Origin of the sequence: Pseudorhizobium halotolerans (assembly GCF_902153235.2) — a bacterium.
Lineage (GTDB): Bacteria > Pseudomonadota > Alphaproteobacteria > Rhizobiales > Rhizobiaceae > Neorhizobium > Neorhizobium flavum.
The window spans coordinates 152,058-207,130 of sequence record NZ_CABFWE030000008.1; the positions used below are offsets into that span (position 1 = coordinate 152,058).

General features: G+C 64.7%; 59 protein-coding genes and 1 pseudogene (2 of these 60 cut by a window edge). 40 read left to right on the top strand and 20 right to left on the bottom strand.

Annotated features, from left to right (window positions below; genetic code table 11):
* The 12 genes from FN060_RS14845 to FN060_RS14900 all read left to right on the top strand — a co-directional run.
* A protein-coding gene (locus FN060_RS14845) for a phage portal protein (RefSeq protein WP_142588773.1) crosses the window boundary here: on the top strand, window positions 1-82 show its end. The gene continues 1,094 nt to the left of window position 1, outside the view; the window shows 82 of its 1,176 coding nt (coding positions 1,095-1,176); its start codon lies off the left edge, out of view; the stop codon is at window positions 80-82.
* Between the two features lie 68 nt (window positions 83-150).
* Window positions 151-432 (top strand): CopG family ribbon-helix-helix protein, encoded by a 282-nt coding sequence (locus FN060_RS14850; RefSeq protein WP_142588774.1) that lies wholly within the window; start codon window positions 151-153, stop codon window positions 430-432.
* A complete protein-coding gene (locus FN060_RS14855; RefSeq protein ID WP_142588775.1) occupies window positions 429-734 on the top strand; it encodes a type II toxin-antitoxin system RelE/ParE family toxin in 306 nt (101 codons plus the stop codon). The genes FN060_RS14850 and FN060_RS14855 overlap by 4 nt, the downstream gene beginning before the upstream one ends.
* Before the next feature lie 192 nt (window positions 735-926).
* Window positions 927-1,244 carry a DUF6107 family protein gene (locus FN060_RS14860; RefSeq protein WP_077547752.1) on the top strand — a complete coding sequence of 106 codons (318 nt, stop codon included), beginning with the start codon at window positions 927-929 and terminating at the stop codon, window positions 1,242-1,244.
* Between the two features lie 47 nt (window positions 1,245-1,291).
* Window positions 1,292-1,909, top strand: coding sequence for an HK97 family phage prohead protease (locus FN060_RS14865; RefSeq protein WP_183949927.1), 618 nt, complete (start codon window positions 1,292-1,294; stop codon window positions 1,907-1,909).
* Complete coding sequence (locus FN060_RS14870) at window positions 1,906-3,177, top strand: phage major capsid protein (protein WP_142588776.1); 1,272 nt, start codon at window positions 1,906-1,908, stop codon at window positions 3,175-3,177. Before FN060_RS14865 ends, FN060_RS14870 begins: the two co-directional genes overlap by 4 nt.
* Before the next feature lie 232 nt (window positions 3,178-3,409).
* Window positions 3,410-3,979: a head-tail connector protein gene (locus tag FN060_RS14875; protein ID WP_142588777.1), complete on the top strand. Its 570-nt coding sequence runs from the start codon at window positions 3,410-3,412 to the stop codon at window positions 3,977-3,979.
* Window positions 3,979-4,311 (top strand): phage head closure protein, encoded by a 333-nt coding sequence (locus tag FN060_RS14880; protein ID WP_142588778.1) that lies wholly within the window; start codon window positions 3,979-3,981, stop codon window positions 4,309-4,311. The genes FN060_RS14875 and FN060_RS14880 overlap by 1 nt, the downstream gene beginning before the upstream one ends.
* On the top strand, window positions 4,308-4,727 hold the full coding sequence (locus FN060_RS14885; protein ID WP_142588779.1) for a DUF3168 domain-containing protein: 420 nt from the start codon (window positions 4,308-4,310) through the stop codon (window positions 4,725-4,727). The genes FN060_RS14880 and FN060_RS14885 overlap by 4 nt, the downstream gene beginning before the upstream one ends.
* 33 nt (window positions 4,728-4,760) lie before the next feature.
* Window positions 4,761-5,168 (top strand): phage major tail protein, TP901-1 family, encoded by a 408-nt coding sequence (locus FN060_RS14890; protein ID WP_142588780.1) that lies wholly within the window; start codon window positions 4,761-4,763, stop codon window positions 5,166-5,168.
* A complete protein-coding gene (locus FN060_RS14895; protein ID WP_142588781.1) occupies window positions 5,168-5,518 on the top strand; it encodes a gene transfer agent family protein in 351 nt (116 codons plus the stop codon). The genes FN060_RS14890 and FN060_RS14895 overlap by 1 nt, the downstream gene beginning before the upstream one ends.
* A complete protein-coding gene (locus FN060_RS14900; RefSeq protein WP_142588782.1) occupies window positions 5,515-5,772 on the top strand; it encodes a rcc01693 family protein in 258 nt (85 codons plus the stop codon). Before FN060_RS14895 ends, FN060_RS14900 begins: the two co-directional genes overlap by 4 nt.
* 56 nt (window positions 5,773-5,828) lie before the next feature.
* On the opposite strand, the gene FN060_RS14905 is transcribed toward FN060_RS14900, so the two are convergent.
* The 4 genes from FN060_RS14905 to FN060_RS14920 form a co-directional block, all read right to left on the bottom strand.
* Complete coding sequence (locus tag FN060_RS14905) at window positions 5,829-6,233, bottom strand: GFA family protein (RefSeq protein ID WP_142588783.1); 405 nt, start codon at window positions 6,231-6,233, stop codon at window positions 5,829-5,831.
* 197 nt (window positions 6,234-6,430) lie between these two features.
* On the bottom strand, window positions 6,431-6,778 hold the full coding sequence (locus tag FN060_RS14910; RefSeq protein WP_142588784.1) for a cupin domain-containing protein: 348 nt from the start codon (window positions 6,776-6,778) through the stop codon (window positions 6,431-6,433).
* A gap of 11 nt (window positions 6,779-6,789) precedes the next feature.
* The gene (locus FN060_RS14915; protein WP_142588785.1) at window positions 6,790-7,425 is read right to left on the bottom strand and encodes a TetR/AcrR family transcriptional regulator; all 636 of its coding nucleotides are present in this window, start codon (window positions 7,423-7,425) and stop codon (window positions 6,790-6,792) included.
* A 338-nt stretch (window positions 7,426-7,763) separates the two neighbouring features.
* On the bottom strand, window positions 7,764-8,645 hold the full coding sequence (locus tag FN060_RS14920) for an alpha/beta fold hydrolase (protein WP_183949930.1): 882 nt from the start codon (window positions 8,643-8,645) through the stop codon (window positions 7,764-7,766).
* A 105-nt stretch (window positions 8,646-8,750) separates the two neighbouring features.
* Between FN060_RS14920 and FN060_RS14925 the strand changes: the two genes are divergently transcribed.
* The 19 genes from FN060_RS14925 to FN060_RS15015 all read left to right on the top strand — a co-directional run bounded on the left by FN060_RS14925 (window position 8,751) and on the right by FN060_RS15015 (window position 30,173).
* Window positions 8,751-9,287: a phage tail tape measure protein gene (locus FN060_RS14925; protein ID WP_142588787.1), complete on the top strand. Its 537-nt coding sequence runs from the start codon at window positions 8,751-8,753 to the stop codon at window positions 9,285-9,287.
* A gap of 49 nt (window positions 9,288-9,336) precedes the next feature.
* Entirely contained in the window at window positions 9,337-9,975 is a 639-nt protein-coding gene (locus tag FN060_RS14930) for a DUF2460 domain-containing protein (RefSeq protein ID WP_142588788.1), read from the top strand.
* On the top strand, window positions 9,972-10,859 hold the full coding sequence (locus FN060_RS14935; RefSeq protein ID WP_142588789.1) for a DUF2163 domain-containing protein: 888 nt from the start codon (window positions 9,972-9,974) through the stop codon (window positions 10,857-10,859). The genes FN060_RS14930 and FN060_RS14935 overlap by 4 nt, the downstream gene beginning before the upstream one ends.
* Window positions 10,856-11,311, top strand: a complete 456-nt coding sequence (locus FN060_RS14940) for an NlpC/P60 family protein (RefSeq protein ID WP_142588790.1) — start codon at window positions 10,856-10,858, stop codon at window positions 11,309-11,311. Before FN060_RS14935 ends, FN060_RS14940 begins: the two co-directional genes overlap by 4 nt.
* Before the next feature lie 316 nt (window positions 11,312-11,627).
* Window positions 11,628-15,419: a baseplate multidomain protein megatron gene (locus tag FN060_RS14945; RefSeq protein WP_142588791.1), complete on the top strand. Its 3,792-nt coding sequence runs from the start codon at window positions 11,628-11,630 to the stop codon at window positions 15,417-15,419.
* A 13-nt stretch (window positions 15,420-15,432) separates the two neighbouring features.
* The gene (locus FN060_RS14950) at window positions 15,433-15,645 is read left to right on the top strand and encodes a hypothetical protein (protein WP_142588792.1); all 213 of its coding nucleotides are present in this window, start codon (window positions 15,433-15,435) and stop codon (window positions 15,643-15,645) included.
* Window positions 15,646-15,793: 148 nt separating this feature from the next.
* The gene (locus tag FN060_RS14955; protein ID WP_142588793.1) at window positions 15,794-16,057 is read left to right on the top strand and encodes a hypothetical protein; all 264 of its coding nucleotides are present in this window, start codon (window positions 15,794-15,796) and stop codon (window positions 16,055-16,057) included.
* Window positions 16,058-16,185: 128 nt separating this feature from the next.
* On the top strand, window positions 16,186-16,446 hold the full coding sequence (locus FN060_RS14960) for a hypothetical protein (RefSeq protein WP_142588794.1): 261 nt from the start codon (window positions 16,186-16,188) through the stop codon (window positions 16,444-16,446).
* Between the two features lie 46 nt (window positions 16,447-16,492).
* Complete coding sequence (locus tag FN060_RS14965) at window positions 16,493-17,164, top strand: response regulator transcription factor (protein ID WP_052637616.1); 672 nt, start codon at window positions 16,493-16,495, stop codon at window positions 17,162-17,164.
* 4 nt (window positions 17,165-17,168) lie between these two features.
* Window positions 17,169-18,575 (top strand): ATP-binding protein, encoded by a 1,407-nt coding sequence (locus FN060_RS14970; RefSeq protein ID WP_142588795.1) that lies wholly within the window; start codon window positions 17,169-17,171, stop codon window positions 18,573-18,575.
* 92 nt (window positions 18,576-18,667) lie between these two features.
* A complete protein-coding gene (locus FN060_RS14975; RefSeq protein WP_142588796.1) occupies window positions 18,668-19,084 on the top strand; it encodes a hypothetical protein in 417 nt (138 codons plus the stop codon).
* A gap of 139 nt (window positions 19,085-19,223) precedes the next feature.
* Window positions 19,224-20,363: a c-type cytochrome biogenesis protein CcmI gene (gene ccmI, locus FN060_RS14980; protein ID WP_142588797.1), complete on the top strand. Its 1,140-nt coding sequence runs from the start codon at window positions 19,224-19,226 to the stop codon at window positions 20,361-20,363.
* Window positions 20,360-20,815 carry a cytochrome c maturation protein CcmE gene (gene ccmE / locus FN060_RS14985; protein ID WP_142588798.1) on the top strand — a complete coding sequence of 152 codons (456 nt, stop codon included), beginning with the start codon at window positions 20,360-20,362 and terminating at the stop codon, window positions 20,813-20,815. The genes ccmI and ccmE overlap by 4 nt, the downstream gene beginning before the upstream one ends.
* A complete protein-coding gene (locus FN060_RS14990) occupies window positions 20,812-22,800 on the top strand; it encodes a heme lyase CcmF/NrfE family subunit (RefSeq protein WP_142588799.1) in 1,989 nt (662 codons plus the stop codon). Before ccmE ends, FN060_RS14990 begins: the two co-directional genes overlap by 4 nt.
* Window positions 22,797-23,255, top strand: a complete 459-nt coding sequence (locus FN060_RS14995; RefSeq protein ID WP_142588800.1) for a cytochrome c-type biogenesis protein — start codon at window positions 22,797-22,799, stop codon at window positions 23,253-23,255. Before FN060_RS14990 ends, FN060_RS14995 begins: the two co-directional genes overlap by 4 nt.
* A gap of 134 nt (window positions 23,256-23,389) precedes the next feature.
* Window positions 23,390-24,934, top strand: a complete 1,545-nt coding sequence (locus FN060_RS15000) for a Do family serine endopeptidase (RefSeq protein WP_142588801.1) — start codon at window positions 23,390-23,392, stop codon at window positions 24,932-24,934.
* Between the two features lie 157 nt (window positions 24,935-25,091).
* A complete protein-coding gene (locus FN060_RS15005) occupies window positions 25,092-25,781 on the top strand; it encodes a response regulator transcription factor (protein WP_280136233.1) in 690 nt (229 codons plus the stop codon).
* Window positions 25,782-25,788: 7 nt separating this feature from the next.
* On the top strand, window positions 25,789-27,198 hold the full coding sequence (locus FN060_RS15010; RefSeq protein ID WP_142588878.1) for a sensor histidine kinase: 1,410 nt from the start codon (window positions 25,789-25,791) through the stop codon (window positions 27,196-27,198).
* Between the two features lie 26 nt (window positions 27,199-27,224).
* Window positions 27,225-30,173 carry a bifunctional [glutamine synthetase] adenylyltransferase/[glutamine synthetase]-adenylyl-L-tyrosine phosphorylase gene (locus FN060_RS15015; protein WP_142588802.1) on the top strand — a complete coding sequence of 983 codons (2,949 nt, stop codon included), beginning with the start codon at window positions 27,225-27,227 and terminating at the stop codon, window positions 30,171-30,173.
* Here the strand turns inward: FN060_RS15015 and FN060_RS15020 are convergent.
* The 3 genes from FN060_RS15020 to FN060_RS15030 form a co-directional block, all read right to left on the bottom strand.
* Window positions 30,166-32,505, bottom strand: coding sequence for a PAS domain-containing sensor histidine kinase (locus tag FN060_RS15020; protein WP_142588879.1), 2,340 nt, complete (start codon window positions 32,503-32,505; stop codon window positions 30,166-30,168). The two genes, FN060_RS15015 and FN060_RS15020, sit on opposite strands and share 8 nt — an antisense overlap.
* Window positions 32,506-32,668: 163 nt before the next feature.
* The gene (pepN, locus tag FN060_RS15025; RefSeq protein ID WP_142588803.1) at window positions 32,669-35,317 is read right to left on the bottom strand and encodes an aminopeptidase N; all 2,649 of its coding nucleotides are present in this window, start codon (window positions 35,315-35,317) and stop codon (window positions 32,669-32,671) included.
* Between the two features lie 390 nt (window positions 35,318-35,707).
* Window positions 35,708-36,064 (bottom strand): hypothetical protein, encoded by a 357-nt coding sequence (locus tag FN060_RS15030; protein ID WP_142588804.1) that lies wholly within the window; start codon window positions 36,062-36,064, stop codon window positions 35,708-35,710.
* 282 nt (window positions 36,065-36,346) lie between these two features.
* Here FN060_RS15030 and FN060_RS15035 point away from each other — a divergent pair, with 282 nt between their 5' ends.
* A complete protein-coding gene (locus FN060_RS15035; protein ID WP_142588805.1) occupies window positions 36,347-37,285 on the top strand; it encodes a DMT family transporter in 939 nt (312 codons plus the stop codon).
* Window positions 37,286-37,292: 7 nt separating this feature from the next.
* Here the strand turns inward: FN060_RS15035 and FN060_RS15040 are convergent, their stop codons facing one another.
* From FN060_RS15040 to FN060_RS15060, 5 genes are all read right to left on the bottom strand, one after another.
* Window positions 37,293-37,445 (bottom strand): hypothetical protein, encoded by a 153-nt coding sequence (locus FN060_RS15040; RefSeq protein ID WP_183949932.1) that lies wholly within the window; start codon window positions 37,443-37,445, stop codon window positions 37,293-37,295.
* Between the two features lie 26 nt (window positions 37,446-37,471).
* Window positions 37,472-37,771: a hypothetical protein gene (locus tag FN060_RS23545; RefSeq protein ID WP_425312174.1), complete on the bottom strand. Its 300-nt coding sequence runs from the start codon at window positions 37,769-37,771 to the stop codon at window positions 37,472-37,474.
* Window positions 37,772-37,813: 42 nt separating this feature from the next.
* Window positions 37,814-38,668: a uracil-DNA glycosylase gene (locus FN060_RS15050; protein ID WP_142588806.1), complete on the bottom strand. Its 855-nt coding sequence runs from the start codon at window positions 38,666-38,668 to the stop codon at window positions 37,814-37,816.
* Window positions 38,669-38,706: 38 nt separating this feature from the next.
* Window positions 38,707-39,999 (bottom strand): Hsp70 family protein, encoded by a 1,293-nt coding sequence (locus FN060_RS15055; protein ID WP_142588807.1) that lies wholly within the window; start codon window positions 39,997-39,999, stop codon window positions 38,707-38,709.
* Between the two features lie 135 nt (window positions 40,000-40,134).
* Window positions 40,135-41,019, bottom strand: coding sequence for a LysR family transcriptional regulator (locus tag FN060_RS15060; protein WP_142588808.1), 885 nt, complete (start codon window positions 41,017-41,019; stop codon window positions 40,135-40,137).
* A 103-nt stretch (window positions 41,020-41,122) separates the two neighbouring features.
* Between FN060_RS15060 and blaOXA the strand changes: the two genes are divergently transcribed.
* On the top strand, window positions 41,123-41,944 hold the full coding sequence (gene blaOXA, locus FN060_RS15065; protein ID WP_142588809.1) for a class D beta-lactamase: 822 nt from the start codon (window positions 41,123-41,125) through the stop codon (window positions 41,942-41,944).
* Between the two features lie 21 nt (window positions 41,945-41,965).
* On the opposite strand, the gene FN060_RS15070 is transcribed toward blaOXA, so the two are convergent.
* From FN060_RS15070 to FN060_RS15090, 5 genes and pseudogenes are all read right to left on the bottom strand, one after another.
* The gene (locus FN060_RS15070; RefSeq protein WP_142588810.1) at window positions 41,966-42,244 is read right to left on the bottom strand and encodes a helix-turn-helix domain-containing protein; all 279 of its coding nucleotides are present in this window, start codon (window positions 42,242-42,244) and stop codon (window positions 41,966-41,968) included.
* 15 nt (window positions 42,245-42,259) lie between these two features.
* Window positions 42,260-42,394, bottom strand: a complete 135-nt coding sequence (locus FN060_RS23400; protein WP_280514332.1) for a BrnT family toxin — start codon at window positions 42,392-42,394, stop codon at window positions 42,260-42,262.
* A gap of 135 nt (window positions 42,395-42,529) precedes the next feature.
* Window positions 42,530-42,713: pseudogene (locus tag FN060_RS15080) on the bottom strand (hypothetical protein).
* Window positions 42,714-42,738: 25 nt separating this feature from the next.
* On the bottom strand, window positions 42,739-42,993 hold the full coding sequence (locus tag FN060_RS15085) for a hypothetical protein (RefSeq protein WP_142588811.1): 255 nt from the start codon (window positions 42,991-42,993) through the stop codon (window positions 42,739-42,741).
* 127 nt (window positions 42,994-43,120) lie between these two features.
* Window positions 43,121-43,909, bottom strand: coding sequence for an SDR family oxidoreductase (locus tag FN060_RS15090; RefSeq protein ID WP_142588812.1), 789 nt, complete (start codon window positions 43,907-43,909; stop codon window positions 43,121-43,123).
* Window positions 43,910-44,216: 307 nt separating this feature from the next.
* Here FN060_RS15090 and FN060_RS15095 point away from each other — a divergent pair, with 307 nt between their 5' ends.
* Window positions 44,217-44,540 (top strand): DUF5368 domain-containing protein, encoded by a 324-nt coding sequence (locus FN060_RS15095; RefSeq protein WP_142588881.1) that lies wholly within the window; start codon window positions 44,217-44,219, stop codon window positions 44,538-44,540.
* Between the two features lie 126 nt (window positions 44,541-44,666).
* Window positions 44,667-46,763 (top strand): DEAD/DEAH box helicase, encoded by a 2,097-nt coding sequence (locus tag FN060_RS15100; protein WP_142588813.1) that lies wholly within the window; start codon window positions 44,667-44,669, stop codon window positions 46,761-46,763.
* Window positions 46,764-46,772: 9 nt separating this feature from the next.
* On the opposite strand, the gene FN060_RS15105 is transcribed toward FN060_RS15100, so the two are convergent.
* Entirely contained in the window at window positions 46,773-48,182 is a 1,410-nt protein-coding gene (locus FN060_RS15105; protein WP_142588814.1) for an FAD-binding oxidoreductase, read from the bottom strand.
* Between the two features lie 256 nt (window positions 48,183-48,438).
* Here FN060_RS15105 and FN060_RS15110 point away from each other — a divergent pair, with 256 nt between their 5' ends.
* The 3 genes from FN060_RS15110 (at window position 48,439) to FN060_RS15120 (ending at window position 51,602) form a co-directional block, all read left to right on the top strand.
* Window positions 48,439-50,103: an electron transfer flavoprotein-ubiquinone oxidoreductase gene (locus tag FN060_RS15110; protein ID WP_142588815.1), complete on the top strand. Its 1,665-nt coding sequence runs from the start codon at window positions 48,439-48,441 to the stop codon at window positions 50,101-50,103.
* 200 nt (window positions 50,104-50,303) lie between these two features.
* Complete coding sequence (locus FN060_RS15115) at window positions 50,304-50,837, top strand: EF-hand domain-containing protein (protein ID WP_183949936.1); 534 nt, start codon at window positions 50,304-50,306, stop codon at window positions 50,835-50,837.
* A gap of 147 nt (window positions 50,838-50,984) precedes the next feature.
* Window positions 50,985-51,602 (top strand): L,D-transpeptidase, encoded by a 618-nt coding sequence (locus FN060_RS15120; protein ID WP_142588817.1) that lies wholly within the window; start codon window positions 50,985-50,987, stop codon window positions 51,600-51,602.
* A gap of 22 nt (window positions 51,603-51,624) precedes the next feature.
* Here FN060_RS15120 and FN060_RS15125 read toward each other — a convergent pair whose 3' ends face one another.
* The gene (locus tag FN060_RS15125) at window positions 51,625-52,530 is read right to left on the bottom strand and encodes a DMT family transporter (RefSeq protein WP_142588818.1); all 906 of its coding nucleotides are present in this window, start codon (window positions 52,528-52,530) and stop codon (window positions 51,625-51,627) included.
* Between the two features lie 130 nt (window positions 52,531-52,660).
* Between FN060_RS15125 and FN060_RS15130 the strand changes: the two genes are divergently transcribed.
* On the top strand, window positions 52,661-53,143 hold the full coding sequence (locus FN060_RS15130; RefSeq protein ID WP_142588819.1) for an Lrp/AsnC family transcriptional regulator: 483 nt from the start codon (window positions 52,661-52,663) through the stop codon (window positions 53,141-53,143).
* Here FN060_RS15130 and FN060_RS15135 read toward each other — a convergent pair.
* Entirely contained in the window at window positions 53,140-54,156 is a 1,017-nt protein-coding gene (locus FN060_RS15135; protein ID WP_142588820.1) for a zinc-binding alcohol dehydrogenase family protein, read from the bottom strand. The genes FN060_RS15130 and FN060_RS15135 overlap by 4 nt on opposite strands.
* A 206-nt stretch (window positions 54,157-54,362) precedes the next feature.
* Here FN060_RS15135 and FN060_RS15140 point away from each other — a divergent pair, with 206 nt between their 5' ends.
* A protein-coding gene (locus FN060_RS15140) for a diacylglycerol/lipid kinase family protein (protein WP_142588821.1) crosses the window boundary here: on the top strand, window positions 54,363-55,073 show its 5' portion. Its footprint extends 228 nt past the window's final position; only the first 711 of its 939 coding nucleotides appear in the window; it begins with the start codon at window positions 54,363-54,365; its stop codon lies off the right edge, out of view.

Consider the following 55,073-nt stretch of genomic DNA (forward strand, 5'->3'; position numbering starts at 1 on the left):
AGAGCGGGATGCGCTCTGGGCAAGGGTCGGGGCTGCGGAGTTTCTGACCGAGGAGGAGAAGCGGCAGGCAGTGGGATATTGAGGGCGGTTGCGGGAACCGGAGAAGGGGCGTATGGTTGTAATACGGCGTATTACAAGCAGGAGCAGACCATGGCCGATAAACCCGCTCTGTCCGATCCCATCACCCTGCGGCTGCCGCTGGATATTTTAGAGGATGTCGAGAAGATTGCCGAGACTGCGGATCGTAGCCGGTCCTGGGTGATCGTGCGGGCGCTGAAATATTATCTCATGGCGGAGGGGGCGGAACTTCTGGAGATTGCCACCGCGCGTCAGGAGGTCCGAGAGGGCAAGGCCGTTGACATGGACGAGTTGCTGGATGAATTGGATGCCTTGACCGACACGGATGAACGCGCGCGGACAGACGCCGCATGAAGAAGATCCGCGTGTCGACCATGGCCGCGGACTACATCCGGTCGGAACGGGGCTATCTAACCAAGTTCAGCATTCCGGCGGCGCGCGAATTGAGCCGCAAGTTGCGCAATGCTCAGATGCTGCTGAGCCGGCATCCCGAGATGGGGAAGGTGAAGCCCGGCTCCGGTGGCGCACGGGTTCTTGTCGTCCCGCCATATGTGATCGAGTATGAGATCCACCCAGACGAGATCATGATTCTCGTTATCCGCCATGGACGACAAGAGGAACGCCATGAGGAAGACGCGGACAACTTTGAAGATTAGGCCTTGGCAGCCCATCCTGCTCGGCGGCATAAATCTGTGAAGATGCTCACCCAGTTTCTGAACAACCGGAATCGCTGCACGAACATCCCGGGCCAACCGATTCAAATGAATAGGCAATCGGATGCCGGAGCGGCGGGGCGGTGATCGCCGGCCGCTGGTCCATGCGTTCATCCTAATCAAGGAAGATTAACAATGGCTGACCTTGGCAACGAGGCTGGCGTCCTGGCGGCGAAGGCGGCCGGGGCGGCGGCGGGTGCGGGTGTGTCGCTCATCTACCTGTTGCCGAAGAGCCGGCGCGAGGCGGCGAGCCGCTTCTTCACCGGGCTCTGTTGCGGCCTGATCTTCGGCAAGCCGGCCGGGCTGTGGCTCTCCGACCGGATGGGGATCGCCGACGAGCTGACCGGACTGGAAATTTCACTTACCGGCTCGGCGGCAGCGAGCCTTCTCGCTTGGTGGGTGCTCGGCGCGCTCGTGCGTGTAGCGGAGCGATGGGGCAAGCGGGCGGGCTGATCCTCCGCCGGCTCTCGAACAGACAATCACGATTGCAGGAGACTTTCATGCACGCTGACCGCGGGCCCCGCACCCCCATGGGTGCACCCAAGCGCCCGATACTGCGCCCGAGTGCGCGGAAGTTCGCCAACCTGGAGCTGGCGGGTGTTTCCGGCGACGGGACGTTTTCCGGCTATGCCTCGGTGTTCGGCGAGGTCGATCTCGGCAAGGACAGGATCGAGCGCGGCGCCTTTGCCAATTCGCTCGTCGAGCGCGGCGCGGGCGGGGTGCGCATGCTCTACCAGCATGATCCGGCAGAACCGATTGGCGCCTGGACGGTGATCCGCGAGGATGCCCGCGGCCTTTACGTCGAGGGGCGGCTGGCGCCGGGCGTGGGACGCGCGGCGGAGGTGTTCTCGCTAATGAAATCCGGGGCGCTCGACGGACTGTCGATCGGCTTCCGGACGGTGAAGGCGCGGTCCGACCCGAAGAGCGGCGTGCGCCGCATCCTGGAGGCGGACCTTTGGGAGATCTCGGTGGTCACCTTTCCGATGCTGCCCTCGGCGCGCGTCTCCGACGTCAAGCATGCGCGGTTCTTCCGCGACCGGGAAACCGAGCTCGTCCGCCAGATGCGGCGGGCGGCGAAGATGATGTTGAAACCCAGCTTCAAAGGAAAAGCGACATGACGGACATGGCAAGGACGGCGCCCGAGGTGAAGGCTCCCGAAATCAAGGGCGTGCCGGAAACGGTGACGGCGGCCTTCGACGAGTTCATGGAGGCCTTCGAGGCCTTCAAGGACGTCAACGACCGCAGGCTCGGCGAGATCGAGCAGAAGCTTGTCGCCGACGTCGTGACGCGCGACAAGATGGACCGCATCAACCGGGCGATGGACGAGCAGAAGAAGGTGCTCGACCAGATGCTGCTGAAGAAGGCGCGCCCGGCACTGGGTTCCACCCAGGGCCGCGAGCTTTCGCCGGAGGCCGAGGAGCACAAGGCGGCCTTCGACGCCTATGTGCGCCGGGGCGACGAAGCGGGGCTGCGCGAGCTGGAGGCGAAGGCATTTTCCGCCACCGCCGGTGCTGATGGCGGCTACCTGGTGCCGCCGGAGACGGACAACGAGATCGGCCGGCGGATCTCCATCGCCTCGCCGATGCGGGCGCTCTCGACAGTGCGCACCGTCTCGTCCTCGGTGCTGAAGAAGCCCTTCGCGGCCTCCGGCCTGTCGACCGGCTGGGTGGCGGAGACGGCCGCGCGGCCGCAGACCAACACGCCGCAGCTTGCCGAACTGTCTTTCCCGACCATGGAGCTTTACGCCATGCCGGCGGCGACGCAGGCGCTGCTGGACGATGCGGCCGTCGACATCGAGGCGTGGATTGCCGGCGAGGTGGACATCGTCTTCGCCGAGCAGGAGGGGGACGCCTTCATCCGCGGCGACGGGGTGAACAAGCCGAAGGGTTTCCTCACTTATACGGCCGTGGCGGAGAGCACCTGGACCTGGGGCAATCTCGGTTATGTCGCGACGGGCGCGGCAGGGGCCTGGAAGACGACCGGCCCCTCCGACACGCTGGTGGACGCCATCTATGCGCTGAAGGCCGGGCACCGCCAGAACGGCACCTTCATGATGAACCGCAAGACGCAGGGCGACGTGCGCAAGTTCAAGGATGCCGACGGCAACTATCTCTGGCGGCCGCCGGCATCGGCCGGACAGCCGGCCTCGCTGATGGGCTTCCCGATTGCGGAAGCCGAGGAGATGCCGGATGTCGGCGCCAACGCCACGGCCGTCGCCTTCGGCGACTTCCGCTCCGGCTATCTCGTCGTCGACCGGGCAGGTGTCCGCATCCTGCGCGACCCTTATTCCGCCAAGCCCTACGTGCTGTTCTATACGACGAAGCGCGTCGGCGGCGGGGTGCAGAACTTCGAAGCGATCAAGCTGGTGAAGTTTGCGGCCAGCTGAGGGGGCTCAGGCAGCCCCCTCAGCAAGTTCGCCTCTCCAATCGGCTCTGCCTCTTGGGGCGAACTATCCTCTCCCACCAAGGGAGAGGAACCATTGCCGCGCCCTCGGCGCCTAACCTCTCCCTTGTGGGAGAGGTTACAAAATCGAAGGCTTAGCCGTAGGCTAAACTTCAGATTTTGTTGGTGAGGGGGCCATGGCGACGGAACTTCCCTAATCATTTTCGGACACCCCAATGACCTATGCCCAGACCACTCCGCCGATCGCGGAGCCGCTGACGCTTGCCGAGGTGAGGGCGCATCTGCGTCTTGATGACGCCGAGGAGGACGCGCTGCTCTCCTCGCTCATCGCCACGGCGCGCGAGCACCTGGAGCGCGAGACCGGGCTCTGCCTGATGGCGCAGGCCTGGCGGCTCTATCTCGACGACTGGCCGGCCGACGGCATCATCCGCATCGCGAAATCGCCGGTGCAAGCGATTCAGACGGTTACGGTTTTCGACACGGACGGCGCGCCGCTTCAAGTTCCACTTGAAGACCATCTTCTTGACGGGGCGGGCCGGCCGGCGCGGCTCTGGCTGCGCAACCCGTCCGCGCCGGGGCAGACGCTGAACGGTATCGAGATCGAGTTTTCCGCCGGCTTCGGCGAGGCCGGAACCGACGTGCCGGATACGCTGAAGCGAGCGATGCTGATCCATATCGGCCACATGTTCGCCTTCCGCGGCGTGGTCTCGCCCGACCAGCAGCCCGCAGGCATTCCCGCCGGCTACGAGCGGCTGATCGCGCCGTTTCGGATGCGGAGGCTCTGATGACCCACATCTTCGATCCGGGACGAATGACCGCGCGGCTGGTGCTCGAGGCGCCGGTGGAGATGCCCGACGGGCAGGGCGGCGCGGCGGTGACCTGGGAAGAAGTGCGCTCGCTCTGGGCGCGGGTGGAGCCCGTGCGGGTTTCGGAGCGGCAGGAGGCGGGGGCGGAAAGCGCCACCATCAGCCACCGCATCTGGATCTGGTTTTGCGAGGACGTCGTGGCGGGACAGCGGTTCCGGAAGGGTGCGCGGCTGTTCGCTGTCAAGCTGGTGCGCGATCCGCACGAGACGCGGCGCTTTCTCGTCTGCCATTGCGAGGAGGCAGCAGGATGAGCGCGGCCAATGCATTGCTGGCGGCGATCCATGCGCGGCTTTCCGCCGATCCCGAGCTTGTGGCGATGATCGGGCCGGACGGGATCCGCGACCGGCTGCTGCCGCGCCCGGTGCTGCCCGCGATCGTCATCGGCGAGATGGAGACGCGCGACTATTCCACCGCCACCGAGGCGGGAGAGGAGCATCGGCTAGCGCTGGAAGTCTGGTCTGAAGCGGCGGGACGACGAGAGGCCGAGGAAATTGCCGAACGGGTGCGGGTGCTGCTGCAGGATGCGGCGCTGATCCTGGCCGGCCACGTGCTGGTGAGCCTCACGCATGAGCGGACACGGACGCGCCGGCAGGCGAATGCGAAGCTGTTTGCGGCCGAACTGCGGTTCGGGGCGGTGACGGAGCCACTGGAGCCTGTTTCTCCCTAGCGGACTCTTACTCACAGGAAAGGAACCAAGATCATGGTGGCGCAGAAGGGCAAGGACCTGCTGCTGAAGATCAACGACGGCGGCAGCTATGTGACGGTGGCGGGCCTGAGGTCGCGGCGGCTGGCGTTCAATGCCGAGACAGTGGATGTGACGGATGCCGAAAGCGCCGGGCGCTGGCGCGAGCTTCTGGGCGGTGCCGGCGTTCAGCGCGCCTCGCTCACGGGGGCGGGCCTGTTCAAGGACCAGGCGAGCGACGCGCTGGTGCGCCAGGCCTTCTTTGCCGGCACGATCCTCTCCTGGCAGGTACTGATCCCGGATTTCGGCACGGTGACCGGGCCGTTCCAGATCACGGCGCTGGAATATTCCGGCGAGCACAATGGCGAGCTGCGCTTCGAACTGGCGCTGGAATCGGCCGGCCAATTAAGTTTTGGGGCGCTCTGATGGGTGCGGGCGCAAGGGCGAACAGCAGGCGCGGGGAGGTGGAGGCGGTGATCGACGGCGAGCGGCGTGTGCTCTGCCTGACGCTCGGCAGCCTGGCGGAACTGGAAACGGCCTTCGGCGCCGGCGATCTCGGCGGGCTTGCCGAACGCTTCTCCTCGGGTCGGATGAAGGCGGCCGACATGATCCGCATCCTGGGCGCCGGCCTCAGGGGCGCCGGCAACCTCTATTCCGACGAGGAGGTGGCGGCGATGAGCGTGGAAGGCGGTATTGCCGGCTGCGCAAGGGTCGTCGGCGAACTGCTGGTGGCGACGTTCGGTGGCCCGCAGGAGGCAGCCTCCGCGGACCCTTGAGCGCCGCAGCCGGCGGGCGGGATGCCGAACCGTTTCCCTGGGAAGCGGTGATGCATGCCGGGTTCTGCCTGCTGCGGCTTTCTCCGGACATGTTCTGGCGCCTGACGCCGGTGGAGTTTTTCGCCATGACCGGTGGGCTGCGGCCGAGGCGGCCGGAGATGGCGCGGGACGGGCTGGAGGGGTTGATGAGGCGGTTTCCGGATGGGGCGACGTGTGAACGGGGTGATGACGTGGGAGCTGAGGCTGGAGGTTGAGGCCGACGTCTTCCTTCGGCCCTTAGGCGACATTCGGAATCCAGGGGGATGAGAGATCAATCTGAGGTGGGCGAGCCTTCCTCAAATCCTGTGCGCTCATGGCTGACTACTTCCCAGGCAAGCCGGTGAGACAGCCAGATTTCCTGCGTCGGGCAAAGCTGATCAGGGTCGTCCAGACTTGCGAGGGAGATATCAATCATCTCTTCGCCACGTTCGTGGAACGTCAGGCAGGTCCCGCAGGCTCCGCAATGTTGGCGTTGGACCCCCGGCGAAGACGTGTAGGCGGTCATCGCCCCTTTAATAATCCTGAAGTCACCCAATGCATAACTGGCCCAGGCGACCGATGGCGCTCCGGCAGATCTTCTGCAACTCCCACAGTGACAGATCGAGACCGACACTGGCTCGCCAACGGCGGCATAGCGAACATTGCCACATAGACATCCGCCGAGCCTGGGGGCCATCGCCTCTCTCCCTCCACTTTCTAACTGCGCAAATTATGCGGATGATCTGGGTTCATCGCAATCATTATAAGGGGAGCGAACGTCCGGTGTTGGCGCGATCTTGCCAGGACGTCTTCCGGCCCAAAGCGGACCCAGTGACCGAGAAGGTAGGGCAGTCTGCCGCCCGCATCTCGGTCATTGAGGTCGATAACGAAGTACTATTCCGCTTCGGACCAGTGAGGATACGTCACATAGGCGGTAAGCGCGCCTTCTGCGTGGGAGCGGATGACGACCGCGTTGCCCTTTGGCATGTAGATGATCTCGCCGGGACCCGCGGTCAGAGTCTCGCCATTGGCTTCGACCGAAACCCTTCCCTCCAGGACCACCATGACGTCGTCGACGACGATATTGGTCTCCATGACCTGGTCGGGGCCATACTTTCCATACCCGACCGTGACCGGCCCCCCCTGCCGCTGATCCGCCAGGTTCGCGGCGAAGATGTCGGCGTCCTGCCCAGGCGAGCGTTCGAATATGGCATCAGCCGGTTCAAATCTGAGGACTTTCATGTCTTCCCTTTCTAAGTTCCGGTGCAGTCAGATGGGGCAAATCGTTCGAGACCGGTGCCGCCTGCGATGATGGCGGCGAACGTGGCGGTGGCGTCGGCGGACGAGCTCCTGCCAATGACGACATCTGCCGCCAGACATTCCCCAGCAGCAACGAAGGCTCGGCATCGCCTCTCGAGTTCGGAGGGAGCGAGGGCGACATGCGGACGGAGGACGGCGATGAACATCCGAACGCTGTTCTCAAGCAGATCGGCGAAGACCGAGGCTTTTTCCGGCGTTCCGCCGAGGGCCGCGCCGACCGCTTGAAACTCGCCGGTGACGTCGCTCGCGCAATCGATATAGGCCCGCGCCAGTTCCTCGACCGTTGCGCGAGTGCCAATCTTGCTGCCCGCCATGCGTTCGCGAAAGGCATCGATTTTCTCGATGTCGATCCAGCGATAGAGTTCAAGCAGGAGATCGATCCGCCTGCGGAAGTGATCATAGGCGACAGGCTTCGAGACACCTGCACGCTCGGCGAGGCGCGCAAGGGTGAGTCCGTCTGTTCCCTCTTCGCCGACCATGCCTCGTGCGATTTCGAGGAGTTGCCGATGCCGGGCCTCGTAGGAAAGGCGCTCGGCTCGGGTCGGTGTAACAGGTCTCTTCGCAGCCATATCGAAGAAACCTACCAAAGGTAACTTCGTTCCCGTTTATGTTACGGTGTCCGCTCCGTCTCCGGGCAGTGGGAGCCCGGATTGTCCAGTTCTCGGACATCAGGGACGGCTTCCCCATCCAGCGGATAGCGACCTCCTTCCGGCTCGCGCCACCGGTACTCGAAACGAGTAAGGACGTCCCGGCAGCCGGACCGCCCCGCCGTCCACGAAAGGTAATCCGAATGGAAGACGATGACATTTCGCTTGCCTATTCCCTGGGCGAGGCGGAGGAGCTTTCGCGCGTGATGGCGGATCTGGAGGCGCGGTCGCAGCGGTTCGGGGCGGCGCTGACGGGAGCTTTATGGGTCTTTGACTTGGTCAAGCGCATGCTTGATGGCGGTGGCACAGCGGCCCGGATGTTCCCAGTGCGGATAGTGGCCGAGCCCGTCCAACTCATGGATCTCGGCATCCGGCATGCGCTTGCGGACCTCGGCCAGCATGTGAGCGCCCGACACCGGATCCGCCGGTCCCCATACGAACGCGCTTCGGCTGGCGGCTGCCTCCATCGCTGATTCCCACGTCGCGCCGTGGCGGCGACGGTCGTCGATATAGTGGAGCAACTGAGGCAGGCGGGCGAGACCGTCGGCATGCGCGATCTCCCGCCAGTGCGCCTCGGCGTCCGCCTCGCTCCAGGCATCGTGCTCACCGGCCATCGCGTTCAGGGCGTTCCGGAGCGATGCAGACGTCATCCGGCGCGCGACGATGGGACCAAGCATGGGCGTGCGCAGTATTCGCTGGATCAGCCGCTGCCGGTGCAGGCGAGCGTAGACGCCGCCGTTGAGGTACACGATTCGATCGATGCAGAACGGTATCGCACCTTTCGCTTCCCGCGTCAGCAGCTCTTGGGCGAGCGTAACAGCATAGTCGTGCGCCACCACGCGTACACGCTCGATCCCGAGCTGCTCAAGCAAGGTCGAGATCAGATCGGCCTGGAGCGGATAGCTGTAGCGGATGTTGGGCTTCTCCGACCGGCCGAACCCGAGAAGGTCGGGTGCTATCGCGCGATCCTCGTCAAGGTGCGGCAGAATATGCGTCCAATCAAGCGAACTGGTCGGGAAGCCGTGGAGGAAAAGGATAGCCGACGCGTTGGCGGCGCCTTGCTCCCGCATAAACAGGGAGTAGCTTCCGCCTTTGGTCTCAAGGGTGAGCCGTCGCGTGGACCCGCTCTGATTATCGCTCATCATGAGAGGTTAGCACCTATGCCAGCTATAACAAGCGGTAGGCGATGACGGACAGAACAGAGAGCTGCGGCCAGATTACGCCTGCGTCCACGAAAGGTAAACCCAATGGAAGACGATGACATTTCGCTTGCCGATACCATCGGCGAGGCGGAGGAGCTTTCGCGCGTGATGGCGGATCTGGAGGCGCGGTCGCAGCGGTTCGGGGCGGCGCTCACGGGGGCTTTGCGCTCTGCGACGGTCGGCGGCAAGGGGCTCGAGGATGTGCTGCGCGGGCTCGGAAACCGGCTGACGGACATTGCGCTCTCGGCGGCGCTGAAGCCGCTCGAAGGGGCGCTCGGCAATGCGATCGGCGGGTTCATGGGGTCCGTGGTGCCGTTTGCGGACGGCGGCGTGGTGCGCAGCCCCAGCTTCTTTCCGATGGGCGGCGATCTCGGCCTGATGGGCGAGGCGGGGGCGGAGGCGATCCTGCCGCTGAGGCGCGGGCTGGATGGCGTCCTGGGCGTCGCGGCGGGCGGTGGCGGGGGGACGACACAGATCGTCTTCAACGTGACCGCCACGGATGCCGCGAGCTTCCGCAAGAGCGAGGGGCAGATCGCCGCCATGCTGGCAAGAAGCGTCGGGCGCGGGCAGCGCGGCCTGTAGCGGGGCAGGGCGAGAGCGATCTTTCGGCTGACGAAAATGAGGATCAGCGATGACGGCATTTCACGAGGTGCAGTTTCCGCTGCGCTTGGCGCTGGGTACGAGCGGCGGGCCGGTACGGCGGACCGATATCGTCAACCTGTCCAACGGACGGGAGAACCGCAATGCCCGCTGGCAAGATTCGCGTCGCAGCTATGATGCGGGGTCAGGCATCAAGTCTGTCGCCGATCTCTACGCGGTGCTCGAATTCTTCGAGGCGCGCCGCGGCCGGCTGCACGGCTTCCGCTTCCGCGACCCGCTGGACTGGAAATCCTGTGCGCCGGGTGCGGCAGTCTCCGCCGGCGACCAGCAGATCGGCATCGGCGACGGCGTGACGGCGAGTTTTCCGCTGGTGAAGACCTACGGCGAGGCGGGCACAGGCTGGGTGCGGCGGATCGCCAAGCCGGTGGCGGGTACGGTGCAGGCCTCGATCGATGGCGTCGCGGTGGCGCCGGCGAACTATACGGTGGATGCCGTGGCGGGCACGGTGACCTTCGTGCCCGGAAAGATCCCGGCGACGGGTTCGGTGGTGCGGGCGGGGTTCGAGTTCGACGTGCCGGTCCGCTTCGACACCGACCGCATCGACGTCGACCTCAGTCACTTCGATGCCGGGCGCATTCCAACCATTCCGCTGACGGAGATCCTGCCATGAGGAGCATACCCAGGGAACTTGCCACGCATCTTGCGGGCGAGGCCACCACCACCTGCCATTGCTGGCGGGTGACGCGGCGCGATGGCGCAGTGCTCGGTTTTACCGACCACGATCACGACCTTGCCTTCGACGGCACGCTCTTCCTGGCAGCCAGCGGCTTTGCGGGCAGCGAGGTGGAGGCCGCGACCGGGCTTGCTGCGAGCGTCGACGAGGTGGCGGGCGGCTTTTCCAGCGAGGTGATCCGCGAGGAGGACCTTGCTGCCGGGCTCTATGACGGAGCGCGTGTGGAGCGTTTCCTCGTCAACTGGGATGCGCCCGAGGCGCACATGCTGCTCGACATGCGCGAGGTGGGAGAGGTGACCCGGTCGGGCGAGGCCTTTTCCGCCGAGCTGCGCGGCATGGCTCATCGCCTCGCACAGCCGCAGGGGCGCGTCTACAACCGCCGCTGCGACGCCGAGTTCGGCGACGGGCGGTGCCGGGTCGATCTGTCTGCCTGGCAGGGGAGCGGCAGCGTTCTGGCGGTCACGGACGCGAGCACGATCAGCGTCGGCGGACTGGAGGGGTTCGCGGAAGGATTCTTCCGCCTCGGCGTCCTGTCGCTCGTCGACGGACGGCGGATCGACGTCGAGGGCGATCGCCGGCTGCCGGACGGCGCGCGGGAACTCTCCTTCTGGCTGCCGCTGGAAGGTGCGCCCGGGGACGTGCTGACGCCGGGGCAGGCTTTCACCATCACCGCCGGCTGCGACAAGACCTTCGCCACCTGCCGCGGGTGCTTTTCAAACCAGGTGAACTTCCGCGGCTTTCCGCATGTTCCGGGCAGCGACTTCGCCTATTCCTATGCGGCCGGGGAGGGACGTCACGATGGCGGGGCCATTTTTCCATGAGTGCAGTCCCGAGCGGGCAGGGTGCGCGAATCGTGACGCTGGCGGAGAGCTGGCTCGGCACGCCCTATCGACACCAGGGTGCCATGAACGGGGTCGGCTGCGATTGCATCGGCCTCGTTCGCGGCATCTGGCGGGAACTCTATGGCAACGAACCGGAGGCCGTGCCGGCTTACGCGCCGGACTGGGCCGAGCGCAGCGGCGAAGAGCGGCTGCTGGAGGCAGGGCTGCGGCTGTTCGGCCCGGCGCTGCCGATGGACGCCGCCGCACCGGGTGACCTGCTGCTCTTCCGCTGGCGGCCGGATTGCGCGGCAAAGCATGCGGGCATCCTGGCGGGGCCACGGCATTTCATCCATGCCTATGAGCAGGCGGCGGTGATCCGCTCGACGCTGGTGCCGTCATGGCGCCGGCGGATCGTGGCAGTGCACCGGTTTCCTGAAGTGGGCAGTAATTGATAAAGCGGGCCTCTTAGCTTATATTCAGGAGTGGTGAGCGAGGCTGCTACCTCGCCCACCGCGGACTTACTTTGTGAAGTATACCCGGACGGTCACTGACCAGCCCGTCCGGGTTATCCTCAAGGTAAGCGCAATGCCAATCGGCGTGAGCTTCATAGCATTACCTCCAGGTTCGAGAGCAAGGCCCTTGCCGAGGCCGGTGGGGCCCGTCCTCACCGGCGCGGCGGCTGGCGCGGCGCTCGCTGCTTCTGCTCCCGAACATCATCACCCTAGCACAATCTAGGCGCGCATCCAGTGGGTGGCGCGAGGGGCTTCCATGGCCACTATTCTCTTCCAGACGGCGGGCGCGGCGCTCGGCGGTGTCTTCGGTCCTGTGGGCGCGATGCTTGGGCGCGCGGCGGGCGGGCTGGCCGGCAGCTATGTGGATCGCGCGCTGATCAATGGTGGCCGGACGATCTCCGGAGCGCGGCTGGCGACTGCACGCATTCCGGGTGCCGACGAAGGCGCGCCGGTCAGCCGCGTCTACGGGACGGCTCGGATCGGCGGCACGCTGATCTGGGCGACGCGTTTCGAGGAAGAGGTGCGGCGGGAACGCTCCGGCGGCAAGGCGAGCGGTCCGAAGGTTGAGAGCTTCCGCTACTTCGCCAACCTCGCCATCGGGTTGTGCGAGGGCGAGATTGCCGGGATCAGGCGGGTGTGGGCGGACGGTCGCGAGATCGACCTGACGGACGTGGAGATGCGCGTCTATCGGGGCGGGGAGGAACAGCTGCCCGATCCGCTGATCGAGGCAAAGCAGGGCATGGGCAACGCGCCTGCCTATCGCGGCCTCGCCTATGTCGTCTTCGAACGCCTGCCGCTCGATCCGTTCGGCAACCGCATTCCGTTGCTGCAGTTCGAGGTGCTGCGTCCGGTCGGCGCACTGGAGCGGCAGCTCCGTGCGGTGACGATCATTCCCGGCGCGACCGAGCACGGCTATGCGAACGTGCAGGTGACGGAGAAGACGGGCGAGGGCAGCGCCCGGATCATGAACCGCCATACCTTGACGGCGACGACCGACTGGGAGTGCTCGATCGACGAACTGACGGCGCTCTGCCCGAACCTTGAGAGGGTGGCGCTGGTCGTCAGCTGGTTCGGGACGGACTTGCGGGCCGGCCACTGCCGCATCCTGCCGGGTGTGGAGGTGCCGCACCGGGACGGCGAAAGCTCGCCCTGGTCGGTCGCCGGCTTCACGCGCGTCGATGCCCATGTCGTCAGCCGGCACGGGGGCGGCCCGGCCTATGGCGGCACCCCGAGCGACGATAGCCTGCTCCAGGCCATTGCGGACCTCAAGGCGCGGGGACTGGAGGTCTATCTCTACCCGTTCCTGATGATGGACGTTCCGCCTGGCAACGGCCTGCCCGATCCGCATGGAGGCGCGGAGCAGGCGAGCTACCCCTGGCGCGGCCGCATCACCTGCCATCCCGCTCCAAGTCGGCAAGGAACGGTTGACCAGACGGCAGCGGCGCGAACCCAGGTGGTGGCCTTTGCCGAAGGCCCCGATGGTTACCGGCGCATGGTGCTGCACTATGCGGGACTGGCGACCGAAGCCGGTGGCGTTGACGGCTTCCTCATAGGCTCGGAACTGCGCGGGCTGAGCCAGCTGCGCGACGAGGTCGGGCGGTTCCCCTTCGTCGAGCAGTTGGTGCAACTGGCGGAGGATGTCTGGACGATGCTTGGCTCGCAGGCGAAGCTGACCTACGGCGCCGACTGGAGCGAGTATTTCGGCTATCACCCTCAGGATGGCTCCGGCGACGTCTTCTTCCACCTCGACCCGCTCTGGGCGTCGCCGGCGATCGATGCGGTCGGCATCGACAACTACATGCCACTCGCCGACTGGCGCGACGGGGATCTCGCAACCGCCAATCCTGACGGGTTCCGTCTCGCCGAGGACGGCGAGGCAATGCGGGCGCAAATCGCGGCGGGGGAAGGCTTCGACTGGTACTATGCGAGCGATGCGGATCGAGCCGCACGACTTCGGACGCCGACCACCGACGGGGCGGCGGGCAAGCCCTGGGTGTTCCGGCCGAAAGATCTGGCCGGCTGGTGGTCGAATTATCATCATGATCGCCTCGGCGGCGAGGAGGTAACGCAGCCGACTGCCTGGCAACCGGAGATGAAGCCGATCTGGTTCACCGAACTCGGCTGTCCGGCGGTAGACAAGGGGGCCAACCAGCCGAATGTCTTCGTCGATCCGAAATCGGCCGAAAGTGCTGCCCCGCATTTTTCGAGCCTGGCCCGATCCGACGCCATGCAGCGGCGCTTCCTGGAGGCGCATCACCGGCACTGGCAGGGAAAGGGGCAGGCTGCGGGGCCGGTCGATCCGGACCATGTCTTCGTCTGGACCTGGGACGCGCGCCCCTTTCCTGCCTTTCCCGCCGATCTTTCGGTCTGGAGCGAAGGCGGCAACTGGCGCAGTGGACACTGGTTGAACGGCAGGCTGGGCGCGGCGACGCTGGCCGACACGATCGCTGCCATCCTGGCGGATCATGGCTTTCACGATTTCGACGTATCCGAGGTGAGCGGTGATCTCATCGGCTATGTGCAGGCGGAGGTGACCTCGGCGCGTGCCCTGCTCGCGCCGCTGCTCGACGTCTTCAGGATCGACGCGATCGAGGAAGCGGGGCGGCTCAGGTTCCGGTCGCGAGGCGCTGCGAGCCTTCCGCCAGCCGTCATCGATGTGCTCGCCGATGTGGAGGATCAGCCGCTGTGGAGCGAGACCCGCGGCCATGACAGCGATTTCGCCGCCGAAGTGGTGATCGGTTCCTCCAATCCGGCCTTGAACTACGAGCAGGCGAGCGCCCGGTCCCGGCGGACGAGGACGGCGAGCAACCGGGTGCTTGGTTACGACATGCCGGCCGTGCTGGCGGAGGAAGCAGCGCTTTCCGCAGCGGAGGCCGCCGTCCGCGACCAATGGGTGTCGCGACGGACACTGAGCTTCGCGCTGTCGCCGGCCGACGTCGGCCTTCAGCCGGGCGATCCGATCACGTTGCCGCAGGCTGGTGGGACGTTTCTCGTTTCGCGCGTCGAGGAAGGGCCGGTGCGCCGGATCGAGGCGCGCCAGCATGCGACCTCCGCGCCTGCCGCACCCGTCCGGGAGACGCCGGGGCCGGGAGGTGGCGACACGGGCTCAGACGCGTTCGCGCCGATCCTCCATCTTCTCGACCTGCCGCGCTTCGCTTCTGGTCCGGGGGAGAGCTTCGCCCGGGCGGCGGGCCATGCGCGTCCCTGGCAACGGATCATGCTGTCCTCGTCGCCGACAACGGAGGGATATGGGCTGCGTGCAGTGCTTGACCGGCCGGCCCGGATCGGACGGCTCACGGCGCCGCTTGAGCCCGGCACCATCTCGGGGCGCTTCGACCACGGGTCGAGGGTGGAGCTCGACCTCTTCTTCGGCGGCCTGTCGTCCGCTTCATTGGAAGCGGTGCTGGCGGGTCAGAACCGGCTGGCGGTGAAGGCTGCGAGCGGGACATGGGAGATCGTCAGTTTCCTTGAGGCGCAGGAAGTCGCGCCTGCTCGCTGGCGGCTCGCAAGGCTGCTGCGCGGACTGGCAGGAACGGAGGACGCAATGTCCGAGGGCGCGCCGGCGGGTTCGCCGGTGGTGCTCCTGGACGAGGCGGTCGCTTCGCTCCGGCTTGCCGCAGAGGAACGTGGCCGGGTGCTGAACTGGATCGCCGAAGGCAGGGGGTCCGCCGGCAGCCGTGTCGGGCCCTTGCCATTCTACGGCGGGATCAGGGCGGAGACACCGCTCTCGCCCGTGCACCTGGGCGCCCGCCGACTGGCCAATGGCGACCTGCTGCTGTCGTGGATCCGTCGGGGCAGGGCGGAGGCGGATGACTGGGATGCCGCCGATATACCGCTCGACGAGCCGGAGGAGCGCTACCGCCTCGACATTCTGGAGGGTTCGAGCCTCCGGCGTTCGGCGGAGGTCGCGGCGCCGCAACTGCTCTACAGCCTCGACGAGCAGATCACCGATTTCGGCCAGCCGCTGCCGACTGTGACTGTCCGCGTCCGCCAGCTGGGCCGGGCGGTGCCGCTCGGGATTGCGGCGACCGCCACCATTCAAACCTAGAAGGAGACAGAGCATGGACGGAATGAAGACTTGGTATCAGTCGAAAACGGTATGGGGCGCGCTGATCGCGGTAGCGGCCTCCATCGCGCAGGTGGCGGGGGTGGATCTGGCGCCTGACGTGCAGAACGACATTGCCGACCTTGCGATTGCGCTTGGCGGTGCGCTGGGCGGCGCCTTGTCCATCTATGGACGCATCTCCGCCAGCACTGCCATTGGGCGGCGATGAGCGCCATCGGCCCGGGAAGGTTATCGAAACCTTTCCGGGCGCCCCCCTGTTTTTTACCCTTCCATAACCACAGGTCCACGACGCCTCCTTAAGTGCGGACCCTTTCTTGAGATCCGGGGTTTGATGCCCGGACGGAAAAGGGGGCTCGATGACGGAGCGGATGGTTGCCTGGCTGGCCGAGGCTCGCGAGGCGCACAACTACCGGCGCATGTACGCCCTGGCACTCAAGATCCTGCGCGAAGCAGGCGCCGGACCCCTGGCACAGGCCGCGTCCTGTGTCGTCGTTTCCCTCTGCGACATCATCTATGATCCGGTGGCGGACGCATGGCGCCTGAAGCAGGCGCGGCGGTTCTTCCGGTGCCTTCTCGACCAGCTTGCAGTGGAAGTGGAAGCCCATCGGCAGGTGTCCTGACGATGCGTTCGGTAGGCCTGGATCCATCCCTTCCTTCGCATTCATTTGCCATTCAGGCGTGCTTGGTTACATAATCCATCACATGCATTGGATCTGTTCGATCCGCCCTGACGATGGATAGCAACACGATGGCGCGACTGCCGATACCTGCGATGCTCATCGCCGGCCTTGCCGGTCTGACTGCCTTCGACGCCCCGGCAGCGGGAGACTACTTCATCCTGGCTGCCGCCGACTGCGGCTCGGCAGCAAGCCGCGTCGTCAGCGAGACGGGCGGCCAGCTTCTGTCTGCGCAGCCGTCTTCCGACGGCCAGACCTGCGTCGTCACCGTTCTCGTCCAGGGCAATGGCAATGAGAGACCGCGCAAGGTAACAGTGCGGGTGCCGATGTAATGACAGGGGCGGTGATCCGCGATCGTCGCATAGGGTGGGGCAGTCCATGCGCATTCTCGTAGTTGAAGACGACGTCAATCTGAGCCGGCAGCTGACCGATGCGCTGAAGGAGGCGGGATACGTCGTCGACCAGGCGTTCGACGGCGAGGAAGGACATTTCCTTGGCGACACGGAACCCTATGATGCCGCCATCCTCGACATCGGCCTGCCCGTCATGGACGGAATAAGCGTAGTGGAGAAGTGGCGCACGGACGGCCGGCGGATGCCGGTCCTGATGCTCACGGCGCGCGATCGCTGGAGCGACAAGGTGGCCGGCATCGATGCGGGCGCCGACGACTACGTTGCCAAGCCCTTCCATGTGGAGGAAGTGCTGGCGCGCGTGCGCGCGCTTATCCGCCGCGCCGCCGGGCACGCGTCCTCCGAACTCATCTGCGGTCCGGTCCGCCTCGACACCAAGGCATCGAAGGCGAGCGTCGACGGGATGCCGCTGAAACTCACCTCCCACGAGTTCCGGCTGCTCTCCTACCTGATGCATCACATGGGCCAGGTGGTGTCGCGCACGGAACTCGTAGAGCACATGTACGACCAGGATTTCGACCGCGACTCCAACACCATCGAGGTGTTCATCGGGCGGCTGAGGAAGAAGCTCGGCGTGGACCTGATCGAGACGGTGCGCGGCCTCGGCTACAGGATGCAAGCCCCGACCGACGTCAGCTGACGCCATGACCGGGCCGAGATCCCTTACCGCCCGCGTTCTCCTTCTCGCCACCCTCTGGTCCGGACTGGCCCTGGTGGTGATCGCGCTCGTGATTTCCGCACTCTACCGCCAGTCTGCCGAACGGGCCTTCACCGACCTCTTGCGGGCGCAACTCTACAACGTCATCAATTCGGTCTCGATCGGCGAGGGCAACAACCTCGCCGGCAACCCGCAGCTGGGCGATCTGCGCTATTCGCAGCCGGAAACCGGCTGGTACTGGATCATCGAACCGCTCGGGACCTTCGCCGCCGCGCCGCTTTCCTCGCCGTCCCTGGGCGTCTCGAAGATTGCCGTCCCGAGCATACTGAACGTCCCCTTCAACAACCGCTATGAGCGCTTCTATCCGGTGGTCGACGCCTTCGGGAACAATGTGCTGGTGGCCGAGACGGAGGTCGTTCTCGACAGTCAGGGGCGGGCGGCACGCTTCCGCGTTGCCGGCAATCTCGATGCGATGGAAGAGGACATCGCCACCTTCAACCGCAGTCTCTACATCGCCCTTGTGGTCTTCGGTCTCGGCAGCCTTGTCGTCAATGGCGGCGCCATCCTCTTCGGCCTGCAGCCGCTCGACAGGGCACGCCGCGCACTGGAAAGGATTCGCCGTGGCGACGCGGAGCGTCTCGAAGGGGAGTTTCCGCGCGAGGTCCTGCCGCTCGTCAACGAGATCAATGCGCTGATCGAAAGCAACCGCCGCATCGTCGACCGTGCCCGCATGCAGGTCGGCAATCTTGCCCATTCGCTGAAGACCCCCCTTGCCGTCCTGCTGAACGAGGCCCGCTCGCTCGAGGCCACGCAGGGCGAACTGATGCGGTCGCAGGCGGAAGCCATGCAGGCGCAGGTGCAATCCTATCTCAACCGGGCGCGCATTGCGGCACAGCGCGAATCCGTGCTGGTTCGCACGGAGGTCGAGCCCGTGCTGGAAAGGCTCGTTCGCGTGATGCGCCGCCTCAACCCGGAGAGGGAGTTCAGCCTCTCGGTCTCTCCTGGCGCTGTCCTCGCGATGGAGCAGCAGGATGTCGAGGAAACGGTCGGCAATCTCCTGGAGAATGCCGCCCGCTTCTGCCGGACCGGCGTCTGGCTCAGCGTCGCTGCGGCAGCCGGACCTCCGGCCGGCGAACCGGCGGATACGATCCGCCGGACATGGCTGGAAGTGGTGGTCGAGGACGATGGACCGGGACTGGAACCCGGCCAGCTCGGCGAGGCGATGAAGCGTGGCCGCCGTTTCGACGAGAGCCGGCCCGGTGCGGGCCTGGGGCTCTCGATCGTCAGCGAGATCGCCGGCGAATACCAAGGCAGCTTCGAGCTTCAACGCAGCGAAAAGGGTGGCCTGCGCGCAACACTTCTGTTGCCGTCGGTGACGAAGGATGTTGCCTGACGCGGGCAAAGGCTCCATATCCCCATGGCGGGTCCCGGCGAGCATCGCCGCCCTGCCTCGATGCGGGAAATACTCCAACCGGTGCTGAACACATGCGTCTCAGAAGTTTGCAGATTGGTGCGACGTTCCTTGGTCTGGCAGTCATTGCCGGATGTTCGACGACATCCGGAGGCGGCAGCCTGCTTCCGTCCCGGTCATCGGGTTCGACGCCCTATATCGCTGCATTGCAGGGCGGCATCGTCAGCCGCAGCGGCGTCGAGATCAGCAACAGCGACAGGGCAAGGGCGCTGGAAGCCGAATATCGCGCACTTGAAGCGGCGGCGGTCGGTCAGCCGGTCACCTGGAGCGGCAGGGATGTCAGCGGACAGGTGGTCGCGGCTGCTCCCTACCAGGTCGGTTCGCAGAACTGCCGCCAGTACAAGCACACGCTGACCGCCAGCGGACGGCAGGCGATTGCGCGCGGTGCGGCCTGCCGGAACAAGGACGGCAGCTGGACCCCGCTCATCTGACAATTTGACATAAGTCATGGCCGGAATCGCGCTACAGGTGCATCTGGGGCACAAGCAACTTGCGGCCAAACGCCTCAAATCCGCGTCATGACCGGCTTTGCCGTTGGAAAGGCAGCCCGGTTCCAGTATTTGGACCATTATGTTCTTGTGGATCATCCTCGCTGTCCTGACCGCCGCCGTCGCGGCCGTCCTGCTCGTCACCCTGGCGCGCGGCGCCAAATCCGAAATTCCCGATCGCGCCGGAGAGATCGCCGTCTATAGAGACCAGATGGCCGAACTCGAGCGCGATCGCGAGCAGGGCCTGATCTCCGCGGAAGAGGCCGAGTATGCCAAGGCCGAGATCGGCCGTCGGCTTTTGTCGGCTGCCGGCGAGGCGGAGACCCAGAGCGAGGCTCCCACCGGCCGTACCGGCTTGACCGCAACAGGCGCAGCGGTGACCCTTCTCGTCCCCACCGTCGGACTGTCCCTCTATCTGTTGCTCGGCAATCCGCAGCTTCCGGACCAGCCGCTTGCCGCCCGACTTGAGAATCCCGGCCAGAACATGGCCCTGCTGGTCGCCAAGGCCGAACGGCACCTGGCCGAGAACCCGAACGACGGTGCGGGCTGGGACCTGCTGGCGCCGATCTACTTCAAGGCGATGCGGCTGGGCGATGCGGAACTCGCATTCCGCAATGCCATGCGGCTGCTCGGGACCAGCCCGGAGCGACTTGACGGGCTCGGCGAAACCCTCGTTGCCGCCAATGACGGCATCGTCACCGAGGATGCGCGGCTCGCCTTCGAGGAAAGCCTGCGCCTTCAGCCGGACAATCCCCGCGCCCGCTTCTATGTCGGTCTCGGCCTGGAGCAGGCCGGCCGCCGCGACGAGGCACGCGCGGCCTTCGAGGCGATCGCCGCGGCTTCGCCGCCCGACGCGCCGTGGATGGAGCTGATCCGGCAGCATATCGCCGCGACCGGCGGTACGGTCGCCGAAACTGCCGAGGCGCCGAAGAATCCCTCCGCGGACGACATGGCTGCGGCGGGCCAGATGTCCGAAGGCGATCGCCAGGACATGATCCGCGGCATGGTGGAGAGCCTCGCGGCCCGCCTGCAGGATGATCCGAACAACCTTGAAGGCTGGCTCCGGCTGGTGCGGTCCTATTCCGTGCTCGGCGACAAAGAAAAGGCCGAGGAAGCGCTTAAGAGCGGCTTGAAGACATTCCCGGCGGAAGGCAGCGAGGGGCAGCAACTGATTGCGCTTGCCCGCGAGGTTGGCCTGGCCGTCGAAGGAGCGACGCAATGACACGCAAACAGAAACGTCTCACCATCATCGCCGGCGGCATGAGTTTCATCCTCGCCGCGGTCCTCCTGGTCATGTTCGCCTTCAGCCAGTCGGTCGCCTATTTCTACATGCCGGCTGATCTCGCCACCACGGAGGTTTCTCCGGGCACCCGCATCCGCCTTGGCGGCCTGGTGGCCGAGGGATCGGTCAAGCGTGGTGAAGGTTCGACGGTGAGCTTCTCGGTGACCGACGGCTCGAACACGGTGCCGGTCAGCTATACGGGCATCCTTCCCGACCTGTTCCGCGAGGGACAGGGCGTGGTGACCGAAGGCGCGTTCGACGCTGCGACCCACTCCTTCGTTGCGGATTCCGTGCTGGCCAAGCATGATGAGAACTACATGCCGAAGGAAGTGGCCGACCGCCTGAAGGAGCAGGGGGTCTGGCAGCACGGCGAGGAGGCCGCGACGCAATGATCATCGAAGTCGGACATTATGCGCTCGTCCTTGCGCTCGCCACCGCGCTGATCGTCTCGATCCTGCCGTTGATCGGCGCGCGCCGCAACGACGCGGCGATGATGGGGCTGGCACCGGTCGGTTCGATCCTGATGTTCCTGCTGGTGCTGTTCGCCTTCGCGGCGCTGACCTGGGCCTATGTCGTCTCGGATTTCTCGGTGAAGAACGTCTTCGAGAATTCCCATTCGATGAAGCCGATGATCTACAAGTTCTCGGGCGTCTGGGGCAACCACGAAGGCTCGATGCTGCTCTGGCTGCTGATCCTGGTCTTCTTCAGCGCGCTCGTCGCCTTCTTCGGACGCAACCTCCCCGATACGCTGCATGCCAATGTGCTTGCGGTGCAAGCGTGGATTGCCACCGCCTTCACTCTGTTCATCCTGCTGACCTCGAACCCATTCGCGCGCCTCAATCCCGCGCCTGCCGAAGGCCAGGACCTCAACCCGATCCTCCAGGACCCGGGGCTGGCGGTGCATCCGCCGCTCCTCTATCTGGGCTATGTGGGCTTTTCCGTCTGCTTCTCCTTCGCCGTTGCGGCCCTGATCGACGGCCGTATCGATGCGGCCTGGGCGCGCTGGGTGCGTCCTTGGACGCTGGCCGCCTGGACCTTCCTGACGGCCGGCATCGCGATGGGCTCCTACTGGGCCTATTACGAACTCGGCTGGGGCGGCTGGTGGTTCTGGGACCCGGTCGAAAACGCCTCCTTCATGCCCTGGCTTGCCGGGACCGCGCTCCTCCACTCGGCGCTGGTGATGGAGAAGCGCGAGGCGCTGAAGATCTGGACGGTGCTTCTGGCCATCATGACCTTCTCGCTGTCGCTGCTCGGCACGTTCCTCGTCCGCTCGGGCGTGCTGACCTCGGTCCACGCCTTCGCCACGGACCCATCGCGCGGGATATTCATCCTGGCAATCCTCATGCTGTTCATCGGCGGCGCCTTTGCGCTCTTTGCCTGGCGGGCGCCGATGCTGAAGTCGGGGGGGCTGTTCGCGCCGATCTCTCGCGAAGGTTCGCTCGTACTCAACAACCTGATCCTGACGGTCGCCACGGCGACGGTGCTGATCGGCACGCTCTATCCGCTGGTGCTGGAAACACTGACCGGCAAGAAGATTTCGGTCGGGGCGCCGTTCTTCAACATGACCTTCGGGCTGCTGATGATCCCGCTGCTGATCGCCGTTCCGTTCGGGCCGATGCTCGCCTGGAAGAGGGGCGACATGCTCGCCGCGCTGCAGCGCCTCTACGTTGCTGCCGGACTGGCGCTGGTGGCGGGCCTGGCCCTCTACTATATCGAGAACGGCGGCCCGGTAATGGCCGTCTTCGGCCTCGCCATCGCCTTCTGGGGCATGTTCGGTGCGCTGGCCGACCTCTGGTATCGCGCCAACTTCGGCAAGCTTCCCTTCAACGTCGCATGGCGTCGGCTGGTCGGCCTGCCGCGGTCGGCCTTCGGGACAGCGCTTGCACATTTCGGCCTCGGCGTGACCGTCCTCGGCATCGTCATGGTGACGACCTATGAGACGGAAACAGTTGTCGAGATGAAGCAGGGCATGACGGCGGAAGCCGGCAGCTACTCGCTTGTCTTCGACGGCATGCGCGAGGCCGTCGGTCCGAACTATACCGAGGAACAGGGACATTTCACCATCAGCCAAGGAGGCGTGGTGGTTGCGGATACGTGGTCGTCAAAGCGGCTCTACACCGCAAGGCGCATGCCGACGACGGAAGCCGGCATCGTCACCTTCGGATTCAGCCAGCTCTACGTCTCGCTGGGCGACCCGATCGCCGGTGGCGGCATGGTGGTGCGCATCTGGTGGAAGCCCTTCATCCTCTGCATCTGGGGTGGATCGCTGATCATGATGTTTGGCGGCTTCGTCTCGCTCTCCGACCGGCGGCTGCGGGTGGGTGCCCCGACGCGCCGCGCCCGTGCCGTCCGCACGGTGATGGAGGCGGCGGAATGATCCGCAAGCTTCTCCTCGTCCTCCTCATCCTGCTCGCACCCCTTCCGGCGCTCGCGGTCAATCCCGACGAGATCCTCGCCGATCCCGTGCTCGAGGAGCGGGCGAGAAACCTCTCGGCAAACCTGCGCTGCATGGTCTGCCAGAACCAGTCGATCGATGATTCCAATGCGGAACTGGCCCGGGACCTCAGGGTCCTGGTGCGCGAACGGCTGCAGCAGGGTGACACGGACGAGGAGGTGATCGACTACGTCGTCTCCCGCTATGGCGAGTTCGTGCTGTTGAAGCCGCGTTTTTCCCTCCGCACCATGCTTCTGTGGACTGCGCCCGCATTGCTGCTCGGCATCGGCGGCATCGTGCTCGCGATGATGGCCCGCGGGCGCCTTCGGGCACGCGCGCCGGCTCCTCTTTCGGCCGAGGAGCAGGCCCGTATCGACGAGCTTCTCGACAGGCGCTAGCAGGCCCCAACATTACGAAGTTTTCATCCGCCTGACACCTGCAGTTAAGGTGAGCCTTCCTATATCTCTTCGCATCCACCGCCTTCCGGGCGCCTCCCGGATCCAGACACAGTGAAGAGAAGAAGGTACTCACAATGCTCAACAGCAAATTCGGACGTCCCTCGCTGAAGACCGTGCTGAAGACCTCGACGGTCGCCGGGCTGACCGCGGTGATGCTGTCGACCGGCATCCCGGGACAGGTGATCGAGTCGTTCGCCGATCCGGTCAAGGTTCAGGCGCCGCAGGCGCCCAGCTTCGCCGACGTCGTCTCCGCCGTCTCGCCGGCCGTCGTGTCGGTGCGCGTCCAGTCGGAAACCCAGACGGCCAGCGACAACAGCAACTTCTCCTTCAACTTCGGCGGCCAGGGCTTTGAGGATCTGCCGGACGATCACCCGTTGAAGCGGTTCTTCCGCGATTTCGGTGGTCCGCAGTTCCGCGGCGGTCCCGACGGCGACCGAAGCGAGCGCAACGGCCCGCGTCGCCTGCGCCCGACATCCCAGGGCTCCGGCTTCTTCATCTCCGAGGACGGCTACCTCGTCACCAACAACCACGTTATCGCCGACGGTGCCGCCTATACGGTGGTGCTGGATGACGGCACCGAACTCGACGCCAAGCTGATAGGCTCCGACAGCCGCACCGACCTTGCGGTGCTGAAGGTCGATGCCAATCGCGAATTCACATATGTCAACTTCGCGGACGATACGAAGGTGCGCGTCGGTGACTGGGTCGTGGCGGTCGGTAACCCGTTCGGCCTCGGCGGTTCTGTGACGGCGGGAATCATCTCGGCCCGCGGCCGTGACATCGGCTCCGGTCCCTATGACGATTACATCCAGATCGATGCGGCCGTGAACCGCGGCAATTCCGGCGGTCCCGCCTTCAATCTCGAGGGTGAGGTCATCGGCATCAATACGGCGATCTTCTCGCCGTCGGGCGGCAATGTCGGCATCGCCTTCGCCATTCCCGCTTCGGTTGCCCGTGACGTGGTGACGGAGCTGATGAAGGACGGCAAGGTCGAGCGTGGCTGGCTCGGCGTGCAGATCCAGCCGGTCAACAAGGACATTGCCGAATCGCTTGGCCTCTCTGAGGCGCAGGGCGCCCTCGTCGTTGCTCCGCAGGAAGGTTCGCCGGGCCAGAAGGCCGGCATCAAGGAAGGCGACGTGATCACCGCCCTCAATGGCGATCCGATCAAGGATGCGCGGGATCTCGCGCGCAAGGTTGCCGCCATGAATCCGAACGCGAAGGTCGATATCGCCATCTGGCGTGACGGCAAGTCCCAGAACCTCGAAGTGACACTGGGCAACCTGGCGAGCGAGCAATCCGCAAGCGCCGATACGGAGACACCGGAAGCTCCCGCGCCTTCGACGGAGCAGGCGTTGGCAAGCCTTGGCATCACGGTAGCGCCTGCCGAGGACGGCGCAGGTCTCTCTGTCGTCGAAGTCGATCCGGATTCGGAAGCGGCAGGTCGCGGCCTGCGTGCCGGCGAGAAGATCGTCTCGGTCAACAACCAGTCGGTAAAGACTGCGGGCGACATCGAGAAGGTCATCGAGCAGGCCCGCAACGATGGGCGCAGCCGCGCGCTGTTCCAGGTTGAGTCCGATCGTGGCAGCCGCTTCATCGCGCTCCCGATCAACGAAGGCTGATCCTCCCAATCGGCATCAGGAGGGGGCGCCGCCGGTCACGTCGGCGCCCCTTTTTCATTTCCTCCGCCGGTCTGCAGTTGAAGGAGCGAAGATGGACGTCCCCGCCCGCCATGCCGATAGCCGTGAATCCGATGGTGCAAACGGCGCTGCGGACGCTATGGTGCCGCATATGAAGATTCTGGTGATTGAAGACGACCTCGAAGCGGCCGCCTACATGACGAAGGCCTTCCGCGAGGCCGGCATCGTCGTCGACCATGCAAGCGACGGCGAGAGCGGCCTCTTTATGGGCAGCGAGAACAGCTATGACGTGATGGTCATCGACCGCATGCTGCCGCGCCGCGACGGCCTGTCGGTGATCAGCGAATTGCGCAAGCGTGGCGTCGAGACGCCGGTGCTGATCCTCTCCGCCCTCGGCCAGGTGGATGACCGGGTGACCGGCCTGAGAGCCGGTGGCGACGACTACCTGCCCAAGCCCTATGCCTTCTCCGAACTCCTGGCACGCGTGGAAGTGCTCGGCCGCCGCAAGGGCAAGCCGGAGCAGGACATGGTCTATCGAGTCGGCGACCTGGAGCTCGACCGGCTGTCCCATGAGGTCAAGCGCGCCGGCAGGGATATCCTGCTGCAACCGCGCGAATTCCGGCTTCTCGAATACCTGATGAAGAATGCCGGGCAGGTGGTGACCCGCACCATGCTGCTGGAACATGTCTGGGACTATCACTTCGACCCGCAGACCAATGTGATCGACGTGCATGTGTCGCGGCTCCGCTCGAAGATCGAGAAGGACTTCGACAGGCCGCTCCTGAAGACGATCCGCGGCGCCGGCTACATGATCAAGGACGAGGCGTGAGCCCGTGCTGACCCGGCTTCGTCTGATGTTCCGTTCGACGGCCGTGCGGCTGTCGGCTCTCTACATCCTGCTTTTCGCCATCTGCGCGGCATTCCTCGTCGTCTACGTGACGGCAATGTCGGAACGAATTCTGGCGCAGCAGACGAGGGAAAACCTCGTCCAGGAGGTGGCCGACATACAACGTTCCTACGAGCGCGGCGGACTGAACGGCATGCTGCGGCTCATGGAGCGGCGGGCGCGTCAGCCCGGTGCCAATCTCTACGTCGTCGCCGGGCCGAACGGCGAAATCCTCGCCGGCAACGTCGCCTCGCTGCAGCCGGGGGTGCTCGACGAGCAGGGCTGGACCCGCTTTCCCTTCGCCTACAAGCCCTTCTCCGAAGCGGGCGCGGAGCGCGAGCATATGGCAATCGCCAACGTCGTGGTGATGGAGAACGGCCTGCGGGTGATGGTCGGCCGGGATCTCGGCGAACCGGGCCGCTTCCGCGGCATTGTCCGCCGCGCGCTGATGCTGGCGCTGACGATCATGGGGATCGGTGCGTTGTTCATCTGGTTCGGAATCGGCCGCAACGCGCTGAAGCGGATCGACCGGATGTCGGCGGCAAGCCAGAAGATCATGGCCGGCGATCTCTCGCAGCGCCTGCCGGTTGGCCGCTCGGGCGATGAATTCGACAGACTGTCGGAATCGCTCAATGCGATGCTGGGCCGCATCGAGAAGCTGAACGAGGGCTTGCGGCAGGTCTCCGACAATATCGCCCACGACCTCAAGACGCCGCTGACGAGGCTGCGCAACAAGGCGGCGGATGCTCTGGGAGACGAGGAACCGGAAAGCCGCCGGGTGGCATTGGAAGGCATCATAGCGGAATCCGACCAGTTGATCCGAACCTTCAACGCGCTGCTGATGATCTCTCGCGTGGAGGCGGGATCGATCGCCGCCGAGATGAGCGAGGTCGACCTGTCCGCCATCTCCGCAGACAGCTGCGAACTCTACGAGCCCGTCGCCGAAGAAGCGGGTCTGAAGCTGGCAACCGCGATCGAGCCGGGCGTGAGGGTCAAGGGAAATCGGGAACTGATCGGCCAGGCGATCTTCAACCTGCTCGACAATGCCATCAAGTATGGTGGCGAGGGGAAGGGGGCAGGCGAGATCCGGCTGGTGCTGAGGCTCGAGGATGGCTCGCCGCGGCTTTCGGTCTGCGACAGCGGCCCCGGCGTGCCGGAGGACAAGCGCCATGAGGTGACGAAGCGCTTCGTACGCCTCGACGCCAGCCGATCGAAGCCCGGCACAGGGCTCGGGCTTTCGCTGGTGGAGGCGGTGATGGACCTGCATGGAGGATCTCTCAGGCTTTCTGCGACCCATCCCGAGCGGGAGAATGCGCCGGGGTTGACGGCCACCATGGTATTCCCGTCGTTCAGGCCCTAAGAAGAGGGTCGTCGAGGGAGGACGCCGTGGGAGAGACTGCAACCTATCTGAAGGACGTCGCCGCAGAGGTCATCCGGCCGCAGAGCCAGACCGAGGCAAAGACCGTCACGTCGCTGTTGAAGGACCTTGCGAACCAGGAGGCGGCGCTGGCGGAGGTCATCGCCGGTGATGGCGCGCTCAAAGGGTTCCTGATCGCCGCACTTTCCCTCTCGCCCTATCTTCGTGAGACCGCGTCGGTTTCTCCGCATCTGCTGACGACTGCGGTGACGGAGCCGCTGGAGCCGACGCTGGAGCGGCTGGTGACCGAGACCCGCCACTGCTGGAAGCCGAGAGAGGGCAGGACTCCGTCCGAAGCGGAGGTAATGACGGCACTCCGGTCGCTGAAGCGGAGCGTCTCCTTCCTGGTGGCACTGGCGGATCTCGCCAGGCTCTTCACCGCCCGCGACACGACCCGCTGGCTGACGCTCCTCGCGGATGCAGCGGTGGCGGCCGCGATCGACCACCTGCTGCTCGTCGGCCACGAGAGCGGCAAGTTGACGTTGAAGGATCCGCAACAGCCGAGCATCGGCTCAGGGCTGATCGTGCTGGGCATGGGCAAGCTCGGCGGCTACGAGCTCAACTATTCCTCGGACATCGACCTCGTCATCTTCTTCGACCCGGAAAGCGGCATCCTGCCGGACTCGCTGGACGGTTCGGAGATTTACGGCCGGATGATGCGCCGGCTGGTGCGCATCCTGCAGGAGCGCACGGCCGACGGTTATGTCTTCCGCACCGATCTTCGCCTGCGCCCCGACCCGGGCTCGACGCCCCTTGCCGTGCCGGTGGAGGCAGGGCTGCTCTACTATGAGAGCCGCGGCCAGAACTGGGAACGCGCCGCCTTCATCAAGGCGCGCGCCATGGCGGGCGACCTGGAGGCCGGCGAATGGTTCCTGCGCCAGCTGGTGCCCTTCGTCTTCCGCAAATATCTCGACTATGCGGCGATTGCCGATATCCATTCCATCAAGCGCCAGATCCACGTGCACAAGGGCCATGGCGCGATCGCGGTGAAGGGGCATGACGTCAAGCTCGGCCGCGGCGGCATTCGCGAGATCGAATTCTTCGCCCAGACCCAGCAGTTGATCGCCGGCGGTCGCATGCCGCCGCTCAGGACCCGGCAGACCGAGGTCGCGCTGGAGATGCTGGCGGAGGCGAACTGGATCACCCCGGCAATCGCTGCCGAACTGACGGAAGCCTACTGGTTCCTGCGCGACGTCGAGCATCGCATCCAGATGGTGCGCGACGAGCAGACCCACCGCCTCCCGGATAGCGAGGCGGAGCTGAAGCGCATCGCCTTCATGCTGGGATTTTCCGATACGGCCGCCTTCTCGGCAAGGCTGGAGACAGTGCTGCGGACGGTCGAGAAGCGCTATGCGCGGCTGTTCGAGCAGGAGACCAAGCTCTCGGGCGTCGAAGGAAACCTCGTCTTCACCGGCCAGCAGGACGATCCGGAGACGCTGAAGACGCTCGCCTCGCTCGGCTTCGAGCGGCCCGCGGACATTTCCCGCGTGATTCGCACCTGGCATTACGGCCGCTATCGCGCCACCCAGTCGGTGGAGGCGCGCGAGCGGCTGACGGAGCTGACGCCTGATCTCCTGAAGGCGTTCGGAGAAAGCAGCCGTGCGGACGAGGCGCTGCTTCGTTTCGACAGCTTCCTCTCCGGCTTGCCGGCCGGCATCCAGCTCTTTTCCCTGATCGGTAACAATCCAGCGCTGCTCTCGCTGATCGTCACCGTCATGTCCTCGGCGCCGCGGTTGGCGGACATCATCTCGTCGCGCCCGCATGTCTTCGACGGCATGCTCGATCCCGGCCTGATGGCGGAACTGCCGACGCGCGAATACCTTTCCGAACGCCTGCGCACCTTTCTGACGGCCGCCCGCCACTACGAGGAACAGCTGGACCGGCTGCGGATCTTCGCGGCGGAGCAACGCTTCCTGATCGGCATCCGTCTGCTCACCGGGGCGATCGACGGCATTCAGGCAGGGCGCACCTTCACGGATCTCGCCGACCTGCTGATCGAGCAGGCGCTGCTTGCTGTGGAGCGCGAAATCGAGGCGGCGCATGGTCGTTATCCGGGCGGCCGGGTGGCGCTCATGGGCATGGGCAAGCTCGGCAGCTTTGAACTGACGGCAGCCTCCGACGTCGACCTGATCCTGCTCTACGACTACGACGATGAGGCCGGGGAATCCGACGGAGCAAGGCCGCTCGACAGCAGCCGGTACTTCACCCGTCTGACACAACGCCTGATCGCGGCGCTCTCGGCCCCCATGGCCGAAGGAGTGCTTTTCGAGGTGGACATGCGGCTGAGGCCGTCCGGCAACAAGGGACCGGTAGCAACCCGGATCCGGACCTTCCGCAAGTATCAGCAGGAGGAAGCCTGGACCTGGGAGCACATGGCGCTCACCCGGGCTCGGATGGTTTGCGGCGATCGCGGACTGGTGGACGAGGCTTGCGCTGTCGTCGCCGAAACGCTCTCGCGGCAGCGTGAGGAACAGAAGATCGCGACAGATGTGCGCGAAATGCGCGACCTGATCGAGCAGGAAAAGCCGCCGCGCGACATCTGGGACCTGAAGCTGGTCCCCGGCGGGCTCATCGATATCGAGTTCATCGCCCAGTATCTGCGGCTGGTTGCGCCGGCTCGAGGGTTGACGATCGACACCAACGGTATGAGTACGATGCAGGCGCTGGAGGCGCTTGGCAACGAGATGCTGCCGCCCGACGACCTGACGACGGTACGAGAGGCGCTCCGCCTCTTTACCGAACTCTCGCAGATCATCCGGCTCTGCATCGACGGGCCGTTCTCACCGAAGGAGGCGCCCGCCGGACTGGTGGAGCGGGTTTCGAGGGCAGGGGACTGCCCCGACGTCCGGACGCTGGAGGGAGAGGTGAAGCGGCTGTCGAAGGCGGTTCGCGGGATATTCCGCAAGCTCGTCAGCTGATCGACGGGCGGGGGACTGCGAAAGTCGCGCATTCCGGAACGCTGAGCGACACCACCGTGCCCTTGCCGACGCAGGATCGGATCCGCATGCTGCCGCCGTGCAGGGCGACCAGGGAGCGGGAGATCGCGAGCCCCAGCCCCGAACCGCCCTTGCTCTTGGCATACTGGCTCTGCACCTGCTCGAAGGGCTGGCCGATCTTGGCAAGTGCGGTCTTCGGAATGCCGATGCCGGTATCGGCGATCGTCAGCAGGAAGCCGGATTCGGAACGGCGGGCCCTCACGATGATCCTGCCGCCCTCGTCGGTGAATTTCACCGCGTTGGAGAGCAGGTTCAGCATAACCTGCTTCATGGCACGGCGATCACCGACCATTTCCAGATCGTCCGAGAGGCACTGCTCGATCGTGATCTTCTTCTCCTGGGCGGAGATCGCGGTGAGGCGCAGGCTCTCTTCGATGAGCGGCACGAGGTCGATCGCCTCGCACTGGATCTTCATGTGGCCGGCCTCGATCTTCGACATGTCGAGGATGTCGCTGATCAGGTTGAGCAAGTGCTTGCCGCTGTCATGGATGTCGCGGGCATATTCGCTATATTTCGGCGAGCCGACCGGCCCGAACATCTCGTTGACGAGGATTTCCGAGAACCCAAGGATGGCGTTGAGCGGCGTGCGCAGTTCGTGCGACATGTTGGCGAGAAATTCCGACTTCGCCTTGTTGGCCGCCTGGGCGCGCTCCTTCTCCGCCTGATAATTGGCATTGGCGATCGACAGCTCTTCCTTCTGTTTCTCCAGCTTCTTCTGCGAGGCAGAAAGGTCGCCGACCGTCGCCATCAGGCGGCGTTCGGAATCGCGCAAACGGTCCTGCTGGCGCTTCATGAGGGTGATGTCGGTGCCGACCGAGACCATGCCACCGTCGCGGGTACGGCGCTCGTTGATCTGCAGCCAGCGATCGTCGGCAAGCTGAACTTCCGTCGTGCGCGACAGCCCGTTCTGGTCCGCATCGGCAATTCGCCGCTCGATCACCGGTCGCGCTGCGGCGGCCTTGACGACGGAGCGTTCGGTGCCCGGAACCAGCACGTTGTCCGGAAGACCATAGGCCTGCTGGAAGTGGGCATTGCACATCACCAGCCGGTCGTTCTTGTCCCAAAGCACGAAGGCCTCCGAGGTGCATTCGATAGCATCGGCCAAGCGCTGGTCGGCCTCCGCATAACGCTGTGCCAGCCGGTGCTGTTCGGTCACGTCCATGGCAATGCCGATCACATGGGTGCGGCCGGCGGCGGTCCGCACCACCTGCGCGCGGGCGCGCATCCAGACATAGTGGCCGGCGGCATGGCGCATGCGGAAGATCTGGTCGACCTGCTTGGCATTGCCGCGGCTGATGGCGCGTGCAAGCGCATAAAGATTGCCGTCGGTCGGATGCATCATCCGCGCCGCATCCGCAAAGGACATGACATTGCCTGCGGGCGGATAGCCGAGCATCTCATACATGGAGCCGGACCAGAACAGCCGGCGGTTGGCGACATCGAAGTCCCATAGTCCACAGCGCCCGCGCGACAGCGCGGTCTCGATGCGCAGATTGGCCTCGAGGAAGGTCTCGTCCGCCTCCCGCGCCCGCTTCACCTGCATGTAATAGGCATAGAGGATGACCAGCAGGATCACCGAGATGCAGGTGAACAGCGTCACGTTGAGCGATACTTCGTGCCGCCAGAAATACTGTATCGGAGCAAGCGAACGGGCCACGACGATGAGCGCGCCATCGTCGCCAAGCGGCTGGATGGCCGCATAGTGCGCGTCTTCGCCTATGGTCGTCTCGATCAGGCCGGATCCGACGAACCGACGCTGGGCCGCGGTTTCTGGAAGAAGCGACGTCAGCTGGCGCCCGACATAGGAACCGGCGGTAATACCGCCGAAAATCTTGCCGGAAGGATCGACCAGGAGAAGGAAGGCATCGGGATGAAGACGGTCAGCGGGCAGGAATTTCGCCAGCTGCGCCTCGGCAGCCGCGCGGTCGCCGGCGCTCAGCGCGGCGTCATGTCCGGCAAAGGCCGCGACGGCGGTAGCGGCAACTAGCGCCGTTGCGTCCCGCGCGCCTTCCTGAAGCCGCTCGTATTCGGAGACCAGGCCCAGGCTGCGCGAGGTTGCGACCACCGCCAGGAAGGCGAGGATGAGGAGCGGGATAGAGCGCTTCAGGACCAGTTCGACGCGCGGCATCTGACGCGATATCGGCGTCACCGTCAGGTTGGGCCGGCCCGAGAAGAGCCGGGATGCCCCATCACGCCCCGGAATCTTGAGACGCAACCATCCATCGCCGGCGGCGTCCCGCCGCACGTCCGCCATCGTTTTCATAAGTCCCCTCATGGAAATCCGGCGCGCCGCTCGCCCGAATCTGACTTAATGAATCACGAGTGATTCGCCGTGTCCAGAGGTTGTTTAAGACATTTTTAAATCTTCGATTCGGCCGGATTCTCCGGCGGAATCAGAGGTTGTAGAGGGGAGAGGTTCAACCCTTCAGCATGCGGTCTACAATGTCGCGGACATCGCTGGAAAGCTGGACGCTGCGGTCGATTGTCAAGAGAGCCGCCCGGGCGTGATCGGCCCGCACGGGCTCCAGGGACCGCCAGGAACGCATGGATGTGAGGAGGCGAGCCGCGAGCTGCGGGTTCTTCGGATCGATCGCGAGGATCCGCTCCGCCAGGAACCGGTAGCCCTCGCCATCGGCCCGGTTGAAGCCCGTCGGATTGGAGAAGGCGAAGCTGCCGACGAGCGCGCGCACGCGGTTCGGATTGCTGGCGACGAAGTGACGGTTTTCCATCAGCGCCTTTACCCGATCGAGCGCGCCGGCGCCCGGTATGGTCGCCTGCACCGAAAGCCACTTGTCGATGACGAGCGGGTTGTCGTCAAAGCGCGTCACGAATGCGCCAAGCGCGGCGTCGGCCTCCTCGGCGTCTGGGAAACGGTGGGCCAGCACGGACAAGGCCTGCACGAGATCCGTCATATTGTCAGCCGATGCGAAGGCCTCGGCTGCCCGGACCGGCGACTGTTCGGCATAGGTCAGATAGCCGAGTGCGCTGTTGCGAAGCGCGCGCCTGCCGGCGCTCGCAGCGTCGGGGCTGAAGCCGGCACCGTTCTCCATCGTGTCGAAGAGGTGCTGGAACACCGGTCTTCCGGCATCGGCGACTGCGGTCAGGACGGTGGTGCGAGCCGTATGGATGGCGTCTGGATCATTGTTGCTACCCAGTTCGCGGGCGATATCCGCCTCGCTCGGCAGCGCCAGGACCTGGGCCCTGAAGGCAGGCTCCAGCGCGTCGTTTCCGGCAATCTCGATCAGCGCGGATATAACGGCCGGCGGGCAGGTGACTGTGCCGCCGTCGCGAACATCGCGGGCACTCTCCATGAGTACGGGGAGGATCAGGTCATTCAGCGCCTGCCAGCGGGCGACGAGATCGCTGTCGTGGTGTGCGATATGGACCAGATCATCGGTACTGCGGTCGAGATGCAGGTTGATCGGCGCCGAGAAGCCACGGTTGAGCGACAGGACCGGCCGCGAGGAGATGCCTGAAAACATGAAGGTCTGCTTGCGTTCGGTCAGGTGCAGGACGTCGCCCGTCACCTCTCCGCCTGCCACGGCAGTGGGTGTCGCGGTGGAGCCGTTGTCGAGGATCAGCGCGAAGGAGAGCGGAATGTGCATCGGCTCCTTGGCGGATTGGCCCGGTGTGGCGGGGATCATCTGCTCCAGCGACAGCGTGAAGGTGGCTGCCGCGGGATCATAGGCGCCCGAGGCGGAGACCATCGGCGTGCCCGCCTGATGGTACCAGAGAGAGAACTGCGACAGGTCGCGGCCGTTGGCGTCCTCGAAGCACTTGACGAAGTCTTCCACGGTAGCCGCGTCGCCGTCGTGGCGCTCGAAATAGAGATCCATGCCCTTCTTGAAGCCTTCCGCTCCGAGCAGGGTGGCGATCATTCGCGTGACTTCCGAGCCCTTTTCGTAGACGGTCGTCGTGTAGAAGTTGTTGATCTCGCGGTATTTCGTCGGCCGCACCGGATGGGCGAGTGGTCCCGCGTCCTCCGGGAACTGCTCCGACTTCAGGTGCCGTACCTCGGCTATGCGCTTGACCGCGCGCGAGCGCATGTCGGCGGAGAACTCATGGTCCCGGTAGACCGTCAGGCCCTCCTTCAGGCACAGCTGGAACCAGTCGCGGCAGGTGATGCGGTTGCCGGTCCAGTTGTGGAAGTATTCGTGGGCGATGATCGCCTCGATATTGGCATAGTCCTGGTCGGTGGCCGTCTCCGGATCGGCAAGAACATACTTGTCGTTGAAGACGTTGAGACCCTTGTTCTCCATCGCTCCCATGTTGAAGTCGGAGACGGCGACGATCATGAAGATGTCGAGGTCGTATTCTCGGCCGAAGCGCTCCTCATCCCACTTCATCGAGCGCTTCAGCGCATCCATGGCATAGGCGGCGCGCGGCTCCTTGCCGTGCTCCACATAGATCTTCAGCGCCACGTCGCGGCCGGACATGGTGGTGAACGTGTCTTCGACGACACCGAGATCTCCGGCGACCAGCGCGAAGAGATAGGAAGGCTTCGGATGCGGATCGAACCAGGCGGCGAAGTGCCGGCCTTCGTCATAGTTGCCGCCGCCGAGGAAATTGCCGTTCGAGAGCAGCAGCGGGTTCGTGGCCTTGTCGGCAATGATGGTGATCGTATAGGGCGCCAGCACATCCGGGCGGTCGGGAAAATACGTGATGCGGCGGAAGCCTTCAGCCTCGCACTGCGTGCAATAGACGCCGTTGGTCCGATAAAGCCCCATCAACTGGGTATTGGCTTCGGGATTGATGAAGGTGGTGACGGTGATCTCGAAGGGCACTGCTTCCGGCAGGTTCCGGATCGTCAGGCTCTGCGGCGTGGCATCATACTGACCTGCCGGAACCTCGTTCTGGTCCAGAAGCAGGCCCGAAAGCGTCAGCTCGTCGCCATCGAGCACCAGAGGCGCGCCCGGATCGGCGCCATCGCGGCGATGGAAGATCAGCCTGGCATCGACCTTTGTGTTGGTCGGGTCGAGTTCGAAGGTGAGGTCGACGCGTTCCAGGACGAAATCGGTCGGGCGGTAGTTGGCAAGTTCAACCGTCTTGGTATCGGATGTACCCATAAGTACAGGGTTCCTATGCGTGCTTGAAAAACGAGAGGCCTGGGCAGCAGGCCTGCGAACGCGACCGAACCTGAATCGGTCTACAACCAGCCTCACCGCTCAAGGATTCCGCCGCGCGGTTCGGTAGGTCTGCAGAATAGGGCAAGCGCGGGTCCTTCGGTGAGCGAGACGGCGCCACGATATCAATGGGTTGCTAACACGATCCTAACGGCTGCAGCTTCTTTTAAGTGCAAGCGTGCCGAGACGAAGTCTATCGGAAATCGCGGTGAGGATTTTCTCTACCACCGGAAGGTTCCGGCAGCACTTGAGGTGAGGGAACCACTACGCTCGGCAGCTGGAATGAACCCGCCGCCAGACGCCTCGTCTGGGGGCGGGTAAAAACTGTTCGTATCAATCGCAGGCTTGCTGCGCCGCGGTGGCAGCGGCAGTTTTCTCGCCTTCCTGCTGGGCGGCGACATCTTGCCCGGACGTGGCGAGAGAGCTGCTTTCTCCCATCGGCATGTCCTTGCCGTCCTTTGCCGCCGTTTCCGGAAGAGCTTCTTTGCTGGTAGTCGTCGTACCGGTCGAAGACTCCGTCTTCACCTGGCCGGCATCGCCCTCCAGGGGTGCATGGGTTCCGTCCTTTGCAATGCCCGCTTGCTGCTCCGTGCTGACCGAGCCGGTCGTTTCCGGGCAGTCGGCGAAGCTGGGGCTGTGGGTGGCAGCTATCAAAGCGATAGTTGCCGGCATCAAGACAATCATTTTCATGGCTCATCCTCCTTTGCCGACTGACGAACATCGGTGGAGAGGCCTTTGTTCCTTGTTCCGACCGACCGCAGCGACTCGGGCAGTGTTCGTGCCACCTTCGCCATTGTCCGAGGCCAACCGGGGCGCAGTCGCTAAGGCTTCGCTGGGGCGACGGCGTGAGCATCCATCAGCAACATTGATGGGAATTCGGCACAATTTGCTTTGATCTTAGCCGTACTCCGATAGTTTCGGTTGCACCCGCCACCATGTCCCCGTCGAGTTTGCAATGCCCGAGAATGCCAGATGACCGTTGATGCGGGCAATTCCCTGCGCGGGATCATGTTCAAGATCATTTCCGTCGCGATTTTCGTGCTGATGCAGACCTGCATCAAGGCCGCCGGAAGTGGCGTCCCGGCCGGGCAGATCACCTTCTACCGTTCTGCCTTTGCGCTGATCCCGATCATTGCCTACCTCGCCTGGCGACGCGACCTGCGCACGGCGGTCCATACGGATCAGCCCTTCGGTCATTTCAAGCGCGGACTGTTCGGCGTCATGTCCATGGTCCTCGGCTTCTACGGTCTTGTCCACCTGCCGCTGCCGGAGGCGATCGCCATCGGCTATGCCTCACCGCTGATGGCGGTGGTCTTTGCGGCGCTGCTCCTGGGCGAGCAGGTGCGGCTTTACCGCTGGAGCGCCGTGGTTGCCGGCATGGTCGGCGTACTGATCGTGTCCTGGCCGAAGCTGACGCTGTTCAGCGAGGGAGGTTTCGGGTCCACCCAGGCTTTGGGTGCGGCCGCAGTGCTGGCGGGCGCGGTCCTGAGCGGGCTTGCCATGGTGCAGGTGCGCCAGTTGGTGAAGACGGAGCGGACGCCGACCATCGTCTTCTATTTCTCGCTGTCAGGCGCGCTGTTGTCGCTGCTGAGCCTGCCCTTCGGGTGGACGGCGCTGACGGGGGAACAGGCAATGCTGCTGATCGCGGCCGGCATCTGCGGCGGGATCGCCCAGATATTCCTGACCGAGAGCTACCGGCATGCGGACGTATCGGCTGTGGCGCCGTTCGAATACACGTCTTTCATCCTGGGGATTGCGATCGCCTTCGTCATCTTCGACGACGTGCCGACTGCGCCGATGATGATCGGTACGGCAATCACGGTGGCAGCCGGGATCTTCATCGTCTATCGGGAGCGGCGGCTCGGGTTGGAGCGCAAGGCGGCGCGCAAGGCTTCAGCGCCGCCCGGCTGACCGCTGGTTAAAGCGGGATGTAGGCCGTCGTCGCATTGGCGGGGCGAGCGTCGCCGCGGCGGACGGCACCAGCATGGCGGTATTCGCGGGCGGCGCTGACGGCGGTGCTGATGCCTTCGAATGTTTCGCGCAGTGCGCGGATAGGGTGAAGCTGGCTCATGATCCTGATTCCTTCCTCGTCTCGGTTCAGCGCTCGCGGAAATCCGTGAAGATTGCGGACGGTCGGGTGATCTTGTCCATCCGGCCGATGGCGCGCGCCGTCAGCTGCTCGTTGGTGGCGGAGCCGAAACGATGGTAGCCTTGCGAAGAGCGCTGCGGCATGCCGGCAGCGCGGAGGCTTTCAAAGCCGGAATGGATGGGGCGGGCACGAGTCATCATTGCCTTGGTTCCTAAATCTGTGGTTCCTCCCAAGACAAACCCAATATTGCGGTGCAGCATCGATTCGGCAATGCGACATAAAGGAGCGCTGCCATGCGCAAATTGCATGGCAGATTTCATAATCCGTTAACATTGATTATTCCCGCGGCATCAGCCGCGCGTGATCGCCTGGGAAAACATGAGCAGGTCGCGCCATGCGAGTGCCTTCGTGGCCGGGGCGCCCAAGAGGTCCTGCGGATGCAGCGTTGCCAGTGCACGGACGGAGCGACCGCCGACCGTCACCTCCCGCCATTCCCCCCGCAGGCTGTGGATCGTACCCGATTCCCCGAAGAAGAAGCGGGCAGGAAAATTCCCGAGCAGCAGTACGTGATCGGGTTCGGTCAAGGCAATCTGGCGGTCGATGAAGGGCTTGCAGATCGCGGTTTCGGCAGGCGAGGGCATGCGGTTGCCCGGCGGGCGCCACGGAATGATGTTGGTGAGCAGCACCGCCTCCCGCGACAGTCCGATGGCTGCCAGCATTCGGTCGAGCAACTGCCCCGTACGGCCGGAAAAGGGCAGGCCGTCGCGATCATCGTCGGCATTCGGCATGGGGCCGATGACCATGATCCGCGCGGCGGGATCGCCGCTGGCGAAGACGGTGGAACGGGCGCCGTTCTTCAGGTTGCAGCTGTCGAAGCTCTCGATCACCGCCTTCAGTTCCGCAAGCGAGGAAGCGCTGTCCGCTGCCCGCTGCGCGGCGGCCACCGCATCGACATTCGGCATGGCGACGGGTGGCGGATTGAGCGGCTGGGTCGCTGCGGCAGCGCGTGCTGGCTGTTGCCGGTCGGGCCGTTGTTGGGGAGCGGGTTGCGAAGCCCTGGCCTGCTCGCGGGCCACCTTCTGCGCCGCAAATTCCGCAACGCGGTCGATCGGCGCATCCTCCAGCAGCCATTCCACGCCGCTGTCCGCATAGAAATGCAGAAGTGCGGAGAGTTCCTGAGGGTCGAGGTCTTTCGCCTGGATCATCAGGCCACTCTAGCGAAGCGGAAGCGGCGGGGGAAGCATCAAGCCGCCCACCGCGCCATCTCGCCACTCTCGCCGATCAGTGCCAGGCCGTGGGCGATCGACAGAAGCTCGCCGCCGCTTTCGATCCGGCCTGCATCGAAGCGCCGGTTGAAGATGTCGCGGACGGCCGGCACGAAGGAGGTGCCGCCGGTGAGGAAGACCTTGTCGATGGCCGCAGGCGCCGTGTTTGTCTCGACCAGTACCTGGTCGAGGGCAGCCTCGATGCGGGACAGGTCGTCGGCAATCCAGCTCTCGAAGTCGCGGCGCCGGACAGTCTTGCGGCCGGCCTTGCCGAGCGGCGCGAAGCTGAATTCCGCCTCGTCCGCCGCCGACAGCGCCATCTTTGTCGCCGATACCGCCTGGTAGAGCGGATAGCCCTCGTCATGCTCGACGAGATCGATGAAGAGTTCGAGCTTTTCCGGTTCCAGGGCAGAGCGGACCAGCGATTGCAGGTCCGCGAACTCCTTCGATCCCTTGAAGATCGACAGCTGGTTCCAGCGTGAGAAGCTCGTGTAATAATTGCTAGGCACGTCGAGCACCTTGTCGAAGCTCCTGAACTGGCTGCCCTTGCCGATCTCCGGCGCGACGAGGTGTTCGATCATGCGCGCGTCGAACTGGTCGCCGGCAATGCCGACGCCGGAATGGCCGATCGGGGTGGCGGAGAGCCTGCCTGCATGGCGCTCGAAGCGGATCAGCGAATAGTCGGTCGTGCCGCCACCGAAATCCGCCACCAGGACATTGGCGTCCTTCTGCAGGTTCTGCGCGAAGTAATGGGCCGCCGCGACCGGCTCGTAGACATAGGCGATCTCCGGAAAGCCCAGCCGCGTCAGGGCCGTGTTATAGCGCTCGAGTGCCAGATTTGCGCTGGCGCTGGCGCCGGCGAACTGCACCGGCCGGCCGACGACGATGCGCGAGACCTCTGCCGGCCAGGCCTCGCCCGCATAGGCGGAAAGCCGCCGCAGGAAGATCTCCATCAGGTCCTCGAACTGGTGGCGGCGCGCGAAGATCAGCGTACCCTGGAAGAGCGGGCTTGCCGCAAAGGTCTTGATCGATTGCAGGAAGCGGCAGTCTCCCGGATTGTCGATGAAGGCTCGGATTGCCGCCTGTCCCGCCTCGACCTTCAGCGCCTGCGCGCCGAGTTGCCTGTCCTTCATGAAGGAGAGCGCCGTGCGCATCGTGTCGGTGGTGCCGGCACTGCTCGAAAACGGCATGGACTGCGTGGCACCATCGCCTTCCGCCAATGCAATGACGGTGTTGGTCGTGCCGAAATCCAGCCCCAGCGCGCGTGCCATGGCGGTGCTCCTCGTCCAGTCGTGATCGTTGAACCCGGAGCATCCGCCCGGAACGCCAAAGGGCGCCTGCCGCGCCCCGGTGAAATCGAGCGCGCCTGATGGCACAGGGCGGGTGGGATGGCAAGGGAGGGGGAGCTAGACCAGCGCCCTGGTTTCCGCCGCCATCTCCGCCATCCAGTCGGAAAACGCCGTCATCGCCGGCGTCGGGGTGCGGGATTTTAGCCGCGTCAGCCAGTAGCTGCCCTTGGAGACATAGACGGGGAAGGGTTGTTCCAGTGCGCCGGAGGCAAGGTGGCGGGAGAACATCAGCGGCGGGGCGAGCGCGACGCCGGTGCCTTGCAGCGCCGTTTCCACCATCAGCACGGAGGAATCGAACACCGGCCCGGTGATCGCCGGGGCGGGGGCGCCGGCGGCCTCGAACCAGCCGGGCCATTCGTCGGCGCGGTAGGAGCGGAGCAGTGTTTCCCGCCCGACATCCTCCGGATGCCTCTGCCTGGCCGCGATCGCCGGTACGCACAGCGCCGAAAGCGGTGCCTCGAACAAGGGTTCCGCCTCCGTATCGTGCCAGGCGCCGTTGCCGAAGCGGATCGCATAGTCGAGGCCTTCGGCGGCGATATCGACGCGGTTGTTGTTGGTGGAGAGCCGGACGTCGATGAAGGGGTGGCGGGCGCGAAAGCCGCCAAGGCGCGGCAGGAGCCAGCCGACGGCGAAGGTGCCGACGGCGCCGAGCGTCAGCACCTCGCGCATGTGCCCGCCTTCGAAGCGCTCCAGCATGTCCGCCATGCGGTCGAAACTGTCCTTAAGCGTCGGCAGGAGCGCCAGCCCTTCCTCGGTGATCATGAGCCCGCGCGGCAGCCGGCGAAAGAGGGTGACCCCGAGCCGCTGTTCGAGGAGCTTCACCTGATGGCTGACGGCGGCTTGCGTGACGCAGAGCTCGATCGCCGCACGGGTGAACGATAGATGCCGGGCGGCGGCCTCGAAGGCGCGCAGCGCGTTCAGCGGTAGATGCGGCCGGACCATGCAATGCCCCAGTTTTTCTTATGGCTCCCGCCAGTTATCATCGTTTGCGGCGCTCCCGCAACGGGCCCTAGAAATGGCGCGTTCACATCGAGGGAGACATATCATGATCCTGGAAAGACGAAGCCTTCTGGCCACTGCCATCGGCGTTCTTGCCGCATTTATTGCCACAGGGCCGGCATCCGCCGCCGGTCCCATCCGCTGCACGGTGGTGGTGGACGCCGAAAGCGGCGAGGCGATCCACCGGCAGGGAGCCTGCGATGAGCGCGTCTATCCCATGTCGACCTTCAAGCTGCCCTTGGCCATGATGGGCTATGACGCCGGCATTCTGACCGACGAAAAAACGCCGCGCTGGGACTACCAGGCGAAGTTCGGCGGTCCGGCGCGGGTGAAGAAGGCCTTCGACCCGACCGGCTGGGAGCGGGAATCGATCGTCTGGTATTCCCAGGAGATCACCCGCCGTCTCGGCGAAGACCGGTTCGGCGACTACGTGAAGACCTTCGCCTATGGCAACGCGGACGTCTCCGGCGGGCCTGGGAAGCTGGACGGATTGACGGAGTCCTGGCTGATGTCGTCGCTCAAGATCTCGCCGGACGAGCAGGTGGATTTCCTCCGCCGCTTCCTGAAGCGGGAACTGCCGCTCTCGGATCATGCGGTGGCGATGACGCAGGCGATCACCCCGCGCTTCGAGGCGGCGGACGGCTGGGTGATCCACGGCAAGACCGGCAGCGGCCGGATGCGCTACGCAAACGGCAAGCCCAGGAGCGACCGTCCCATCGGCTGGTTCGTCGGCTGGGCGGAGAGGGAAGGGCGAGAGCTCGTGTTCGCGCGGCTTCTGGTCGATGCAAAGCCGCACGACGAACCGATCAGCTTCGTGGTACGGGATTCGCTGATCGAGGACCTGCCGGGACTGGTGGCAGATAGATAACCAGCGACGCCGGGCGATCTGCTAGGCGACGGTCGTCGCGACCATGTCCGGGTGCAGCCTGATCACCCGGATATAGGCAATGGCGAAGTCCGGAGGAGTGACGCGAGCCTGTTCCCAATCACGCAATGTGCCGACCGGGACTCGAAATCGGGTGGCGAAAGCCGACTGGGAGAGGCCAAGCTCGGTCCGCGTCTGGCGGATGAGGCGTGCTCGCTGACCCCGTTCCAATGCTTCGGCTGTAACGTCGAAGTCCTCGGGGTCGGCCGGATCAGCCGGAAGAATGATAGGCTCGGTCTTCACCTGTGTTGCTCCTTCTCACGGAGATGAAGCGAGGAACTCGGCCCGCCAGACGAAGATGCCGGTGAACAGCTTCTCCTCCACCAGCCCGATGACCTTGAAGCGCTCCTCGCCATCGACCTCCCGGATCGACGGCAGAACGAGATGGTTCATGTCCTCAAGGATCCGGTCGCCGAAGCTGTAGACAAGCCGTGCTTCTCGCGGTTGATGGCATCCTTCGTAGGGTCAAACCGTGGCGTCACGTGAGAGCCAGTATACGGAAATTCCGTATCTGCGCAAGTAAGACCCCTACCGCCGCGCCCACCACATCAGCGCCATTCCCGCCAGCGCCAGGATCGCGCCGTAGAGGATCCACGGCGACTGGTCGATCATGAAGCTCGAGGGGGTAGGGGAATATGCCGCTGCCCTGGGCCATCCAGAGGAGGCCCATGAGGATGGCGAGGGCGCCGATCACGATGCCGAGACGCTTCATGGGCGGCGTCCTCCCGCAGGACGGATCAGGATTCGCCGAGGAACTGGTCGTCGCCGAAGCCCGGCCCATGCGGCTCGTCGCGCAAGAGCTTCCACGAGCCGATCAGCACGATCAGGCCGAAGGCGACCACCAGCGAGCCGTTGATCGTCCAGACGCTGAGTTCGCTCATGAAGCCTGTCGCCGGCAATTGGATGATGCCCGTGCCGTGGCCGACCCAGGCGAGGCCGACGATGATGATCGCAAGCCCTGCCGCGACCATCCAGTTCCTGATCTTCTCCAAGCTTCCCTCCCATGGAGCAATTTGTCGCACCCACATTAGCAGAGACGAGGCCGGATTCCAGGGATTTCGCAAGGCCTTGATATTTGTCAAGTCCGCGTAGGAAACCCTGCGCGGCACTGGGGAAGCCCTAGATCGATTTGGAGGCGCCGCCATCCACCCGCAGCATCGTTCCGGTGACGTAGCTCGCCGGGACCGAGCAAAGGAAGGCCGCGGCTGCGGCGAACTCCTCCACCTTGCCCAGACGTCCTGCGGGGATCGACTTGACGGAAGCGGCGCGGATCTCCTCGATCGGCTTGCCCTGGCGCTTCGCATTGGCGCCGTCGAGCTCGTCGATGCGGTCGGTGTGGATGCGGCCCGGCAGGATCATGTTTGAGGTGACGCCATAGGAAGCGACCTCGGCCGACAGCGTCTTGTTCCAGCCGACGAGGGCTCCGCGCAGCGTGTTGGAGAGCGCCAGGTTCGGGATCGGTTCGAAGACGCCGGAGGAGGCGACCGTGAGGACGCGGCCGAAGCCCTGCGTCTTCATCAGCGGCAAGAGCGCGTTAGTCAGCGTGATGACGCGGACGACCATGGACTGGAAGAAGTTGTAAAGCTTTTCCGCATCCATCTCCTCGGCCATGCCTGGCGTCGGGCCGCCGGTGTTGTTGACGAGGATGTCGATGCCGCCGAGCTTCTCGTGGACGGCTTTCAGCATCGCATCGACGAAGTGCGCATCGGCGAGGTCCGCCTCGACCCAGTCGGCCTTGCCCTTGCCGGCGGCGTTGATGGCCTCGGCGTTGGCCTTCAGCTTGTCGCCGCTGCGGCCGCAGAGGAGCACATGCGCGCCTTCGTCTGCAAGTGCCCTGGCAATGCCGAGGCCGAGGCCGCGTGAGGAGGCGAGAACGAGCGCGCGCTTGCCGGCCAGTCCGAGATCCATGGTGATGTCCTTCCAATGCTGTGAATGCGCAGCGAACTTAGCGATGCGAGCGGGCGTCGAAAAGGCCCGGCGCTGCGAAAACGATCCAGGTCAAAGCGCAAATGTTCCCGAGGCACGATAGATGCAGGCGAAGGTTCAAAGCTGGAACCGGCGGGCATGGTGCGCGCCGTTTTCCGGCAAGGAGTGACGGGGAGGAGCTGTGGATCAGCTGGCTGATGAAGGAGGTGGCGTTGAAGGCCACCTACAATGCCATGCTGCGTGGCAAGGCTTGAGGGGAGGCGACAATGCAGGACATGCGCTTGAAACCATGCTGGCGGTCTTCCAGGAGATGTTCGGCCCGGTGCTTTTCTGGATCCTGGTGCTAGCGGCCATCGTCATCACCCTCCTTTACCTCTACGTGCTGGCGCGGGACCGGGCGCTGTCGATGCGCAAGTTCCTGATGGCGCAGCTCTCCATGCCGATCGGGGCGGTGGCCGCGGTGCTGTTTGTCCAGGCGGTCACGGACTCCCACTTCCGCGACATTGGCGGGCCGGTCGACATGATCGTGCTGCTGGGAGTTGCGGTTCTGGGGGCGGTCGGACTGGCGATCCTCGTCTACACGGCGCAATCGCTGGTGCGGCGGCACCCCTAAGGCGTAGCGCACTCCTTTGGCGGTCTTTGACATTTGCCGTTTCTGCCACTAGGAAACGCGGCATGTCTGGCTGCGAGAGTTGCAGCTACGCGCCACGGCGCCCGAACATTCCGAAAGACCAAGAAGATGACCGATCACGAAGGCGCCGTTCCGGCGATCGCCAAGGCATTGGCGAAGCGCGGCTATGCGACGCTCACCCCCGTCCAGCAGGCCATGCTCGACCCGGCGCTGCAGACCTCCGACGCGCTGGTCTCGGCGCAGACGGGCTCGGGCAAAACGGTCGCCTTCGGCATCGCCATGGCGCCGACGCTGCTCGACGACGGCGAGCGCTTCGACCGAGCAGGCGCGCCGCTGGCCTTGGTGATCGCTCCGACTCGGGAACTCGCCATGCAGGTGAACCGCGAGCTCACCTGGCTCTACGAGATGACCGGCGCGGTGATCGCCTCCTGCGTCGGCGGCATGGACATCCGCAGCGAGCGGCGGGCGCTGGAGCGCGGTGCCCATATCGTCGTCGGCACGCCCGGCCGCATCTGCGATCACATCCGCCGCAATGCACTCGACATGTCGGAGCTTCGGGTCGCGGTGCTCGACGAGGCGGACGAGATGCTCGACCTCGGCTTTCGCGAGGACCTGGAATTCATCCTCGACGCAGCACCAGAGGGCCGGCGGACGCTGATGTTCTCCGCGACGGTGCCGTCGGGGATCGCCAAGCTTGCGAAACGCTACCAGCGCGATGCGGTGCGCATTTCGACCACGACGGAGGAAAAGCAGCACGCCGACATCGAGTATCGGGCACTGCTCGTCGCTCCGTCCGACCGCGAGAACGCCATCATCAACGCGCTGCGATTCTATGATGCGAAGAATGCGATTGTGTTCTGCTCTACGCGCGCAGCGGTGAACCACCTGACGGCACGTTTCAACAACCGCAACTTCGACGTCGTAGCGCTTTCCGGCGAGCTGACGCAGAACGAGCGCACGCACGCGCTGCAGGCCATGCGCGACGGCCGCGCCCGTGTCTGCATCGCCACCGACGTCGCCGCCCGTGGGATCGACCTGCCGGGCCTCGACCTCGTCATCCACGCCGACCTGCCGACAAATTCCGAAACGCTGCTGCACCGCTCCGGCCGCACGGGCCGTGCCGGCAATAAGGGTGTGAGCGCGCTGATCGTGCCGGTCAACCAGCGTCGCAAGGCAGAGCGCCTGCTGGCAGGCGCCGATGTGACGCCGACCTGGGCGCATCCTCCGTCTGCCGACGAGGTGATTGCGCGCGACCAGGAGCGCCTGCTGGCCGACCCGGTGTTCGACGAGGCGCCGCGCGAGGAAGAGCAGGAGCTGATTGCCCGTCTGGTGGAAACCTATGGCGCCGAAAAGCTCGCTGCCGCTTTCGTCAACCTGCACCGGGCAAAGAATGCCGCGCCGGAAGACCTGCTGCCCGTTTCGCTGGATGGCGGCCCGCGCAAGCCGCGCGATGCGAACCAGGGGGATCCCGCCTCGCGGCCGCTTACGCCCCGCGGCGATTTCGGTCCCGCCGTCTGGTTCTCGCTGTCGGTCGGCCGAAAGCAGCGCGCCGAGCCCCGCTGGTTGATCCCCACCATCTGCCGCAACGGCGATCTCTCCAAGAACGAGATCGGCGCGATCAAGATGCAGGCGGACGAGACCTATGTGGAGATTGCCGCCGACCATGCCGAACGCTTCATGGCGAAGCTCGGCAAGGACCGGATGATGGACCGCGGCATCCGCGTTACCCGCCTCGACCAGGCGCCGGACTTCAGCAAGTTTACCCGAGGTGGTGACGACGAGGCCCCGCGCCGCGATGGCCCGCGGATGGACAAGCCGTGGAAGGGCAAGAAGTCCGGTGATGGCGATGCCGCCGAGCGGCCCCGGCGGGAGAAGCCGTTCCGCGAGAGACCTTCCGGCGAGGCGCCTGCACGGGACTGGAAACCGAAGGGCAGGTCCGCTGACGCGCCGCGCGACATGCGCAGCGTCGACGACGAAGTCTGGGGTGAGCCGAAGCCGAAGGCGAGCTTCGGCAAGGGCAAGCCTGCCCGTGGCGGCGATACGGCGGGGCATCCGCAGAAGAAGAGCGCCGGCAAGGCGTTCGGCGACAAGCCGTTCAAGGGCAAGGCTTCCGGCAAGGATACTGCGGGCAAGCCGTTCGGTTCGAAGGGCAAGGCGGGTGGCGGTCCAAAGAAGTTCGGCAAGGGGAACGACCGCGCCCGGTGAATGGTGCCCTCAGAAGGGCACCTTCCCGGGATTGAACAGCCCCTTCGGGTCGAGCGCCTGCTTGAGCGTACGGGCCAGAGCCCGCTTTGCGGGTGAGGTGAAGGTCTCGTAGCCGTAGCGCTTTTCGAGCCCTACCCCGTGTTCCGCGGAGAAGCTGCCACCGGCTTCCCGGATGCCGGTGTATACGGCATCTTCAACGGCACGCAATTCATCCTGCGGCAGCGGTCCGCGCCTGATCAGCGTCAGGTGCAGGTTGCCGTCGGCGATGTGCCCATAGACATAGGCCGCATAGGTGGGATCGATCGCCTTCAGCCGGCTCTCCAACTGGGCGACATAGGCGTCGAGACGGGTCGGCGGAACGGAGACGTCGAAGGAGGCGGCTTCGGGAATCTCGGCATAGTAGAAGCCGGAATCCTCGCGGATGTCCCAGAAGCGCCGCGCCTGGTCGAGCGACTTGGCGACGATGCCGCCTTTGAGGTCGAGCGGCTCCCAGAGCTCCGCAAGCTGATCCTCCAGGGTGGCCGCGGCGGCATCGACGCTTTCTGCCGATATCTCGACCAGCAGTGCCGAGGCGTCCTCTTCGAGCCATGACAGATCGAGACCCTTGAGATGTGCATGATCGCGAATGTAGCGCGGCCACATCATCTCGGCTGCCTCAAGGGTGACGCCCGGCAGGGTCCGGAGATGGCGGATGACCGACAATGCAGTGCGGGCATCGGCAGCGCCCAGCATCGCGGTCGCCCGGTACGGGCGCTGCGGCTCCAGCTTCAGGACCACCTTGGTGACGACGCCGAAGGCGCCTTCGCCGCCGATGAAGAGCTGTTTCAGGTCCGGCCCGGCCGAGACCTTCACGACACGCGTCAGGTCAGAGAAGATATCCCCAGACGGCAGGACTGCCTCAAGTCCAAGCACCTGATGGCGCATCACGCCATTGCGGAAGGCGAGGATGCCGCCGGCATTCGTCGACACCATACCGCCGATCGTCGCCGTGCCACGCGAGCCGAGATCGATGCCGGTAGTGAGGCCGTGTTCCGCCGCAGCCTGCTGCAGGGCCTCCAGCGTCACTCCCGCCTCGACCGTTGCGGTCATCCCCTCAGGCTCGATGGACAGGATGCGGTTGAGACGCGAGGTAGACAGTATGACCTCTCCCGCGACGCTGACATTGCCGCCTACCAGCCCGGTGAGACCGCCCTGCGGGACGATCGCGATGTTGTTTTCCGCGCACCAGCCGACGAGTGCGACTGCACCCTCCACCGTCGCGGGCTGAACCATCACGCCGGCGCCGAAATTCCGAAAATGCTCGCCCGGATGCCGGCCCTGGAGATCTTGGGGGGAAAGGACCGTCAGTTCCGGATGAAGTTCGCTCAGGCGGCGGTGGAGTTCGAGGGGTGTCAGAGTTGTGGACTGTGCTAGGGTCATTCTGTCGACTTCGTTGGAGGCGAATGGGCCGTCTTAGCAGTGCGGCTCCGTTCGGCAAGATCGGATCATCGCCTCCGTACCAGCAACTTGATTTTCGGGTGCGCCTTGTTATTCTTACGTTCACGTAAAGGTAAGCGGCGCCCCGTTCGCAAATCCGGTGGCGTATCGCTTTGGAGGTCGACAATGCCTGTGGCTTTTGCCAATGAGGTTGTCAGACAAGTGGTGCCGGAGTGGAGCCGGCAAAGCGGAGTAGGTGATGAGCGAGCAATTGGAACTGCCCGAGCGCGAGAGCATGGAATTCGACGTGGTAATCGTCGGTGCCGGTCCGGCGGGGCTGTCGGCGGCGATCCGCCTGAAGCAGGTCAATCCGGACCTCACCGTGGTCGTGCTCGAGAAGGGGGCGGAAGTTGGCGCCCATATCCTGTCCGGCGCCGTGGTCGATCCGATCGGCATCGACAGGCTTCTGCCCGGCTGGCGCGAGGAGGAGGGGCATCCCTTCACCACGCCTGTCACCGACGACCAATTCCTCTTCCTGGGGCCGGCGGGCTCGATCCGCCTGCCGAACGCCTTCATGCCGTCGCTGATGAACAATCACGGCAACTACATCGTCTCTCTCGGTCTTGTTTGTCGCTGGCTTGCGGAGAAGGCGGAAGCGCTCGGCGTCGAGATCTATCCGGGGTTCGCCGCAACGGAAGTGCTCTACGACGAGAACGGCGCGGTGCGTGGCGTGGCGACCGGTGACATGGGCATCGAGCGCAACGGCGAGCCGGGCCCGGCCTTCACCCGCGGCATGGAGCTGCACGGCAAATACGTGCTGATCGGCGAGGGTGTACGCGGATCGCTTGCAAAGCAGCTGATCGCGAAGTTCGATCTCCAGAAGGATCGGGAGCCGCAGAAATACGGCATCGGATTGAAGGAACTCTGGGAGGTCAAGCCGGAGAACCACAAGCCCGGCCTCGTTCAGCACTCCTTCGGCTGGCCGCTTGGGCTCAAGACTGGCGGCGGTTCCTTCCTCTACCACCTGCACGACAATCTCGTCGCCGTCGGCTTCGTCGTCCACCTGAACTACAAGAACCCCTATCTCTACCCGTTCGAGGAGTTCCAGCGCTTCAAGACGCATGAGGCGATCCGCGGCACCTTTGAAGGCGCCAAGCGCATCTCCTACGGCGCCCGCGCGATTACCGAGGGTGGCTATCAGTCGGTGCCGAAGCTCTCCTTCCCTGGCGGCGCGCTGATCGGCTGCTCCGCCGGAATGGTCAACGTGCCGCGCATCAAGGGCAGCCACAACGCCGTCCTCTCCGGCATGCTGGCGGCGGAGAAGATCGCAACGGCGATCGCCGCCGGCCGCGCCAATGACGAGGTGGTCGAGATCGAGAACGAATGGCGCGACGGCGACATCGGCAAGGACCTGAAGCGGGTGCGCAACGTCAAGCCGCTGTGGTCGAAGTTCGGCACAGCCATTGGTGTCGGGCTTGGCGGCATCGACATGTGGACCAATCAGATCTTCGGCTTTTCCTTCTTCGGGACGCTGAAGCACGGCAAGACCGATGCCGAGAGCCTGGAACCGGCTGCCAAGCACAAGCCGATCACCTATCCCAAGCCTGATGGGGTCCTGACCTTCGATCGCCTGTCCTCGGTCTTCCTGTCCAACACGAACCATGAGGAGGACCAGCCGGTCCACCTGCAGGTGAAGGACATGGACCTGCAGAAGCGGTCGGAGCTCGGCGTCTATGCCGGTCCGTCGACCCGCTACTGTCCGGCCGGCGTCTATGAGTGGGTCGAGAAGGATGGCGAGGAGGTCTATGTGATCAACGCCCAGAACTGCGTCCACTGCAAGACCTGCGACATCAAGGATCCCAACCAGAACATCAACTGGGTGCCGCCGCAGGGCGGTGAAGGACCGGTCTATCCGAGCATGTGAGACCGCGCTGAATCCGACATTAAGGCCCTCCGGTCAGTCCGACCGGAGGGATTTTTTGTTTTGGCCCCGGCGTGAGGCTCGCGGCGGCCGGCGCCGGTTTGATCTGAAGCAAAGCTCCCCTCCCGATAAGGCCTAGGATGCTCCTTGCGGCGCGAGACAGGTACCGCAGCGATTTCGAACCTTTCGTAGGAGGAATGACGATGAAAAAGCATGTGAGGCTGTCACTGGTCGTTGCTGCGGCGCTCTTTGCGGGTGCTGCCTCCGCTCAGCCCTTCGGCGGACCGGGCTGGGGAGGCGGACCCGGCATGGGTTCCGGCTGGGGCGGTGGACCTGGAATGGGCATGGGCATGGGCTGGGGCGGCGGCCAGATGATGCCCGGCCGCGGCCGCTTCGCCATGATCGACGCCGACCATAATGGCACGATCAGCGCCGAAGAGGCTGCTTCCGCGGCCGAGGGCGTGTTCGCGGCCATGGACGCCGACGACAATGCTGAACTGACCAAGGACGAGTACATGAGCGTCCGGATGGGCCCGCAGATGGGCTGGAACCAGCAGCGCCAGACCGAGCGTCAGACTGCCAAGGAGGAACGCTTCGGCCAGATGGACAGTGATGGCAACGGCACCGTCACACAGGCGGAGTTCATCGCCCATGCCAAGGCCCATTACGACAGCGCCGACGCCGACAAGGACGGCAATGTCACGCCATGGGAATGGCGTAGCGAGCAGTGGAACTGAGCTCGCCGCACATTTCTCTCAACAAGCAGCTTGCGCGTGGGTGCGCGCAGGCGGTGGGCGGTATCACTTCGCCGTGACACTAACGCTTCATTAACCATAAACTCCGTAGTTTCGTGCCATCAAACCGACACATTGAGGACACGATTCATGTCGATCTCCCGCCGCGGGTTTCTGTTCGGACTGCCGCTTTTCGTCACTGGATGCGCCTCCAGTGGCGTGGATCACCAGGCCAATTATGCGGCTCTGCCGGATGAAGCTTTCCCGCTGAAGCGCGTCCCGCTGGACAAGATCAAGCCCGAGCTTCGCCGTCAGGTCGTCGCCTATGAAACCAGCCACAAGCCGGGAACGATCGTGGTCGATACGCCCGCCCGCCGCCTCTATCATGTGATGGAGAATGGGCAGGCGATGCGCTACGGCGTCGGCGTCGGTCGAGCAGGCCTCGCCCTCTCCGGCAATGCCTATGTCGGTCGCAAGGCGGAATGGCCAACCTGGACCCCGACCCCGAACATGATCCGCCGGGAACCGGAAAAGAACCTGAAATACGCTGGGGGCGTGCCGGGCGGGCCGAACAACCCGCTCGGCGCACGCGCCATCTATCTCTACCGCAACGGCAACGACACGCACTTCCGGATCCACGGCACGAACCAGCCGCAGACGATCGGCTACGCCATGTCGAGCGGATGCGTTCGGATGATGAACCACGACGTGATCGATCTCTACGAACGGGTGAAGGTCGGCGACCGGGTCGTCGTGCTGCAGGCCTGATCTTAGAAGCGGCGACGTGGCTTCACGCGCGTCGCCGCGACAGCAATCCGGTCGACAGGAGGACGCCGAGGCCGGTGACGAATGTCGCTGCGATCGTCAGTGCGTCCACGGCTTCCCCCAGCAAGACGGCTCCACCGATCGCTGCGGCGACGGGCGTGACGGCGGTATAAGCCGCGGCTTTCGTCGCACCGAGCATCCGCACGCCGATCCCGTAGAGGACAGTCGCGAGCAAACCGGAGAGCAGGCCCTGCGGCACGATCTGCAGCGCGATCTCCGAGACGGGAGCGACCAAGAGGTTCGAGCCCATCAGGGGGATCAGCGGCAGGTTGATCACGGTCGACCAGAAACAGATCAGAGCGCCGGCCTCGAAGGCGCCGAGTCCAGATCGGCGAAAGGCATGGGTATAGACAGCCCACAGCACCGCGCCGAACGGCAGGACGAGATAGCTTCGCCAGGTGAGTGCCGCGCCGGATGCCGTCCCGATGAGAAGCATCAGCCCGCCCGCAAGGATCGCCAGCATGCCGATTTTGCGCAAGCGATCCGGCCGTTCCCCCAGCACCAGCATTCCGATTAGCGCGGTGGCGAGCGGCATGGTGCCCGGCAACAGGACCCCGGCGGCGGAGGCGGGAGTGGCGTGCAGTCCAAATGCGGCAACCTGGAAGAAGGGCGCGCCTGCGCCGACGATCATTAGGACCAGCGGTAGGGTGCCGGCACTGCGGGGCCAGAGCCCGGTGCGGCGGAGAAATGGCGAAAGTACGAGCGCCGGGATGCCGAAGCGCAGCAGGCTGAGGTCGAGCGGCGTCAGCATGCCGCCCCTGCTGTAGCGCATCGAAATCAGCCAGGTTGCCCAGATGCCGACGACGGACAAGGCTGCTGCCGCACCGAGCATCGTCGATGTGGATGCAGGCGGGCGTTCGATCACTGCCATCACGGTCTTCCTCTGCAACGACGACGGCGGATCATAGCTCCGTTAGAGGAGACCCGTCCTTGCTAAATCGCGCCGGGAATGACAAGAATTTGGCATTCTGTGCCAATATCATTGGGTATGACGGACTAACATGCCAAAACTTGACAAGTTCGATATCGGCATTCTTGAGGCCCTGCAGCAGGACGCCCGGGCAACCAATGTGGAAGTTGCCGAACGGGTGAACCTCTCTCCTTCGCCCTGCCTGCGGCGGACGCGCATGCTGGAAGAAGGCGGAATCATCCGTGGTTACCGCGCCGACATCGACAGGCAGGCGATCGGGTTGGAACTGACGGTCTTCGTCTCCTTCAAGGTGATCCGCCATACCCGCGAAAATGCCCAGGCGCTGGAGCAGGCGCTGATCGACATTCCGGAAGTGATTGCCTGCCACATGATCTCCGGGCAGTCGGATTTCCTGGCTGAGGTCGTGGTCGAGAATCTTGCAGCCTATGAGCGGCTCTTGACGGAGAAACTGCTCGTCCTGCCGCAGGTCACCGACATCCAGTCGAATTTCTCAATCCGGGCCGTCAAGACCGGCGGTGCGCTGAAGCTGCCGCCGGTCCGTGAACGGGGCTAGAAGCCAGATAGGACGATCTTGCCCTTCGTCCGGCCGCTTTCGATCATCGAATGGGCGCGCTTGAGGTTCGCCGCATTGATCACACCATAGGTCTCGTTCAGCGTGGTGCGGATATCGCCGGCATCCACCATGTCTGCCACATGGTTCAGCAGCTTGTGCTGCTCCATCATGTCCGCCGTCTGCCAGACCGGACGGGCGAACATCATCTCCCAGTGGATGGAGAGCGACTTGCGCTTGAATGGACGCAGGTCCATCGGTTCCTTTGGATCGTCGATCAGTGAGAACCGTCCCTGCGGTGCGATCAGTTCCAGAACGTCGGCCACATGCATTTCCGTCTGCGTGGTCGAGAAGACGAAAGCGGGCGAACCTATGCCCAATGCCTCCACCTGTGGCGCCAGCGGCTGGCTGTGGTCGATCACATGATGAGCCCCGAGCTCACTGATCCAGGCCTTTGTCTCGGGGCGTGATCCGGTCGCGATGATGGTGAGATCGGTCAGGCGACGGGCGAGCTGGATTGCGATGGATCCCACGCCGCCAGCACCGCCGATGATGAGGACCGCATTGGCGGCACCAGGAACCGGGTCCTGCACCTTCATACGGTGGAACATGGCTTCATAGGCCGTGATGGCGGTAAGCGGCAGGGCGGCAGCCTCCTCGAAGCTGAGGCTTGCAGGTTTCCTGCCGACGATGCGCTCATCCACGAGGTGATACTCCGCATTGGTGCCCTGCCGATTGACGGCACCTGCATAGAAGACCTCATCGCCAGGCTTGAAGAGGGTGACCTCGCTTCCGACTGCCTTGACCACCCCCGCCGCGTCATAGCCCAGCACCCGGTATTGCCCGCCTTCCACCGCTGCCGAGGCCCGGACCTTCGTATCCACCGGGTTAACGGAAACCGCCCTGATCTCGACCAGGAGATCGTGGCCGGTCGCTTGCGGCATAGGCAGATCGATGTCGATGAGCGCGGTATCCGCGTCGATGGGTTGGGGCTTGTTGAAGGCGACGGCGCGCATGCGGCTCTCCCTGTTCGTTGCAGGCCTCGATTTTGCAGCCTATCTCCGTGACCTGCAACAACGGCGAAGGACTTCGGGGCTATATCGGTAAAATCCCGCTCAGCGGAAACATTCCCCCGCCTGCTGGCAAAACGGCCGATGAGCAACCATTTCTGCCATGGCTCGTTGTTCGGCGGGCTGACCTGCAGGCAGAGCGAAAGCGCCAGATGAACCTTGTTGCCGTCTTCAACCGCGATGGCGGAACCTTCAAGACAACCGACATGGACGCCTATTGCGCTCGTGCGGCAAAGACATTCAAGGACGCGGGCCATCGGATCGAGTGTCACGTCGTTGCCGGCAAGGACGTTGTCGCCACGATGCAGCGTGTTGCGGCCAATGCCGACGTCGAGGGGCTGATCGCCGGAGGTGGTGACGGCACGATCTCCGCGGCAGCCGACATCGCCTGGCGCAACGGTCTGACGCTCGGCATCGTCCCCGCCGGCACGATGAACCTGTTTGCACGTTCCCTGAAGCTGCCGCTCGACATCTGGGGGGTCCTGGATGTCCTGGCGCGAGGGAACGTCGAGAATGTCGATATCGCCAGCGCCAACGGCAGGAGCTTCATCCACCAGTTTTCCGCCGGCCTTCACGCACGCATGGTCCGTTACCGGAATTCCATGACGTTTGGGTCACGTCTTGGGAAGATCCGCGCCAGCACGCGGGCCGTGCTGGGGGTGATGTTCAATCCCCCGGAATTCGAGGTGGAATTCAATGCCGAAGGGAAGGTAGGCCACCGAAAGGTCTCCGCCATTTCCGTGTCGAACAACGAGTTCGGCCAGGATCCGCTGCTCGTTGCGCCGGATGTGACGGGCGGCCATCTCGGCTTCTATATAGCCGATCCGCTGACGCCTGCGGGCGTGGCGCAACTCGCCTACGAC

Excerpts from the sequence above, each read along its gene's own strand:
- FN060_RS15110 (WP_142588815.1), top strand. The coding sequence starts at position 48,439 with ATGAGCGAGCAATTGGAACTGCCCGAGCGCGAGAGCATGGAATTCGAC.
- FN060_RS15030 (WP_142588804.1), bottom strand. The coding sequence starts at position 36,064 with ATGAAAATGATTGTCTTGATGCCGGCAACTATCGCTTTGATAGCTGCC.
- FN060_RS15135 (WP_142588820.1), bottom strand. The coding sequence starts at position 54,156 with ATGCGCGCCGTCGCCTTCAACAAGCCCCAACCCATCGACGCGGATACC.
- FN060_RS15005 (WP_280136233.1), top strand. The coding sequence starts at position 25,092 with ATGGTGCCGCATATGAAGATTCTGGTGATTGAAGACGACCTCGAAGCG.
- FN060_RS15020 (WP_142588879.1), bottom strand. The coding sequence starts at position 32,505 with ATGGCGGACGTGCGGCGGGACGCCGCCGGCGATGGATGGTTGCGTCTC.
- FN060_RS14850 (WP_142588774.1), top strand. The coding sequence starts at position 151 with ATGGCCGATAAACCCGCTCTGTCCGATCCCATCACCCTGCGGCTGCCG.
- FN060_RS15055 (WP_142588807.1), bottom strand. The coding sequence starts at position 39,999 with ATGGCACGCGCGCTGGGGCTGGATTTCGGCACGACCAACACCGTCATT.
- FN060_RS15035 (WP_142588805.1), top strand. The coding sequence starts at position 36,347 with ATGACCGTTGATGCGGGCAATTCCCTGCGCGGGATCATGTTCAAGATC.
- FN060_RS15060 (WP_142588808.1), bottom strand. The coding sequence starts at position 41,019 with ATGGTCCGGCCGCATCTACCGCTGAACGCGCTGCGCGCCTTCGAGGCC.
- FN060_RS15040 (WP_183949932.1), bottom strand. The coding sequence starts at position 37,445 with ATGAGCCAGCTTCACCCTATCCGCGCACTGCGCGAAACATTCGAAGGC.
- FN060_RS14975 (WP_142588796.1), top strand. The coding sequence starts at position 18,668 with ATGCGTCTCAGAAGTTTGCAGATTGGTGCGACGTTCCTTGGTCTGGCA.
- FN060_RS14925 (WP_142588787.1), top strand. The coding sequence starts at position 8,751 with ATGGAAGACGATGACATTTCGCTTGCCGATACCATCGGCGAGGCGGAG.
- FN060_RS14970 (WP_142588795.1), top strand. The coding sequence starts at position 17,169 with ATGACCGGGCCGAGATCCCTTACCGCCCGCGTTCTCCTTCTCGCCACC.
- FN060_RS14935 (WP_142588789.1), top strand. The coding sequence starts at position 9,972 with ATGAGGAGCATACCCAGGGAACTTGCCACGCATCTTGCGGGCGAGGCC.
- FN060_RS14960 (WP_142588794.1), top strand. The coding sequence starts at position 16,186 with ATGGCGCGACTGCCGATACCTGCGATGCTCATCGCCGGCCTTGCCGGT.
- FN060_RS14875 (WP_142588777.1), top strand. The coding sequence starts at position 3,410 with ATGACCTATGCCCAGACCACTCCGCCGATCGCGGAGCCGCTGACGCTT.
- FN060_RS14865 (WP_183949927.1), top strand. The coding sequence starts at position 1,292 with ATGCACGCTGACCGCGGGCCCCGCACCCCCATGGGTGCACCCAAGCGC.
- FN060_RS15050 (WP_142588806.1), bottom strand. The coding sequence starts at position 38,668 with ATGATCCAGGCGAAAGACCTCGACCCTCAGGAACTCTCCGCACTTCTG.
- pepN (WP_142588803.1), bottom strand. The coding sequence starts at position 35,317 with ATGGGTACATCCGATACCAAGACGGTTGAACTTGCCAACTACCGCCCG.
- FN060_RS14860 (WP_077547752.1), top strand. The coding sequence starts at position 927 with ATGGCTGACCTTGGCAACGAGGCTGGCGTCCTGGCGGCGAAGGCGGCC.
- FN060_RS14990 (WP_142588799.1), top strand. The coding sequence starts at position 20,812 with ATGATCATCGAAGTCGGACATTATGCGCTCGTCCTTGCGCTCGCCACC.
- FN060_RS14965 (WP_052637616.1), top strand. The coding sequence starts at position 16,493 with ATGCGCATTCTCGTAGTTGAAGACGACGTCAATCTGAGCCGGCAGCTG.
- FN060_RS14880 (WP_142588778.1), top strand. The coding sequence starts at position 3,979 with ATGACCCACATCTTCGATCCGGGACGAATGACCGCGCGGCTGGTGCTC.
- FN060_RS14930 (WP_142588788.1), top strand. The coding sequence starts at position 9,337 with ATGACGGCATTTCACGAGGTGCAGTTTCCGCTGCGCTTGGCGCTGGGT.
- FN060_RS15095 (WP_142588881.1), top strand. The coding sequence starts at position 44,217 with ATGCTGGCGGTCTTCCAGGAGATGTTCGGCCCGGTGCTTTTCTGGATC.
- FN060_RS15100 (WP_142588813.1), top strand. The coding sequence starts at position 44,667 with ATGACCGATCACGAAGGCGCCGTTCCGGCGATCGCCAAGGCATTGGCG.
- FN060_RS14895 (WP_142588781.1), top strand. The coding sequence starts at position 5,168 with ATGGGTGCGGGCGCAAGGGCGAACAGCAGGCGCGGGGAGGTGGAGGCG.
- FN060_RS14955 (WP_142588793.1), top strand. The coding sequence starts at position 15,794 with ATGACGGAGCGGATGGTTGCCTGGCTGGCCGAGGCTCGCGAGGCGCAC.
- FN060_RS14940 (WP_142588790.1), top strand. The coding sequence starts at position 10,856 with ATGAGTGCAGTCCCGAGCGGGCAGGGTGCGCGAATCGTGACGCTGGCG.
- blaOXA (WP_142588809.1), top strand. The coding sequence starts at position 41,123 with ATGATCCTGGAAAGACGAAGCCTTCTGGCCACTGCCATCGGCGTTCTT.
- ccmI (WP_142588797.1), top strand. The coding sequence starts at position 19,224 with ATGTTCTTGTGGATCATCCTCGCTGTCCTGACCGCCGCCGTCGCGGCC.
- FN060_RS15130 (WP_142588819.1), top strand. The coding sequence starts at position 52,661 with ATGCCAAAACTTGACAAGTTCGATATCGGCATTCTTGAGGCCCTGCAG.
- FN060_RS15125 (WP_142588818.1), bottom strand. The coding sequence starts at position 52,530 with ATGGCAGTGATCGAACGCCCGCCTGCATCCACATCGACGATGCTCGGT.
- FN060_RS15000 (WP_142588801.1), top strand. The coding sequence starts at position 23,390 with ATGCTCAACAGCAAATTCGGACGTCCCTCGCTGAAGACCGTGCTGAAG.
- FN060_RS14915 (WP_142588785.1), bottom strand. The coding sequence starts at position 7,425 with ATGGCTGCGAAGAGACCTGTTACACCGACCCGAGCCGAGCGCCTTTCC.
- FN060_RS14855 (WP_142588775.1), top strand. The coding sequence starts at position 429 with ATGAAGAAGATCCGCGTGTCGACCATGGCCGCGGACTACATCCGGTCG.
- FN060_RS23400 (WP_280514332.1), bottom strand. The coding sequence starts at position 42,394 with ATGAACCATCTCGTTCTGCCGTCGATCCGGGAGGTCGATGGCGAGGAG.
- FN060_RS14950 (WP_142588792.1), top strand. The coding sequence starts at position 15,433 with ATGGACGGAATGAAGACTTGGTATCAGTCGAAAACGGTATGGGGCGCG.
- ccmE (WP_142588798.1), top strand. The coding sequence starts at position 20,360 with ATGACACGCAAACAGAAACGTCTCACCATCATCGCCGGCGGCATGAGT.
- FN060_RS15105 (WP_142588814.1), bottom strand. The coding sequence starts at position 48,182 with ATGACCCTAGCACAGTCCACAACTCTGACACCCCTCGAACTCCACCGC.
- FN060_RS14910 (WP_142588784.1), bottom strand. The coding sequence starts at position 6,778 with ATGAAAGTCCTCAGATTTGAACCGGCTGATGCCATATTCGAACGCTCG.
- FN060_RS15090 (WP_142588812.1), bottom strand. The coding sequence starts at position 43,909 with ATGGATCTCGGACTGGCCGGCAAGCGCGCGCTCGTTCTCGCCTCCTCA.
- FN060_RS15120 (WP_142588817.1), top strand. The coding sequence starts at position 50,985 with ATGTCGATCTCCCGCCGCGGGTTTCTGTTCGGACTGCCGCTTTTCGTC.
- FN060_RS14890 (WP_142588780.1), top strand. The coding sequence starts at position 4,761 with ATGGTGGCGCAGAAGGGCAAGGACCTGCTGCTGAAGATCAACGACGGC.
- FN060_RS14870 (WP_142588776.1), top strand. The coding sequence starts at position 1,906 with ATGACGGACATGGCAAGGACGGCGCCCGAGGTGAAGGCTCCCGAAATC.
- FN060_RS23545 (WP_425312174.1), bottom strand. The coding sequence starts at position 37,771 with ATGCAATTTGCGCATGGCAGCGCTCCTTTATGTCGCATTGCCGAATCG.
- FN060_RS14920 (WP_183949930.1), bottom strand. The coding sequence starts at position 8,645 with ATGAGCGATAATCAGAGCGGGTCCACGCGACGGCTCACCCTTGAGACC.
- FN060_RS14885 (WP_142588779.1), top strand. The coding sequence starts at position 4,308 with ATGAGCGCGGCCAATGCATTGCTGGCGGCGATCCATGCGCGGCTTTCC.
- FN060_RS14905 (WP_142588783.1), bottom strand. The coding sequence starts at position 6,233 with ATGGCCCCCAGGCTCGGCGGATGTCTATGTGGCAATGTTCGCTATGCC.
- FN060_RS14945 (WP_142588791.1), top strand. The coding sequence starts at position 11,628 with ATGGCCACTATTCTCTTCCAGACGGCGGGCGCGGCGCTCGGCGGTGTC.
- FN060_RS14995 (WP_142588800.1), top strand. The coding sequence starts at position 22,797 with ATGATCCGCAAGCTTCTCCTCGTCCTCCTCATCCTGCTCGCACCCCTT.
- FN060_RS15115 (WP_183949936.1), top strand. The coding sequence starts at position 50,304 with ATGAAAAAGCATGTGAGGCTGTCACTGGTCGTTGCTGCGGCGCTCTTT.